This is a genomic window from Bacillus nitratireducens, assembly GCF_036320425.1.
GTDB classification, from domain to species: domain Bacteria; phylum Bacillota; class Bacilli; order Bacillales; family Bacillaceae_G; genus Bacillus_A; species Bacillus_A nitratireducens.
Window position 1 is genome coordinate 113,842 of the sequence record NZ_JAUMJO010000006.1, and the last position, 57,671, is coordinate 171,512.

A 57,671-nucleotide genomic window follows, 5' to 3' on the forward strand; every position below is an offset into this window, starting at 1 on the left:
TTTCACTTTTACAGTAAGTTCTTTATTTGGAGCAACTTTACCACCAAGTGTTACAGTTGCAGATGTACCATCAGCACTTGCTTCAATCGCAACTGCTTTGTCACCTTCAAGAGTTACTTCATCAGCAGAAAGTTTATCTAAACCAGTTCCTGTTAATGTTAATTTCGTTGGTTCAGAAATTTTCACATCAGTTACATACGCTTGTGTGCTATCTGGTTTTGCATATTTTTTATCTGTTACTGCGATAAATTGAGCTGCTTCTGCACGAGATACAGATTTATTCGGCTCCCATTTTTTTCCTGTTCCTACAGAGATTCCAAGATTGATTAGGATGTTTGCTTTTTCTTCACCCCAATGATCTAATAAATCCTCAAATGTTGTAACTAACTCACCGTTAACTTTGTCTTTTAAGTTATAAGCATTTACTAACATAGAAGCGAAAGAAGCACGGTCAATCTTTCCTTCTGGATAGAAGTTTTCTTTTCCGTCACCTTTAACGATGCCAGCTTTCTCAACTGCTGCAATATATTTAGCAGCCCATGAATCTTTAGCATCTTTGAAAGAAGGTTTAGCATTTTCATCAACTGGTAATCTTAAAATTTTAGTGAAAATTACTGCTGCAGAAGCACGATCGATTGCTTCAGCTGGACCATATGTACCATCTGGTTTACCAGTAATCGCACCTTTTTCTACTAAGTAGTTAATAGAATCTAATGCCCAATGATCAGTTGGAACGTCCGGGAATGTTTTACCTGCTGCTGCTACTGGAGATACAACACCTGCTACCATTGCTGCTGTCATTGTACCAGCGATTAATTTTTTGTAAGAGTTAGTCTTTGCCATTTTATATATTTCCTCCTTCAGGAATGTAATACTAGTTCCATAATATTTTAAATAGATATTCTATTTAATGTTGAAACTAGTAAATATAAATGTAGTTAAGATCCTATATATAAAAATTATTCCGTAATACAGAATAATAACGACATCAAACCATTTTTATCCGAATTTAAATCCTTAAATTCGACAAAAAAGTGAATCCTCATAATTCTAACGTTCATTTTTTTTCGACTTTTATTTTAAATAATCCGATTTTAAAATCGGAATATCTTAAATGTACGAAACAATACGTCAGAACTACATTTGTACAATATTTATATAACCATTTACAACTATAGCAGAAAAACACTTATAATTTCAACATCTAAATATAAAGATAATAAAATTAATTAACACTATATTTCTCTGGCGTTCGACATAATTCTTAAGATCGCTTTTTTGAAGAAAACCGACATCATTATCCAATTGTTTTCATACAAAACGCATTATACCGATATTATTTATATAATAACGTTAAGATTTTAAGATAAAACCCACCTAATCAGGAACAACTAAAACTTCAATCTGTTGTTTTTTTCGACATTTTTTCTTTCATACGCTTCTCTTTCAAATCCTTACTTACATAGCAAAAAAAGAACAGACAACCTCTGTTCTTTTTTCTACTCAATTATTGAATTAAAAGAGGAATGGCCTCTATTCCATTCCTCTTTTTATAGACTCTTTTGCATGTAAGTCATTAATAATATATTTGGACGCTATGGAAATTTGCTCACGCAATTCCTCTACCCTTTGTCCTAACGTTTCTTGTACATATTCTGTTTGCTCTAATTGTTTAATCGCCATACTATGTAATGTTTCTGTCGTCCAGTCTCCATCAACATTCCCAATAATCGGCTGATTTACTTGTTGTAAAAACGAATCGATCTTTGGATCATATGAAATTCCAATCATAGGCGTGTTTGCAACTGCCGATAATATAAGAGCATGCAGTCTCATCCCTATTAAAAGGGAGCATTCTGATAAAATAGAGATTTTCTCATGAATATCCATTTTATAAGGGAGCATGTGCGCTTCTTCTCCCATCAAATTAATGATATCCCTTGATGCATTTTGATCAAATGGTCCATGCATCGGTACAAATAAAATATGGTATCCCTCTTGCTTAAGTTTTTTCAGCGTATCTGCTAACTTCTTCATATAATCTTCTTTTGCATCCCAGTACCTTACACTAACCGCAACGACTTTTCCTTGCAGAGAATGTTTTTGAAGCCAATTGGATTTCTTTTCTTCTGGCTGACAAGCTAATACCGGATCTGGAACAAGTTCGATATCTTTCTTAATACCAATTTCTTTTAAGTACAAAAAAGAGTCTTCATCACGCACTGATATATATTCAGCCTTTGATACATGCCATTTCACTAATAAACGATTTTGCTTCTTCGTAATAGGTCCGATTCCTTGGGCGTAAATATAATACGGCTTTTTCAAAAAACGGGCAAGCCGCATAATACCCGTATAGTATAAAATACTTTTAATACTCGTCTTATCTTGCAAGAGACTTCCGCCTCCGCTAATTAAACCATTACTTCTCTTTATTTCTCGGTAAATCGCTCTTATATCCCAGCGATTTACTGCTTCTACACCGTACATTTTCCTTGTATAGTCGGGGTCATTTGAAAGTACAACAAGCTCAAGAGTAGGATCCTCTTCATGTAGCGCTTTAATAATTGATTGCAAAATTGCTTCGTCCCCAACATTATAAAAACCATAATATCCTGATAAAACTAACCGCACTCTTAATCTCCTCCAACATTTCGCAATCAACTCTTTTTGTAATTAAACAAATTGTTATCCATTCCTTGCCGAGGAAGGTTTGATAACTTCAAATTGATTTCTTTCACAAACATCTAACAAGTCATGCCCATTTATAATATTGTTCATTTTCTATAACAAACGATTTTATTTACGTAAAAATGGAATTTGTTCTTTCGATATCCAGTTTAGTTTAAGTGCACATATGCCATATAATACTGACGCTACACTTAGCGCCACAGCACTATATACCATTGCTAGAATCCTGGAATCTATCACATTAATTAATGTAGACACAAAGTATAATGCTATACCTAAAATACTAGATACTCCAATGACCGCCAAAAACTTCCCTATATCCATTGGATAAGAAAGATCTTTTCTAATATAAATATGATTTGCGATACAAATCATTATATAAATAATTAGGGTGCTATACGCTGCTCCATTTATACCGAATTGGTTTACTAGCGCTATATTTAATATAATTTTTACGAAACTTGCACCGATGACAATCCATGCTGCTTGCACCGAACGATTAATCCCTTGCAAGATTCCTATTGATAATACCATAAGTGATGTGAAATACGAGCTACCAATTAAAATAGCTAACATACCACTTCCTTTTGTATCTGTAAATAATGCAACATTAAGCGGTACTGTGAGCGCCATAAGCCATATCGTTATCGGCATTGTTAAAACGTGCGCAAACTCATTTGTACGTTTTACTGTCAGTTTAGCTAAAGCTATATCTTTTTTTGTTAAAGCCGCTGTTAATAATGGAATTAACGGAAATACTATCGCACTTGCAAATACAACAATTAATTGCGTAAATGCAAAACCACGGCTATATATACCAAACTGTTCCTGAATCGTTGTAGAAGATTCATGTAATACATGTGGAATTGTTATAGAATCAACTAAATTTAAAACAGGCATCGATAACGCTCCAATTGCAATTGGAATTGAAACACGGAGTATGTTTTTCGCGTTTGTCTTAAAATCTTGTAATGAATATGTTTCGCTCTTATAGCGATACATGCTTTTCACATATTTCATTCGCAAATATATGAGTGACGTAATAACACCAAAACAAGAACCAATCATCGCTCCGCCTGTTATGATATCACTACTTTTATTCCAATATACAAATACATAAGCAATTGTTAGCATAAAGAATACGCGTATCAACTGTTCAATTACTTGTGATACACCAGTAGGTATCATATCTCCGAACCCTTGGAAATATCCACGGTACACTGCCATATATGGTGCGATTAATAAAGCAAACGAAGTAACAATTAATGCTAGCCTCGTCTCTTGCCCACCAAGCATATTTGCAATGCTACTTGATCCAATAATAATAATTAAAAATCCGAGAACCCCAAATATAACACCTATAATAGATGCGGACGTAAACAATTTCGCTATTCCATCACGATCATTCTTTTCATGAAGATCAGCTATTAACTGGGATATTGCTAGCGGGACTCCCGCTACTGATAAAGTTAAGGCTATCATATATACAGGAAAAACAAGGCGAAAAATCCCAAGTACTTCATCCCCTGCTATATTTTGCAATGGGATTTGAAAAAAACTCCCCACTACTTTCGATAGAAACGTTGTAACGGTTAAAATCGCAGCGCCTTTTACAAACTTCTTATTCATCTTCTATCTCTTTTCTTTCAATATATAATCTACATAAAATATTAAATCCATATTATTCATTCATCTTGAGAATCATCACTTTATCTCATTTAGTTATCATACCAAATTTCTTATATATTGAATACTCTCTTTCTTTTTATGCTTTAAATATAATATGTGCAAGATACACGTATTTTTATCCAGTATTTTCTTCAATTTACTACTTCTACTTGTTCAAGATAAACATGTGCTATAATGTAGCTATTGTCAGTAAGAGGAGTGTTTACAACATGCTGAATTCGGTAAAGAAATTGTTAGGAGATTCTCAAAAGAGAAAGCTAAAAAAATATGAACAACTCGTTCAAGATATTAATAATTTGGAAAAACAAATGTCTGATTTACCTGACGAAGAATTACGTCGCAAAACTGTCACATTCAAAAGTATGCTTAAAGATGGTAAAACAGTTGATGACATAAAAGTAGAAGCATTCGCTGTTGTACGCGAAGCCGCAAAACGCGTGCTTGGATTACGCCATTACGATGTACAGTTAATTGGTGGACTAGTATTACTAGAAGGTAATATTGCAGAGATGCCAACTGGTGAAGGAAAAACATTAGTTTCGTCTCTTCCAACATATGTACGTGCACTTGAAGGAAAAGGCGTTCATGTTATTACGGTAAACGACTATTTAGCAAAGCGTGATAAAGAGTTAATTGGCCAAGTCCATGAATTTCTCGGTTTACAAGTTGGATTAAATATTCCTCAAATCGATCCTTCTGAAAAGAAACTTGCATACGAAGCTGATATTACATACGGTATTGGAACAGAGTTTGGTTTTGATTATCTTCGCGATAATATGGCTGCTTCACAAAATGATCAAGTTCAGCGCCCCTATCACTTTGCTATTATCGATGAGATTGATAGCGTTTTAATTGATGAGGCGAAAACGCCACTTATCATTGCTGGGAAGAAATCCAGTAGCTCTGATTTGCATTATTTATGTGCAAAAGTTATTAAATCGTTCCAAGATACCCTTCACTATACATACGATGCAGAATCGAAATCAGCTAGTTTTACAGAAGACGGTATTACAAAAATAGAAGATTTATTTGATATCGATAACTTATATGATTTAGAGCATCAAACTCTATACCATTATATGATTCAATCATTACGTGCCAATGTCGCTTTCCAGCTTGACGTTGACTATATTGTGCATGATGAAAAAATACTACTTGTAGATATTTTCACAGGACGTGTTATGGATGGTCGCTCTTTAAGTGACGGCTTGCATCAAGCACTAGAAGCAAAAGAAGGTTTAGAAATTACAGAAGAAAACCAAACACAAGCTTCTATTACAATTCAAAACTTCTTCCGTATGTATCCAGCATTATCAGGTATGACAGGTACAGCAAAAACAGAAGAAAAAGAATTCAACCGTGTATACAATATGGAAGTTCTTCCAATTCCAACGAACCGTCCTGTTCTTCGTGAAGATAAAAATGATGTAGTATATGTAACGGCTGATGATAAATATAAAGCTGTGCGTGAAGAAGTTCTAAAACACCATAAGCAAGGACGCCCTATTTTAATTGGGACGATGTCTATCTTGCAATCTGAAACAGTTGCTCGTTACTTAGATGAAGCAAACATCAAATATCAATTATTAAACGCGAAGAGTGCAGAACAAGAAGCCGATTTGATCGCAACTGCTGGACAAAAGGGTCAAATTACAATCGCTACAAATATGGCAGGCCGAGGTACTGATATTTTACTAGGTGAGGGTGTCCACGCCCTTGGTGGATTACATGTAATTGGAACAGAACGTCATGAATCCCGCCGTGTTGATAACCAACTTAAAGGACGAGCTGGTCGCCAAGGTGATCCGGGAAGCTCTCAATTCCTCCTATCTTTAGAGGATGAGATGCTAAAGCGCTTCGCACACGAAGAAGTAGAAAAGTTGGAAAAATCACTAAAAACTGACAAAACAGGACTTATTCATACATCTAAGGTCCATGATTTCATTAACCGTACACAATTAATTTGTGAAGGTAGTCATTACTCAATGCGTGAATATAATTTAAAACTAGATGATGTAATTAATGATCAACGTAATGTTATCTATACACTGCGCAACAATTTATTAAAAGAAGAAACAAATATGATAGAACTTGTTATTCCAATGATTGGACATTCTGTAGATGCAATTGCTAAACAGCACCTTTTCGAAGGAATGCTTCCTGAAGAATGGGATTTCACTAGTTTAACAGCATCTATTAAAGAAATTTTACCGGCTGAAACTTTGCCGCTATTATCTGCGAACGACGTACATTCGCCTGAGGATTTACAAATCGTTTTAAAAGATACAATTTCTAGCTATATCGAACGTGTACAAGAATTAAATAACCATGCGGATTTACAACAATCACTGCGCTACGTTGGTTTACACTTCCTAGATCAAAACTGGGTAATTCACTTAGATGCAATGACTCACTTAAAAGAAGGTATTGGCTTAAGACAATATCAACAAGAAGATCCAACTCGCCTTTACCAAAAAGAAGGTTTGGATATTTTCTTATACACTTACGGTAATTTTGAAAAAGAAATGTGCCGCTATATCGCGAGACATTTAGCAGTCCCAGAAAACGTACAATCATGAGGTGAAAATTTATGTTATCATTCCTGAAAAAGGCAAAGAAAAAAGGAAAAGATACTACTGTTTCTAGTAATCAATTATTTGGACAAGAAGAAACTACTTCTCAAAATAAAGCAGTAAAGCCTGTTCTTTACTTCCATCCTAGCTGGGGTGAAGTAGCACAAGAACAAAAATACATTTACCAATTCTTACATAAAGAATTACCACTTTTACAAGAATATCAAATTTCTTTATCAGGAATTGAAATTGAAAAACGTGATGGTGCATACGATGTAGCTGCGTTCATTCGCAGCAGTGTCCCAAAACCGATTTCTTTCGAAGAAGTTACATTACTTCTATTAAACAAAGATAAAAAGCTGTGCGCACGTAAAACATTTAACCTGTCTGCTCTTGGAGATATTCCTGCAAATGTGAATATGCCTTTCATATTTACATTTGAGCAAGAAACAATAACTGAAGCTGAACTATCTCAATCAGATTGGGAATTAGCTTTCGAACTTGAAAGTAAGCATGAACTAGATTTAGATCCATCTTGGGAAGCGCAGTTACCTGAAGCAAGCAAAGAATCTTTACGTAATTTTGTAGACAATTTAACGCCTCCAAGTGAAGGTGAAATTAACTTCCTAGGTTTACAAGCCGCACTGAAAGAGAACGGCGATTTACATACAACACTGCTAATTCGTAACGGCTATAAAGACAACATTCAACTAGAACAACTTCCCCTTCATATTGAGGACGCTTCTGGAGAAGTCGTTGTTAAAGGTGCTTTCACGTTACCGAATCTTGAAATTAAAGCGAATACTACAAAACCATGGTCATTTGTCTTCCCTGCTTCATCCATCTTGAAACAAAATATGGATTTATCTAGCTGGACAGCATTTGTACCACAAGACTAATATACAAAAAAGCCTATCCTAAAAGATGGTCACCACCTCTTTAGGATAGGCTCTATTTTTATGTAAAATCTACTTCGTTACTAATAAATGTTCCATATGATACTCCGCTTCTAGTTTACACATTTCATCAACATGCTTTACGTCGCTCTGTTTTAACTGCTCTAATTGTTCTTCGTTTGGTTTCTCACTAATAAGCTCATTAATTTTTTCATTTACTTTCATCGCTAATGCTTGATGGAAATCTGGATGTCCTTTCAACTCGTCGTCTACTTTATTAATCCAAGTTGATTTTGTGTATAAATATTGTTTCCACTGTTCAAGAAATTGCTGCATATCAAATTTTTCTTCATTCCATTCAATTTCTTTCATATATCTCTCAAAAGAAACAACAATTGATCGTGTAATCCCGATCTTCACTCCATGTGGTAACTGTTTGTACATCAAATATTCCCTCCAGCTTAAAGCTCTTCCTTCTGAATATAAAGGAATCTCAAAATTCATATACCTTATTATAATAGCACATTGCTAATCTAAGATGTTACTATAATGTGTATAAAATCAATTATCAACAAACTTGCAACATCCAGATATACGAATCCCAAATATAACAAACACAGTAAAAATAATAAAAACTTTCACACTCTACAAAGCATTCCATGTGAAAGTCCTTATTATTACATAGCTTTAGTTTCTAAAAATCGTAATTTCTCTTTTTGCTCATTATTCGCCATCATCACTATCGTCTTTTCAACATGCGGATGTATATGTTCCAGTGTCACACTCGCTCCTACTTTATCCGATTGCTCAACAAAGTTTAATAATGCCATAGCCCCTGATACATCCATATAGCGTACATCTTTCATCCGTAAAATAACTGGTGACTTCACATCTTGTAAAGAAGCAAAAATACGATCTACTGTTAGAAATGAAAGTGGTCCCTGAATTGTATACGTCGCTTCTTTTTCTTTTATAATAGAAGCTTTACGTTCTTTACACTTCACCATGTATATAATGAAAGAAAGAATAATGCCAAACGCAACAGCAACCATTAAATCAAATTTCACTGTCACAAACATCGTTACGAGCATTACAACTACATCGCCTCTTGGTGCTACATGCATCTTCTTCATACTTTCCCAATCAAACATTCCAATACCAGTTAAAATTAAAATACCTGATAATACAGCAAGCGGAATATATTGTACCACTGAACCAAGTCCCATAATGAAAATGAATAAGATGACACTATGCATACAAGCTGAAAGTGCCGTCTTCCCCCCGCTTCTTATATTGACGATGGATCTAACAGTTGCACCTGCTCCTGCTAATCCGCCGAACAAACCACTCGCAATATTACCAATACCTTGTCCGATTAACTCTTTATTGCTTTTATGACGCGTTCCCGTCACATTATCCATTACAACAGATGTTAGTAATGAGTCAATTGATCCTAGTAAAGCAATACTAAGTGCTGGTAATACAAGCGCTAACATACCATTTGCGTCTAAAGTTGGTACGTGAAGAGATGGCATCGCCTCTGGAATTACACCTATCTTTTCAATCATCTTATTTAAAGAAAGAGTTCCTACAACTGGTAAGTTTACCGTAATTCCTTGTAGCATAGAAGAAAACAATGGCAACGCTACTGTAACACCTACTAATGCTACTAAACTTGATGGAATGGCCTTAATCCATTTTCCAGAAACGATCATTACAATGATCGTTAACAACACAAGCAGAAAGCTATTTTGTACGTGCTTCATTTCACCTAAAATAATAATAAGTGCAATCCCATTCATAAACCCTGAAACAACAGGATACGGAATATACCGAACGTAAGAGCCTAGCTTACATACACCAAATAAAATTTGAAATACCCCTGCCATCATAAAGGCTATAAAACTCGCCTCTAATCCGTGAGTTGCGATAACACCTGTTGCAATAACTGTAATCGGCCCAGTAGGACCCGTTACTTGCCCCGGTGTACCACCAAATAACGCCGCAAACAAACCTGCAAAAATCGCACCATACAATCCGACTAGCGCTCCCTCAGACGTTCCCGTTGCGGCAATACCAAATGCAATTGCTAGCGGCAAAGCAACAATCGCAACAGTAAACCCTGCTAAACATTCCTTTGCTATTTTTTGAAACATATAAATAACCACCTTCTCATTAAGTCCACGTTCCATTGTACACCTAAAAGAATACATTCGTTAGCCCACTTTTTACAGTATCGTGACGTAAACGCATCCAAATAAAAGTTTCCTCCTTACCTTTGGAAACAATTGCAACTATGCTATAATGAACAAATTAAATCTTTTACTATATACTTGGAGGCACTATGCTAACTTTTGAAGAAAAATTATCGATTATTGAATCTTTCCCAGAATTAGAAAGAAAGAACGTATCATTAAAACGCGTCAACTTTCACTTTGAAGAAAGTCGTTTAGATAAAAAGAACGTTGTATATCATTTACACCCAAATGGAAACGGATTTGTATATGCAAACTTCATTAAAGGTTATAAAACAGATGATAAAGGCATGATTAACATCCGTGAGTTTTCAGAAGAAGAACTGCGTTCATTAATTGAAAAAGTAATTGAACGTCTATCACAGGAGCCAGAGGAAATTGTAGCACCAATGGAACCTGCTGCCGAAGAAGAATGGCGTAACGAAGACGGTCATATCCTAACTCTTATTCAAGAGGATGACATGTGGAACGTTTACGCCGGCGTAAACTTAGACGGTACATTCAACTCTTATCCAGAAGCTGCAGAATACCTTGATGAAGAAGGTTTCTCACGTAAATAATATGATCCAATGAGGCCGTCCCAATTTTTTTGGGATGGTCTCTCTTATTAATAAGTAGGCTATCGTTATCTTATTTTGCAGTTAAGTCGATGTATTTAGGGTTAGGCTTTAGGGATCGTCCCATCCCTAAATTTATGGCATCAAAACTTCTTATTCTCACTATCCCCTATAAAAATTTGAATTTGACAACTATACGTATCCGCATTAAAAATATCACTAACTAACTCCACTTCAATAAAACTCTCTACTTCTATATTATTTTCTTTTATGTATTTAATTATGGTATTTCGACGTTCTTCCTCATTTTCTTTACTATACGCTAATGTTATATATTTCCCGCCCGGTAATATTTTTATATTTTGTATCTCTTCCATATGTACATCATCTCGTACTTTATTAAAAACATACTTCGGTTCTACATCCCAATTTCCATTTACATTGTAGAGAATTCCCATCTCCATTGTCATTTTCTCTTCATAATCTTGCACGATTTTCTCTAAATCGGAATAATACAGTAATTCCTGTAAACTCCCTACTTCTTTACAAGGCGCAACAACGACATAACGCTGTTCAAAAAATTCAATAGAGATTTCATCATTCTTTAATATTTCCTGTGAACTCCCTACTTTCGCATGTAAGTCATCAATCGTTTCCATTACCTCTTTCATTTTCTTTATATGCTCTTCCGCTTCCGCTCTCTTTAATTGTAAAAATCGCAGCAATTTATCCGTATTACATTCCTTAAAAATCTCTTGCAGTTCTACTATACTGGTGTTCAACTCTCTACAGCTTTTTATAATGTCGATGTGAATAAATTGATCTATAGAATAATATCTATACCCCGTTGATTCATCAATATGTTTTGGAATAAGAATCCCCATCTTATGATAGTATCTTAGCGCTTTTATCGTAATATCCTTTATTTTTGCAACTTCTCCAATAGAAAATAACTTTTTCATTTGCATCTCTTCCCTTATATTTTTTCGCATGCAACCATTGACTCTCCCCTAAGAGGAGACCTTACTATTTATAATAAGTCATTTATATCGATAAAGGGAGTATACAATTATGAACACAGTAAAATATAGAAGTCTTGTTAAGGAAGACTATGAGCCTATAAAACATTTAATTGGTGAGGCATTTGGGTTTAATGAATTCATTACAGATAAAAAATTTTTAAATTCAATATTAAACTTCTATCTACACAGTTGCATTTTAGGAAGTTCCTTTAGTAAGGTAGCTGAAAAAGATAATAAAGTTATCGGTGTCATTTTAGGCGATTCCGAAAAAGATAAAAACCGTTTAAAGAAATTCCATAATACTGTTAGCTTTGCCTTTAACACGATGAAACTATTCATAACGAATAAAGAGAATAGAGAATTTTTAAAGGCATTTATAAAGGTTCAAAAAACATATAAAGAACTCATTCAAGGAAAAGAAGATCATTTTCAAGGCTGTATACAATTATTCATCGTATCCGAAGAATCGAGAGGTCTTGGAGTTGGAAAACATTTATTGAACCATTTATTCCAATACATGACAAAAGAAGATGTAACATCTTTATATTTATATACAGATAATGAATGTAACTATACATTTTATGACAAACAAAACTTCCAACGTATACAAGAAAAAGCAGTGAATTTCGGGCCAAAAGAAGAAGCTTTCAACGTATTTTTATACCGCTATGACTTTAACTAATCGTAGCATGTACACTTCGATGCTCTTTGCTACTTAGCAAAGAGCTATATTCAGTATGATCGTGAATAGTTTTCAAAAATTATACTAACCTAGATCCTCCAGCCAAACTCTTCTACTACTATTGGTTCAGTTCGATTAGTGCGAAAGAGAGAAAGATGTATAACAACTTCAATATAAAAAGGAGCGCACAATATGGAATGGATTCACGAATTATTTCAGCAATATGGGTATTATGTAGTACTTGTCGGATTACTATTAGAATATATTGCTCTTCCGTTTCCAGGAGAGCCAACATTAGCCTATGCAGGATTTTTATCACATCAAGGTGATTTAAGTTTACCAATTTTAATTGTTTTATCCTTTATTGGGACAAGCGCAGGCATGACGTTCCAATACTTTTTAGGGAATAAACTGGGTATGCCTTTCATTCAGAAATACGGGAAATATGTATTTTTAACAGAAAGAAAAATTAATTTAACGAAAATGTGGTTTGATAAATACGGATATTTTCTAATCTTTATCGCTTTTTTCATTCCAGGCGTTCGCCACTTCACAGGCTACTTTGCAGGAATTATTAACTTACCGTTTCGCCGCTTTGCGATGACAATTTATGCAGGCGCCCTATTTTGGGTATCATTCTTCTTAATCGGTGGTTACTGGTTAGGGGAAAACTTAGAAAATATATTCCTAGTACTTGAACAACACATTTGGAAAATTATTTTCGGTATTATTATCATCACGCTAATCACTCGATTTCGCAAAAAAATAAAACATGCGATTTTAAAAGGTATAAATTAAATCTTTCATCAACAAACTTATATGCGTACAAGAATAATAAAAAGCGGAGACACATAGTCTCCACTTTTTATATACAGCCCGTTCTCAAACTAAAAACAGAAGAGCTTGACACTATTTCCTTATTAAGAAAGATAATCTTATTTGTAAAGATAGCCCCCTATTGTTTTGCGCCTTTCAACGACTCTCTTAGCACAAATTTTTGTAATTTTCCGCTCGCATTACGAGGAAGTTCATCTACAAATAAGTAATGACGCGGACGTTTATAATCTGCTAATTCATCACTTTCTTTACAATACGTTTCTAAATCGGCTTCTGAAATATTTTCATCTTTCTTTACAACGACCGCAACGACACGTTCTCCCCATAATTCATCTGGCTCACCAAGTACTGCAACATCTAATACACCAGGGTGACTATGAAGGAAATCTTCAATTTCACGTGGATAAATATTTACACCACCGCTAATTACCATATCATCAACGCGATCTGCAACGAATAAATAACCGTCTTTATCGAAATAGCCTAAATCACCAGAATGATACCAGCCTTTATACATCGATTTTGCATTTGCTTCTTCTCGATTATGATATCCAGCCATCATAGTCGGGCCGCGCAAAATAATTTCCCCTACTTCATAAGGAGGCAATACATCATCTGGCTCTGCTGGTGCATCTTCGTTCGGTTTAACAATTCTAATTTCATGGCTAAAGCACGGTGTTCCAGCTGAACCAGCTTTCGTAATTTGATCCTCTTCCACGAGAAACGCAACAACCGGTCCCATTTCTGTCATTCCGTAAATTTGGACAAGATCAATATAAAGACGCTCTTTACATTCCTTCACTAGTGCCGGAGCCATCGCAGCCCCGCCATATACACCGATTTTCATCGAAGTTAAATCATACTGGGATAAATCTTTTTGCAGTAACATATTCCACATCGTTGGTGCTGCAAAAAACGTCGTAATCTTCTCTTCTTGAATTGTATGTAACACTCTATCCGTATCAAAATGATGTAAAATAACATTCTTTCCGCCAACTTGAATGCGCGGTATGATTCCAGCATTTAACTCGCCGCAATGATATAAAGGCGCTACCACAAGTCCGGCGCTATCCCTGTTATATTTTATGAAATACGTACAAATCATACTATGCTCAGCCATATCACGATGGCGATGTAGTACACCTTTCGGATGACCAGTCGTACCGCTCGTATAAAGCATAGAACAATAATCCATTTCATCTACTACAATATCTACTTTTTCAGCTGATGCTTCATTTACTTTTTCATGGTAAGAACTCGCATAGGAAGGTGTATCGTCTTCTACATACCAAAAAGACGTACTTGGAAAATCTCGTTCAATCATAGCAACAGTTGATTCGACTGCTTTTTCAAAGACAACTACTTTCGAGGCTGCATCTTGGAGGATATACGATAATTCTTTTGCTTTTAAGCGGAAATTAATCGGGTTAAAGATCGCCCCAATTTTGGCACAGGCTAAGTAAACGTTTACAAATTCACGACAGTTATATAAGTAAACAGATACAGAGTCTCCTTTTCTTACTCCTTCTTTCAATAGAGCTTGCGCCGTTTTATTTATTTGCTCATCCCACTGTTTATATGTCCAGCGAATATTTTTTTCTGGTTCTACTAACGCCTCTTTATTCGGATACTTGCCAACTGCTAAATCAAAAATTCTCCCTATCGTCATGTACATGCCAACAATTTCCCCCTTTTCTCTTTCATAAATCTATCATTTCGTCTATAAGTAGACATTGTCCTTTAATAATCCGACTAATTTTTCTGATTATTATCGACATAGTTTTACAAACAGTGTGGTCTCTTGGTAAATGAAATTATAGAAACTTACTCACAACAATATAAAAAAGAGGCTGTTCCAAATCGGAACAACCTCTTTCTTCTTATACAAATAGCTCTTCTAAAATTTTCAGTTTGTCTTCTGTATATTTTACGAAGCCATCGTTATATGATTTTGGATCTTTCGGATTTGCGAAGTGCGTAATTGCACCTGTCTTCGGATGAACAAATTTACTTGATGCACCACAGCCAAGTCCGATAATCGATTGAACTTCTTCCATAATAACAATGTTATAAATACTTTCTTGTGTCGGCATTGCATAACCAACGTTCTCTAAGTTACCCAAAATATTCTTTTGACGATATAGGTAATATGGTACGTAATTATGCTTTTGCGTCCACTCTTCTGCTTCGTGCATCATCGCTGTAATTTCTTCGCGACCTGCTACTTTATATTTACGTTTGTTTTGCGTCATTTCAGAAGCACGTTTAAATGATAACGTATGAACTGTTAATGATTCTGGCATTAACTTTTCTGTTTCATCTAACGTGTGCTTGAAAATATCTAGCCCTTCACCAGGAAGACCAATAATTAAGTCCATATTAATATTGTTCATTCCCATTTCACGAGCTAAGTGATACTTCTCAATTGTTTCTTCTACAGTATGATGACGCCCAATTGCCTTTAGTGTCTCTTGATGGTATGACTGCGGATTAATACTAATACGGTCAATGTTCCATTTATTTAACACTTCTAGCTTCGCTGGCGTAATTGTATCCGGGCGACCTGCCTCAACTGTTACTTCACGCACATTTTTCACATCTGGGAACGCTTCATACATTTCTTCATACAGCATATCCATCTCTTCTGCTGTAATACTTGTCGGTGTACCGCCGCCGTAATAAATCGTCGTAACTGTTACACCTTTTTCTTTTAAAAACTTACCAATTTCACGAACTTCATAATGTAAACCACCTAAGAATGAATCAACAGAGCCTTGGCGTCCGTTAATTGCATAAGCCGGGAATGTACAATATGCACATTTTGTTGGGCAGAATGGAATACCGATATAAATACTTACTTCCTCTTTCAAACGGTATAAATCTGGAACTACCGCTAATTGGCAATCAACAATGCGCTGAAGAAGTTCAATTTTCTCTTCATGAATTAAATAACTTTCACGAAGTTCTTGGTGCGCTTCTTCTTTTGACATACCATTTTGAAGCAGTTTGTGAAGAAGCTTCGTTGGGCGTACCCCAGTTAAAATTCCCCAGCTCTGTTCAAGTCCAGTTAGCTGTTGAAGTACAGAAAGATATACGTAAGAAACAACGTGCTTCACTTGCTTCATACGCTCTTTTTCATCTGTGAAAGCAGATAAATCTTTTGCGAATGTTTCTTCATACACATTTCCAGTAGCAACATCTGTTAAACGAGCTGATGCTTTCACATTCTCTTCAATGTGTATATCAACAATAAGATTTGCTTCCTCTTGTTCAAATCCAATCGTACTATCTTCAAAAAATAAGCCGCCAATATTTTGCAGCGGACGTAAAAAACGATCATCTTGTAGCGTTTTAATTGAAATTAACAACATTATCACCTTTTCATTTGCAAACTCTCTTTAGTTTACTTGAAGGGCGTTTGCAGGTCAATACAGAAGGTTTTACCTTATTGCTTCTATTTAAAAACTTAAAGGCAGAAGAGATGACATTTCTCTTCTGCCTTTTATAAATCTATTAGCTATTTTTAGTCATAAATCTTAAACGCATTCCTAATAACACAAGAATTACACCTATAAATGGAAGGTAATTTGTATTATGTCCTGTAGCTGGAAGTTTTTGATCATTGGAACTGCCTTGTTCTTTTTCTGGTAAGTTAGGCTCTCCTACTTCTTCACCTGGCTTCTCTGTTCCCTCACCCGGCTTCTCTGTTTCTTCACCTGGTTTTTCTGTTTCTTCGCCTGGTTTTTCTGTTTCTCCACCTGGATTCTCTGTTCCCTCACCCGGTTTCTCTGTTTCTTCACCTGGCTTTTCTGTTCCTTCACCCGGCTTTTCTGTTCCTTCACCCGGCTTTTCTGTTCCTTCACCCGGCTTCTCTGTTTCTTCACCCGGCTTCTCTGTTTCTTCGCCTGGTTTTTCTGTTTCTTCGCCTGGTTTTTCTGTTTCTCCACCTGGATTCTCTGGACCTTTGCTTGTTTCTTTTTCATTTGTAATTTGAAGCTTTACTACTTCAATTTTTTGATTAGAAATCGTAAATTCAATTTCCTTATCAGATAAACTATATCCTTTTGGTGCCTGAACTTCTTTTAAAATATAATCTCCTGGCTCTAGTTCTTTCGAAGTTGCTTTACCATTTTCATCTGATGTTAATGTGTCTATTTTTGTTCCATCTTTCAAAATTTCAAACACTGCGCCCGCTAATTTTTTATCTCTATCATTAGCATCTACTTTTATGATTTCTATTTGACCTGTAATTTTTCCTTTCACTTTTTCATTTAATACTTCTTGCTTTATTACTTTATTTGCAACAACATTTACTTCTACCGTCACTTCTAACGCTTTATAGCCTTCCGGCGCTTTCGTTTCTTCTAACGTATACTTACCTGGCACTAAGTTTTCGAATTTCACAACGCCGTCTTTATTCGTTGTTTTCGCTTCTCCAACTACTTGACCAGTTTCATTTTTCAGCTTAAATTCTGCACCTTCTAGAACTTTTCCACTCTCTGCATCCTTTTTGATTACTTGTAAGCTTCCTAGTTCTTTTGCGTTTTCTACCTGTACTTGTACTACTTTGTTTGCTTCCACAACGACTTCAATTTCTTCTTTTAACAACTTATATCCTTGTGGTGCTTTCGTTTCTTTTAATGTGTATGTTCCTGGTTCTAATTTCTTAGAGGTTACTTTACCAGTTTTATCTGTTCGTAACGTCTCTACTTTTTCACCATCTTTGTACACTTCAAATTCTGCATTTGATAATACTTTCGCTTTATCTTCTGCATCCACTTTTACGATTTCAAATTGACCAAGGCTCTTACTGTTCGTTACTTTTACATCAATAACTTTTTCACCATCAACTGTTACATGAATTACTTGCTTTGTTAACTCATAACCTTCTGGCGCTTTTGTTTCTTCTAACGTATATTCACCAGGCACTAGTCCTTCTACTTTAACAATTCCAGACTTATCTGTTGTAATTCCTTCTTTTACAACATTCCCTTGCGCATCTTTCAATGTAAATTCTGCGCCTGCTAAACGTTTCGCTTGATCTTTATCATCCGTCTTAATAATTTGTAGAGAACCTAAGATTCTTTCGTTTTCCGCCTCTACTTTCACTACTTCTTTCTCGTTTTGTATTGTTACTTTCCATTCTTTATTTGAAAGTTTGTAACCTTCTGGTGCTTTCGTTTCTTTCACTGTATATTCACCTAATGGTAATTTTGGTGACATCACTTTTCCACTCTCATCTGTTTTCAGTTCCGCTACCTTTTTACCACCTTTATATACTGTAAATTCTGCACCTGATAATACTTTCTCTTTATCATTCGCATCTACTTTCACGATTTCGAATTGACCTGCTATTTTTTCGTTCGTAACTTCTTGTTTTATTACTTCATTCGCTACAACGTTTACTTCTACTGTTACTTCTAGCGCTTTATAACCTTCTGGCGCTTTCGTTTCTTCTAACGTGTATTTTCCTGGCACTACGTTTTCGAATTTCACAACACCATCTTTATCTGTTGTTTTCGCTTCTCCAACTACTTGACCAGCTTCGTTCTTCAGTCTAAATTCCGCGCCTTCTAGAACTTTTCCACTTTCTGCATCCTTTTTGATTACTTGTAAGCTTCCTAGCTCTTTTGCGTTTTCTACTTGTACTTGTACTACTTTGTTTGCTTCCACAACGACTTCAATTTCTTCTTTTAACAACTTATATCCTTGTGGTGCTTTCGTTTCTTTTAATGTGTATTTTCCTGGCTCTAATTTCGTAGATATTACTTTACCTGTTTTATCTGTTCGTAATGTCTCTACTTTTTTACCGTCTTTATACACTTCAAATTCTGCGTCTGATAATCGTTTCTCTTTATCATTCGCATCTACTTTCACGATTTCGAATTGACCAAGGCTCTTACTATTCGTTACTTTTACATCAATAACTTTTTCACCATCAACTGTTGCATGAATTACTTGTTTTGTTAACTCATAACCTTCTGGCGCTTTCGTCTCTTCTAACGTATATTCACCCGGCACTAGTCCGTCTACTTTAACAGTTCCAGACTCATCTGTTGTAATTCCTTCTTTTACAACATTTCCTTTCACATCTTTCAATGTAAATTCTGCGCCTGCTAAACGTTTCGCTTGATCTTTATCATCCGTTTTAATAATTTGTAGAGAACCTAAGACTTTTTCATTTTCTGCCTCTACTTTTACTATTTCGTTCTCATTTTGAATTGTTACTTTCCATTCTTTATTAGAAAGCTTGTAACCTTCTGGTGCTTTCGTTTCTTTCACTGTATATTCACCTAATGGTAATTTCGGTGACATCACTTTTCCACTCTCATCTGTTTTCAGTTCCGCTACCTTTTTACCATCTTTATACACTGCGAATTCTGCGTCTGATAATACTTTCGCTTTATCTTCTGCATCTACTTTTACGATTTCAAATTGACCTGTTACTTTTTCATTTGTAACTTCTTGTTTTACCATTTCATTCGCTACAACGTTTACTTCTACTGTTACTTCTACTGCTTTGTAGCCTTCTGGTGCTTTTGTTTCTTCTAACGTATACTTTCCTGGCACTAAGTTTTCGAATTGAACTACACCATCTTTATTCGTTGTTTTCGCTTCTCCAACTACTTGACCATTTTCGTTCTTCAGTCTAAATTCCGCGCCTTCTAGAACTTTTCCACTCTCTGCATCCTTTTTGACTACTTGTAAGCTTCCTAGCTCTTTTGCGTTTTCTACTTGTACTTGTACCACTTTGTTCGCTTCCACAACGACTTCAATTTCTTCTTTTAACAACTTATATCCTTGTGGTGCTTTCGTTTCTTTTAATGTGTACTTTCCTGGTTCTAATTTCGTAGATATTACTTTACCTGTTTTATCTGTTCGTAACGTATCTACTTTTTTACCCTCTTTATACACTTCAAATTCTGCACCTGATAACACTTTCGTTTTATCATTCGCATCTACTTTTACGATTTCAAATTGACCTGTTACTTTTTCGTTCATAACTTCTTGTTTTACTACTTCATTCGCTACAACGTTTACTTCTACTGTTACTTCTACTGCTTTGTAGCCTTCTGGTGCTTTCGTTTCTTCTAACGTGTACTTTCCTGGCACTAAGTTTTCGAATTGGACTACACCATCTTTATTCGTTGTTTTCGCTTCTCCAACTACTTGACCACTTTCGTTCTTCAGTCTAAATTCCGCGCCTTCTAGAACTTTTCCACTCTCTGCATCCTTTTTGACTACTTGTAAGCTTCCTAGCTCTTTTGCGTTTTCTACTTGTACTTGTACTACTTTGTTCGCTTCCACAACGACTTCAATTTCTTCTTTTAATAATGTATATCCTTGTGGTGCTTTCGTTTCTTTTAATGTGTACTTTCCTGGTTCTAATTTCGTAGATATTACTTTACCTGTTTTATCTGTTCGTAACGTATCTACTTTTTTACCATCTTTGTACACTTCAAATTCTGCATCGGATAATAGTTTCTCTTTATCATTTGCATCTACTTTTACGATTTCAAATTGACCTGTAGCTTTTTCAACGATCTTTTTATTCAACACATCTACAGTCACTGTTTTATTAGCAGCTACATCAACATGAACTAAACTAGATGATAGTTCATAACCTTTTGGTGCTTCAACTTCTTTTAATGTATATGTTCCAACTGGAAGTTGTTTCGATAAAGCTTCACCTTTACCATCTGTAATAATTGTTTCGACAACGTTCCCATCTTTATCTATAACATCAAACTTTGCACCTGGTAGAAGTTGACCAGATTCACTATCTTTCTTCAATATTTTAAATTGACCATTCTCTACTTTTTTCGTATTCTTCATAACAATTTCAATTACCTTTGTATTATCAATTGTTACTTTTACTGGTGTATCAACTTTTATATATCCTTCTGGTGCACTAATTTCTTTTACAAAATAGTCACCAAGTGGTAAATCTTTAACTTCCGCAATACCCTTTTCGTTTGTTGTAACAGTAGCCACAACATTATTCTCTTTGTCTATAACATCAAATTTTGCGTCTTTTAAAACAATGTTTTCATCGCTTTCATCAACTTTTTTAATTTGTAAATTTCCTTTTTCAGCTGCCGGCTTTTTCCACTTCGGCCAGTTAAATTTAAAATTATGAACCTCAAATCCATCTCTTTGGTGTAATCCTCCAACAAAGGCTTGTCCATTAATAGAACCACCTTTTGTCTCTACAACAGCATTAGGCGCAAACACACTACCTACTACACCATATCCTTTAGTTGTTATCTTTGTAGCATTAGGGAACACCCAAATGACCTTACTAGCTAACTCAGTAAAAGATGAATTAGGATCATATGCTTGAGATGTATTAATTAAGTCTGTTGCCATCCCAGTATTTCTTGTATCATACAAAATTGCACCACTAGCAAAATTAACTGTTTCCGCATCTGAGTAAATAACAATAAAATCCTTGTTATCTACATTCGGAAGAAAAACATCTTTTACATCAAACGTTTTCTCTCCTGTTAACCCTGAAGAAACATAAATATTAGGATTTTTTACATCCTCACCAATTCCAAAGCTCATATTCGGTTTTGGTTTATCAGTGTGTAATTGGCCCGCATCCCCAATTACGCCATCAACGTCTTTTCTAAATTCTTTAAATTTAGCATCAATCTCCACTTGCTCTTTATAAGCGATACGGTCATATGATGTTTTCATTGCGCCTTCTGGGTCACCGTCTTTTGTCATCGCCACTGTTCCATCTTGGATAATTACTTGTCCTGCTCCCGCTTTCGTAAATTGACCACCTAATAATAACGATGGATATCCTTCATCTACCCATGTTGCTCCAGCTAAGTTGTTCGCTCCAGTTGCAGCCGCTAAGACTGTATAACTTGATGCATTCATATTTTTTTGAACAGCCATCGCACCTTCAATATCCGCACTTGTTGCACTATGATCTCCAAAAATGATGGCGTTGTAATAAGATACGTCACCTAAACCTTTTAATTCTGTTGTAGCCGCCTCTGCTTTAAATGGTAAATGGATTAAAAAATTCATACATACTAGTAATACAACTATTAAACTACTACTTATTTTCTTTACTTTTTGATTAAATGATTTCCTCAAGAAATTCATTCCCCCTTTTAAACTTTTTAAAACCACAAAAAGAAGCACATTTTATATGTACCAAGTCTTACTCACATTAACTTAAAATAATCCATTTAAATAAAACAAAGAAATTCTACAACTAATTAATAAAATTACTACAATTCATTTTTGAAATAATACATGAACTAAACTATCATGCGGAAATGTTTTTACGTACGGGAGCCCAATAAAATTAATCTGAAGAATATTTCACGTGGTGTAACTACTTTGGCAACATCATCCACTTTACAACATTTTCCTAGAGTATTCAAGTAAATTGTATAGACTTCATACACAATTCACATTTTAAAATGCTTTCATTCATTTTAATAAGTTCAAAAAAAACGTAGCCAAAAAGCTACGTTTTTCTTTCATCATTTCGGTGTATTTTTATGATTTTTCAAAAATGGAAGCGGGAATTGTTTACGAAAATGTTCTTTAATCATATACTCTACACCATTTTCACTATTCGAACGTGTAATCCAGTCAGCTGCTTGCTTTAACTCTACAGGCGCGTTCCCCATCGCTACCCCAAGTCCAACGTTTTCAATGACCTCTAAATCTTCCATGCTATCCCCAATCGCAACCATTTCGTTTAGCGAAATATTTAAATGCTCTCCAAGCAATTGTAACCCGCGTAACTTTGATACATTTTGCGGCAAAATTTCTATTCGTTTCGGGTCACACTCAACATACTGTATATCTTGGAATGCTTTTCTTAGCGTAGTTAGCCCTCTTTCTTTTTCACCTTTACTATGGAAAACAACATCAATTTTTGGCGCCGCTACCGGATGATCACGAAGCGCATCACCTAACGAATCTACAAATTGAACTGGATAAAATAACGGATCTGCGCTTGATAGTACAGTACGCGCAATTAAGTTGGGTGTATTTCTCTCACGATTTCCGATTGAAAACCGTTCATGAGAAATGCGTACGTTACAATCAAAGTGCTCTAACACTTGCACAATATTAAAAGTCTTCTCTTCGGATAATCTCTTTTGAATGTACGGTTTATCTAGCGTTGCTGAAACGAAAGCTCCGCCATGTGTCACTAATATAGAATCTAATTTTAACGCCTTTGCTACTTTATGAGCGGATTGAAAATTACGACTCGTAAATAATGTAACGTATACATCTTTTCTTTTCACAAATTCAATTGTTTCCCGTAATCCTTTTGCGATTTTTCCGTTGTTGTATAGTAGTGTCCCATCTATATTAAGAGCTAGTAAGCGATAAATCATGTCGCACTCCCCCTCTTCGCTGTTGTACTCTATCCATAATTTATGAAATAAATGTAGCAAATAGAACGAGTTAGAATTACTACTCAAAATTTGGTTTACTATATACATATACAACCAGCAAAGGAGATAGTACAATGCAGGCACCACCTTCTTTTTATGAAGGCGATACGTTAGAAGTCGCAAAGAAGTTACTCGGACATAAACTTGTTCATATTGTGGATGGAATAAAACGAAGCGGAATTATTGTAGAAGTAGAAGCATACAAAGGTCCAGATGATAAGGCCGCACATAGTTACGGCGGCAGACGAACAGATCGAACAGAAGTAATGTTCGGTGCACCCGGACATGCTTACGTATATCTTATTTATGGTATGTATCATTGTTTTAACGTAATTACAGCACCAGTCGGCACCCCGCAAGGAATTCTCATTCGTGCTCTTGAGCCTATAGACGGAATCGAAGACATGAAACTAGCGCGCTACAACAAAACCGATATTACGAATAAGCAGTATAAAAACTTAACAAATGGACCTGGAAAACTATGCCGCGCACTCGGAATCACTTTAGAAGAACGCGGGGTATCATTACAAAGTGATACATTGCATATTGATTTAGTTCCGGAAAAAGAACATTTATCATCCACACATAACATAATAGCTGGCCCTCGTATTAATATTGATTACGCAGAAGAAGCCATTCACTACCCATGGCGGTTTTATTATGAAAAGCATCCGTTTGTTTCAAAGTAAAGAGGCTATCCTATAAGTAAGTGAAACCAACTTATAGGATAGCTCTTTTTTTCATAATTCATCACACGTCGAAAAGCCGAAATCCGGGCTCGGATTTCGGTTTTGTTTCTATAAAAGAAACCGTTGTTCCTCCAACATTTCCAAATACAGTTCATCTCCACATAGAAAATCTGAAAAGCATTATTTTTTTAATGCATAATAATTATCCAAATTGAATTTCGACATAATGAAAGTTCCTGTTGGCGTTAAAAGTTGTGACATAGATTGTATGACATGCGGTAATTTCGCTGGCTCAATGGGATGTGATAGTAGGATGTACTGAAATTTTTCATCTGTAAATACCTCATGTAACTTGTCATACGCAGCAGAAGTTGTAGGAGCTACCCTATTTGCAAGAGCTGCCGCTTTTTCATTACTTTCTGCTCCGAATAAAGAAACTGCCTGATAACACCCTTTTATTTTTAATAAAGTGGCACCACATCCAGCTCCTATATGAAGAATATTTACTTTATCAGGCGCAAATCGCTCTAAAATCGCTAGTAAATCACAATGAATGTATAAACCTTCACCATAAAATCCCCATTTTTCATACAATTTTATATTATTTGCATGTAAAACTACGGAAAAGTTAACACTGTCTTCTCTCCACGATACACTTCCGTAGTGATGAATAAATGTATCTTTACATAAATACAATTTATATCCCTTTTCAAACATTCTTAGTGACAAATCATCATCTTCATAATTCCCCGGTGTAAATCGTTCATCTAATAATCCAACTTCATCTAACACTGATTTTTTTATCAGCATACAGAATCCGATTAATTTCATACGTTCTTCCCATTTATCTTTATCACTTTGATTATATAAAGTTGCAAACTTCTGCATTCCTTCAATATCTTTATAAAAGGTTGGTATAGCGGTATAGTAAGCGGCATTATTAGTTACCGGCCCTACCGCTCCAGTATCCTTACTTTCATATAAACACCGAATTAAATTGCTTAGCCAATTTTCAGTTACGACCACATCATTATTTAATAATAGAATATTATCACCTTTTGCCTCTTTAATCCCCTGATTGCATCCCTTTGGAAAACCCATATTCTCCGCATTTTCCACTAGCATAATATCCGATTGTTTTTGTAACCATTCTACAGTACCATCTGTTGACGCATTGTCCACAACTATTAACTCATACTCTTGTTCCACTGTATAAGTTCTAATACTTTGGATGCATTCTTTTGTATATTGTAATTGATTATGAGTCAATATAATTATACTTGTGAGCATGAATCAAACTCCTCTCAACAGCCAAAATGATCATCTAGTATTATTTAATACTATTTTTTTGATAAACTATCAAAATATTTTCTATTATATTCAATGCTTGGATTATTAGGTATAAACTGTGCAGCTTGTTCGTTATGATAAATTGCCTTTTCATATTCTTTTATTCGATCATAACAAATACATAGTTGAATATGCGGCAACCATGTATGACACTCTTCCCGGACAAATGGAGAATCCTTTGGTCGTGGCCCGTCAATTGCTGCATGGTACCAATATATCGCTTTAGAATATTCCCCTTGTTGCAAAAACACACGTCCTAAGTGGCAACAAAGTTCTCCTCTAGGCGTGTCATACGTAAATGATTGCAAACAAGACTGTATAGATTTTTTTAAGTCCCCCAATTCCAAATAACATTCGGCTCTTTTTAAACAAGCTTGAATATTATCTTCAACCCAACCCTTTTCTTCATCTAAAAATTTAGAATACCCCTTAACAGCCTTATCAAATAATCTGTGATCCCTACATTCATTTGCATAATAGTACACATCACGAGGACTAAATTCTTTGCCACTCTCAAGATGTTTTTCATATATTTTTAAATTACGATTAGTATATGCTTTTATTTTTTTATGACTTACCCCTACATCACTATTTATAAGATTTCCATACACCTCTAAATATTCATGAACAAATCCATGCCATTGAAAATTTCTACTTCTTTTGACTAATCTATATCGCCTTAAAGAATGTGTTGGATTTCCTTCTATATCAAAAGTTAAATAATATTTCATAGATACTGCATCCGTACTACGATCTAACGTACTTTTTAACTGTAGAAATTTCTTTATATCTTCCGTATCTATTATGTCATCTGCGTCTAGCCAAAGGATATATTCTTTTGTAGCTTTAGAAAATGCAAAATTTCGTGCCGCTGAAAAATCTTCAATCCATTGAAAATCATAAACTTTCGCGTCATACTTCTTCACAATTTCTTTTGTAGCATCTGTGGAACCTGTATCTACAATAATAATTTCATCCACAACACTTTTGACCGATTCTAAACATTTCGATATAGTTTGTTCCTCATCTTTTACAATCATGCATAAACTAATAGTAATCGAGTTTCCCATCATATCCCCCCTATCCTTTTGATGTATATGTTTGGGGAGAAATTTATATTTCTTTTGCTTCAAAATTGAGTTTTCATTTTACAAATGAAACATAGTGAGGCGGTACGGGTGACTTCACGAGAAGATTGCGCATCAATAAAAAAAACGAAGCCTGAACAAGACTTCGTTTCTTATATAAAGAATACATGATTTCGATTCCTTTTACTCCGCACCTTCCGCAGTCGCAATATCATTCTCTAAGTTTTCTCTCGATAATTCAGCTGCCATAAAATCAGCTGTTTCCGGAAGTGCTAAATGCATATGAGATTTTTGGCAAATTTGGATCGTACAGTTTTCTACAACATAATCGAAAACATGTCCGCCACCATTTCTCTCATCATCAATGTAATGTAAGTGGAAACCAGCTACACCAATACCTTGCGCGTAATCTGGTGTCCAAAATCCAGCAAGTGTACCTTCTGTATCTTTAAATGAAAAAATCGGTTGTGATTTCGTCACTTCAACGAGCGGCGTATACGGTTTTTCTTGTCTTGGAACGGTTCTCGTTCTTACTTCACGGAACGTACCATCCATTCGAATCGCATAAAATAAATTTTTACTTGGCATTAATTCATGTAATAACGCTTCAACTTCTTCACGATTCATCGGACGCTCTACCGTATAACTCATTTCTTTTTCAAAAAACGTTACAGTCGCAAAAGGTGTTGTTTCTTCCAGTTCTACTTTTTCCGCTGAACCATCTGAACGTAAATGGTAAAACTCATTATCAAACGCAATCATTTCACCATCTAATTGATCAAATGTGCCGATGCCGAAATCACCAAGTTCTTTCAATTCCTCAAAGTTAATAACACCATCATATATACCATCTAATAGCGCAAGCATTGTAGATGTTTGATATACTTCATTACTCGTTTTCGTTCTTTTTGCATCAATATCAATTAATTGCGCAACATTCATCTCACTCATGCCCCCCATTAGTTTAATTGGTTCGGTAATAGTTTTTCGCTTAATTTAATGTTGTCACGGTAATCGATTGGAATATCAATAATGACAGGACCGTCTGCTTCTAATGCCGTTTTCAATACATCTTCTAATTCATCTGGTGTATTAACACGAAGACCTAACGCCCCGAAACTTTCCGCATATTTCACAAGATCAACATCCCCAAATTCTGTAGCTGATGTTCTGCCGTATTTCATCATTTGTTGGAACGCAACCATATCGTACGTACCGTCTCTCCATACGAGATGGACAACCGGTGCATTTAAACGTACTGCTGTTTCTAATTCCATCGAAGAGAATAAGAAACCACCATCACCTGACACGGAAACAACTTTTTTACCCGGTTCAACTAAAGTAGCGGCAATTGCCCAAGGTAGTGCAACACCTAACGTTTGCATACCGTTACTAAATAATAGTCTACGTGGTTCATAAGAACGGAAGCATCTCGCCATCCAAATAGAATGGGAACCGATGTCACATGTAACGGTTGTATCGTCACTAATTAAAGAACGAAGTGTACGAATGACTTGAAGTGGATGCGTAACACCTTCTGAAGCACGGTTTGGAACTTCTGCTTGCTCTGATAATTTCGAGCGTAATCGTTCTAAAACTGCTTCTGATTTCGAACTTAATACAAGTTTCGGTAATTTTTCTGCAATGCTATTTACTGTTAAAGCAATATCACCAATTAATTCACGCTCTGGTTGGTAATCATGGTCGATATCTGCTTGATGATCATCAAGATGAATAATCGTTCTGTCTCCAAGTTTATTCCAGAATTTCGGATCATACTCAATTGGGTCATAACCGATAGAAATAACAAGATCTGCTTCTTCTAGTAAAATATCACCTGGTTGATTACGGAATAATCCAACGCGGCCGAAGAAATGATCTTCTAACTCACGTGAAATCGCGCCAGCTGCTTGATATGTTTCAACAACAGGAAGTTCTGTATCCGCAATTAATTCACGAACGGCTTTCGTCACTTCATTTGTGCTCGCTCTCATACCGAGTAAAATAACTGGTAATTTCGCTGATTTTATTTTTTCTACTACATATGTAATTTCATGTGTGGGAGCGATTCCAAGCTGTGGCTTAGAAAGTGCACCGATAGACTCTACAGTCGTTTCCGCAGTCATAACGTCTTGCGGAAGACTTACTAAAGTAGCTCCTGGATTTGTGGAAGTCGCACTTCGGAATGCATTTGATAGCGCTTCTGGCACATTATCAGGATGCTCTACTTCTACGCTATATTTTGTGATTGGTTCGAATAGTGCAGCATTATCCATAGATTGGTGCGTACGTTTTAATCGATCCGTACGTGGAACCGCACCAGCTAAAGCAACAACGGGATCACTCTCCGCATTCGCAGTAACAAGACCTGTCGCTAAATTCGATGTCCCTGGTCCTGAAGTTACAAGACACACACCCGGTTTCCCTGTTAATCTACCAATAGCAGCTGCCATAAATGCTGCGTTTTGTTCATGACGACAAACAATTAACTCTGGTCCTCTTTCTTGCAGTACATCAAATACAGAGTCAATCTTTGCTCCTGGAATACCGAAAACATGTGTAACACCTTGTTTAATTAAACAATCAACAACAAGATCTGCTCCTTTTGTTTTTGTCTTCACGTCGTTTGCTTTTACACCTGTACTCAAACTAATCATCCCTTTATTTCATAATGTGTGTAATAAAGATTTTTATTCTATATACTTCACCACATTAATTAACATAGTGTAATATATCTCGATTATCATTATAGTACAAATGCATTATTTTTCCAACGATATGGATTTGACAGTTTTTTGACAAACAAAAGGAAAACCCTTACATTTTTCTACAATAAAAAAGACGCCCCTATACTAGGAGCGTCTTCTCTTATTACGCTTGTTGTTGCGCGTTATATAATTCTTCAAGTGGCTTCATGATAATTTTGTTAACGTCAGTGATAACGATGTTTAAACGTTGCTCAGTTTCCATTAACTTTGTAATTTTAGCATCTTGTTGAATGCGAGCTACAACTTCTTGTGCTTTTTGGTTATCTTCTTCAGTGATTTCTTGACCTTGCATCATTTTTTGTTGTAGGCCAAGTTGCATTGTACGGAACTCATCGAATAAGTTCTTTGACTCTGCATCTCCTTGTACTGCTGCGTAGCTTGCTTTTAAAGTTTGGAAATCTTCGTTTTCAGCGATTGTTTTTTGTAATTCATATGCAACATCATGAATGTTTTTTGTCATTTTATTTTTCCTCCTTTAGAAGGCTAGCGCTTTTCGCTCGCACTGCCTTTTAAGTGCATTTACATACGCACCTCTTCTTACCATATCAAACTATGCAAGAGATGTGAAGAAATTTCACTTTTATTTCTATGTATTCGCTTTTATTACCTAAGGAACAGAAGTAACACCCCTTGCACAAGTCCAATCATTCCTCCTAATAATGCCCCTAAATACGTAATCATTTTCAATTCGTTTTTCGTAATAGACAGAACTAGGTCTTCTAATCTCTCCGTTGAAAATGTAGAAACTTCTTGTTGGACAATTTCCGCAAGGTGTAAATTCTTTAGTATGCTCTCTACATTTTCTGTTCCCCACTTCAAGCCTTTCGTTACTGCACTTGGGACGATCTTTTCAATGATTGTTTCTCGAACTGGTTCACATACTTGCTGCACAGACTGATTTAAAAATTTACTCACTGTTTCCTCTACTTTAACTGCTGACAGTATGGATTTCACAATCATTTCTTTCTCTACAAACGTTTCTAATTCTTTTACATCTCTTCCTTTTAACTTTTCCCACTCTTTTTGCAGTACATCAGTTAAAAGCTTTTTCGTGCCATCTTGTCCTAAAAACTTAATGACTTCTGGCTGTACTCGATCCACCAAACTGACATTCCCTAAAAACATTCCGACTAAGTTAAGTAGCGTTCCCCTGGAAGCAAAGAAATCATCAATCATTTTTGAAAGACGACCTTTCCCTTCTTCACTTTCAAAAAAGCGAATTCCTCGATCTAAAATAAACGCCGATACATTCGGAATCGCATTCTCTACTTTTTCATGTATAGAATGAGGTAAAGCTTGTTCCCATGTATATGTATAGTACTCTGCTAAAAATGCCTGAATTTTTTCTGTGATCACATGTTCAATTTTTTGAGTAGCCTCTTCTTCTACATGTGCCAAGTTCCATTTTTCTAACATATGTCGTAACGACTGTTCATTCGTAATTGCTTGATCCACTTCCACTTGTGCCCAGCGAATTAAACTGGCTTGAAACTCTTCATTTGTTAATTTCTTTCCGATTCCTTCCGGTGTTAACAAATGTTCTACAACCATTTTCCCTAATTGAACAGCAAGCTCATCGCGACGCTTCGGAATTAACCCTGGCGTAAATGGAACTTGAAACTTTCCAACATAAATCGGACGATGGGGACGGAATAACATTTTTATTGCTAAATGATTTGTATATCCTCCAATAATCGCCCCGAGTCCTGTCGTTGTTAACATATTCAACCATATATTCATCATAATCAACCTTTCACTTCTCCAAAACTATAGCATATCGTCATACGGACAAAAGTATAATGGTATAAAAATGTATTTGCAATATATAGCTTCGCCTATTATGCAAACATCCTGTTAACAAAGGAGTGATTTCGTTGGTTCTTGGTCTTTTAACTTCTAAATTTCATCACGAGCAAATGTATTACACCGAAATCGCTAAGCGAGCTCGTCTGTATCATAACGTCGTTGCTCAATTCACACCGTTTAGCATTGATTCAAAGACAGATCTTGTTTCTGGTCTTATTTACGATACAGATACAGGAAATTGGATAGATCAAACCTTTCCCATTCCTTCATACATATATGATCGCTGTCATTTCAAAGAAGATAAAGAATTCCAACAAGCAAAATCGATTATTCATTCATTACACAAACGTTCCTCGACTACCTTTTTAAATAACACACTTATTAATCCAAGTGATTTACACAATCTTTTTCTTACTAATAAACGTCTTTCCCCTTACATTCCAAAAATAAAAAAAGGAACGGTACAAGGAATTTTCAAATTACTACTAGAAACAAGAGATATCATTATAAGACCAATCAATATACATTCTAATGAAAATTTATATCGAGTCACTTACCAACATAAAACATTTCATATCGATACAATAAATGAACAGCATCGTACTTCTACTCAATTCAAACGGACAGATGACTTTATATCATGGTGCCAATCGAACATACACTCATCCCGTTATATGATTCATCCAATGTTACATCCTCCAAATCAACTATCATATCCGATTCATATTCGAACTATTATGCAAAAAAATAAAGAACAGAATTGGGTAGTGCTCGGTCAATTCATACAAAAAGCTTCATTCCCAGCACAATTTTTACTTTCCGTAACAGAGCGTTCCATGCTACATCCATTTTCCAAAATTAAATATTTGCTTTCTTCAACTGGTGTTCAATTATTGAAAGATGCTTTGCATGATGTTGTAAATGAAGTGTTTAAAACACTCGATCAGTCCTATTCGTCATTATTTGAATTAGAGCTTTCTACCATTATGGATCAAAAAGGTGCCATTTGGCTTATGTACGTTAATACGATCCCTTCTTACGAAGTTTATACTAGGTACAACGACGAACTAGCTGAACAAATTTTTCATGGTCCATTAAAATTTAGCCGATTTACACCATAACGAAAGGAGGAGACCCCCGTTGAAAGAGCACATATATACATTAAGTATTTCAGATGAGCATCCAAATAGTATTACTTTACCTTACGTTTTTTCTATTACACCGCCAATTACATCCCTTTCCTTTGGCTTACGTTATATTGCATGTGAGAATATTAAAATTCATTATTCATTCACGCGAGAAATTATTATTGGCGAACAGATTGCAGCCGATCTTTTACTACCGCATTCAGCAACAATCCATGCCTTCTTACACAATCAAACCATTGTTTTCGGCCCATTAATCGGGATTTTCACAACTGGCTTTAACGATGATTCTAATTCTCCTTTAGGGAGTCGTTCCATCTCTCTCGGTGAATTATTAACACCACCATTCACATTGCAGCCATTTGTATTTGTCTTTGGCCTTCAACATATAAACTGGGAAGAGGAAACAATTGAAGGGTACTTCTTTCAAGATAGCAAATGGGTAAAAAACAAAGTCCCTTTACCAAATGTCATTTACGACCGTTTACCAAATCGCCAAGCAGAAAATTACAAACCTATCATAAGAGCAAAAAAACGATTAGAAAGCGACTATGCGATTCCATGGTTTAATCCAGGGTTTTTCAACAAATGGGAAGTGCATCGCCTTCTAATGAAAGAAGATTCAATGAAACCATTCTTACCAAAAACAGAAGTATTTCAACATTTTGAACAAGTAGAACGACTTCTCGGTACGTATAAGTACATTTATATGAAGCCGATACATGGTAGCTTTGGAAGAAACATTCATCAAATACTCTATTCTCAAACTGAAAATCGCTACTATTGTCGTTATCGTGAAAATGACCAAAATAAACTAAGAAAGTATCAATCATTAGAAGCACTTCTTAACCATGTGTTAAAAGGACATGATTTAAAAAAGTTTATCGTACAACAAGGTATCTCATTGCTCCGCTTCGAAGGGCAACCCGTCGATTTTCGCATTCATACAAATAAAAACCATTTTGGTAATTGGGTAGTCAGTGCAATCGTCGCAAAAATCGCCGGCAAAGGTAGCTTAACGACTCATGTAAATAGCGGCGGTGATACGAAATTACTTCAGGAACTATTTCCTGATTCAACAAAGCAAGTTCAAATTGAAAATAAACTAAAACAAACAGCCTTACAAATCAGTTATGCACTTGACGGGCAAGTAACCGGGAACATTGGAGAGATTGGTTTCGATATCGGTTTAGATACAGCAGAAAATCCGTGGTTATTTGAAGCAAATTCTAAACCGGGGCGAACTGTATTCCAAGATGAAAAGTTAAAAGAACAAAGCGAGCTTACGCGCCAATTATTTTATGAATATGCCATCTATTTAACTGAACACTCTTTGCGCGATTCGAAAGAAAAAATATCTCAAATGCAATCAAACCCCTTACCTAACACTGAAAATATCCCGTCCCCTATGATTAACTCACAAATAAGAAAACAAAAACTTCCACCTCATTCATAAGGTGGAAGTTTTCTATTTACACAAGTTTCACTACAACCTCTGTTTCCACATTACACATCCCGCAATAAAAAATATGATTGCAGTACTCTTGTGAATTACTATGTGTTAAACCATCTACTGCACGCAATAATTCTTGATCCATATACGCACTATAATCGTCTATGTAATCTACAGTTTTCCCATAATCTTGGAGTATACCTTGGCAATTTTGACAAGAATATGTTTGTGATTCTAATGCGTTGCAAAGCGGGCAAATTCCCATCGTGATTCCTCCATATGTTATCCTTTTTAGATTCTAGCCGTGCATAGGAGCGGTCAGTCAGTACCTTTTCCTGCCCCATCCCGGATTAAAACAGAACTATGAAGCTGATACCAATTTAATTTTTATTTTACTAAGCTGTAAGCACAGCTGATTGTATATAGAATTTAAACGCAGATGATTTCGCTCTTAGTTTAGCCTTCTTTCTTAAAAATACAACGATTACTCTTATTTCATAATTTACAAAATAGCGAAGATTTTTTTACAAAATTTACAAATTATTATTTTGTATATCTTTCTAGGTAACATCCATACTATGAGTACAAACTTAATTACCGATGGATTAGCGCCAAACGGGGCGATAATCTGGTTCAAATCCAGCTAGTCCAACCAAAAAAATTTTTATAACTCTAAGGAGGATATATTCCTATGGCAAACCAAAGTTCTTACAATCAATTAGTAGTACCAGGAGCAACAGCTGCAATCGATCAAATGAAGTACGAAATCGCTCAAGAATTTGGTGTACAATTAGGAGCAGATTCTACGGCTCGTGCTAACGGTTCTGTTGGTGGAGAAATCACAAAACGTCTAGTTGCAATGGCTGAGCAAAGCCTTGGCGGATTCCAAAAATAAATATATATGGCAAAAAGGTCTCAAGGCATATGCCTTGAGACCTTCCTTAATTTATTGCAACATTTGTAAAAACTTCTTCGTTCGTTCTTCTGTCGGATTTGTAAATACATCTTCCGGTGTACCTTGTTCGACAACGACACCGCCATCCATGAAAATAACACGGTTCGCAATTTGATGAGCAAAGCGCATTTCATGCGTTACAATAACCATCGTCATTCCTTCTTTAGCAAGTTCTTTCATAACCTTTAAAACTTCTTGAACTAGCTCAGGATCAAGTGCTGACGTTGGTTCATCAAATAGTAAAACTTCCGGCTCCATCGCAAGCGCACGAGCGATTCCAACGCGCTGTTGTTGTCCGCCTGATAATTGGAACGGATATAAGTCTACTTTATCCGCAAGGCCAACTTTTTCAAGGAAATAGTTTGCTTTTTTCTTCGCTTCTTCTTTCTCCATCTTTTTCACTGTAACGAGACCTTCCATTACATTTTGAAGTGCTGTTAAATGAGGAAATAGATTATGGTGTTGGAATACCATACCTGTTTGCGTACGAAGATTTACAATATCTTTCTTCGATACTTTTTGAGAGAAATTAAGCTCTTTATTGCCGATACGAATGTTACCAGCATTCGGCGTTTCTAACACGTTGAGGCAACGTAAGAATGTCGTTTTACCAGATCCAGATGGCCCGATAATAACAACCACTTCGCCCTTCTCAACTGATAAATCTATATGCTTTAGTACGGTATTATCTCCGAAACTTTTTTGTAAATGTTGAATTGAAATCATAAAAACAAAAACTCCTTTTATGAAAGGGTTATTTTAGAGTATAACGTTCAGAACGTTTTTCTAATATTTGTTGCACGATAGATAATAAGAAGCAAATTACCCAATAAATTAGACCTGCTTCGAAATAAACAATTAAAAACTCATAGTTCATTGCCGCAATTTCCTGCGCTTTTCGGAACATTTCTGTTACTAAAATTAACGATGCTAATGACGTATCCTTCACTAAACTAATAAATGTATTCGAAAGCGGCGGAATAGATACACGCGTTGCTTGCGGTAAAATAACACGTTTTAATGCTTGCGGATATGTCATCCCAATTGTGTAAGCCGCTTCCCACTGTCCTTTCGGAATAGAAAGAATAGAAGCACGAATAATTTCAGATGCATATGCACCAACATTTAATGAAAAGCCAATAATTGCTGCTGTATATGGCTCAACTTCAATATTAAGAGTTGGAAGACCATAGAAAATAATAAATAACTGTACAAGAAGTGGCGTTCCGCGAATGATAGATACATAGATACGAGCAATCCATTGTAAAATACGATTACCTGAAATACGTGCGAGCGCTGTTAACGTCGCAAGTATAATACCGATAATAAATGTAATAAGCGTTAACGGAATTGTCGTAAAGACAGCTTCCTTCAGCATAGGCGCGAAGGAAGTCTGCATAATATCCATCCAAGTAGACAATCGATCTGACATCAATGCGCTACTTAGATACATTTTCACCGAACCATTTTTTCGTTATTTTATCGTACGTACCATCTTTTTTCATATCTTCTAACGCTTTATTTACTTCTTGTACAAGTTTGTCGCTACCTTTACGGAATAAGAATCCACTTTGTGACGCTTCTTTTTCTGTATCTACAATTTTAATTTTTGCATCTTTTTTCGTTTCTAAATAGTTTAACACTGATAATTTATCATTGATTGTGAAATCAACGCGGCCGGAACTTAATAATTCTGCTGCTTGGCTAAATCCTTCTACACCTGTGATTTCCGCACCATTTTTCTTAGCAATATCTGCGTAGTTACTTGTTAAAGATTGTGCTGCTTTTAATCCTTTTACGTCAGCAAATGTAGCAGGTTTATCTTTATCTTTCGCAATAACTAATGCTGCTGAAGAAGAAATATATGGACTAGAGAAGTCATATTTCTTTTGGCGATCTTCACGAATACCAACTTCGTTCGCAACCATGTCGAAACGTTTTGCATCTATTCCTGCAAGTAAGCTATCCCATTGCGTTTCTTTAAATACAGGTTTTACACCTAAACGTTTTGCAACTTCTTCTGCTAATTCAACGTCAAATCCAGTTAATTTATCGTTTGTATCGTGAAACGTAAATGGTGGATATGTACCTTCTGTACCAATTACAAGCTCACCGCTTTGTTTAATCTTTTGTAATGCATCTTGACTAGCTGTATCTTTTTTCTCTTCTTTACCGCAGCCTGCTACAATCCCGATCGCTAATGTAGTTACTGCAAGCACTGAAAATAATTTTTTCATGATAGTAGTCCTCCAAGTATTCTGATAGGAATTTAAAAACTATATTGATTGTATGCAATTTCGAACAATTTTTCAATGAAAATGTTCTTATTTAGTTTAACCTTTTTCTTCATAATCAAACAAAATGGAAAAATAACGCTACATACAAAAAATAAGTAACATTTTTTAATATAGCATTTATATAGAAAAAGGTAAAACAATACTTACTTATTTATAAGTTTTCCTGCCGGTGAAATATGTTAACTTCTGAGCGGACAATTCAATCAAAAAAGAACTTGCGAAAATCGCAAGTTCTCCCCTCTACATATTAAGCGCTCTGGTTTCCTTCCATTTGCGTTTTGTACATATCGTAATAACGCCCGCGCTTTTTCATTAATTCATCATGAGATCCTTTTTCCAAAATCGTTCCTCTATCAAGTACAATAATTTGATCTGCACTTTTAATTGTTGAAAGGCGATGAGCAATAATAAACGTCGTTCGTCCTTTCTTGACAACCTCTAGCGCTTGTTGAATCATCGCTTCAGTCTCTGTATCAATACTAGAAGTCGCTTCATCTAAAATTAAAATCGCCGGATCAAAAGCAAGCGCCCTAGCAAACGATATAAGCTGTCTTTCTCCGGTTGAAAGTGTACTCCCTTTCTCCGTAATTTCTTCATCTATATTGTTTGCAAACCTTTCAGCACCAACGTCACGTAACGCCTTTACGATGCGATCTTTTGAAATTTTTTCATTCTCTAAGCTAACATTGGATGCCACTGTCCCGCTAAATAGAAACGGATCTTGTAGTACAATTCCCATATGTTCACGAGTTGCTTGTTTCGGCATCTCTGTTACATCATGACCATCAATCGTAAGCTTTCCTTTTTGAAATTCATAAAACTGAAAGAGTACGTTCATAATGGAACTTTTTCCTGATCCGGTATGACCAACAAGTGCCACTGTCTCCCCTTGTTTCGCTTCAAAAGAAATATTTTTTAACACTTCGTCTTTTCCATTGTAAGAAAACGAAACATTATCGAATTTCACATTTCCGTTTAAGCGAGGCATACGCTCTTCCTCTACTGCCTCTCCCTTTTCCTCTAGCAATTCAAAGACACGTTCTGATGCAACGCGCGCCTGCTCTAAGTTTGCAAGTTGGTTCACCATATTCGTAATTGGCGAGAATAATCTCGTTAAATAATCGACGAAAGCATATAGTATCCCTAGAGAAAGGAGCCCCGAAGCACTTAATGAAGCACCACCGAAATACCAAATTACACCTGTAAAAGCGATATTTCTTAATACAGACACTAAGTTATGCGAAGTTGCTGCATTTAAATTCAAAATTTTATTTTGATATTTAAAATAATCGCCATTGAGTTCTTCAAATTCCTTCTTCGTTTCACGTTCTTGGCGAAATGCTTGAATAATTGGCATACCTTGAATCGATTCATTCACCGTTCCGTTAATATCCGATAAACGAGAACGCATTTTATGATTGTATACAGACGCATACTTTCTATACATAATCGCCCAAACAATTAAAATTGGAATGATGAGTAAGCATAGCGCCGCCAGTTTTACATCAAGTAAAAATAGCGCAGCAAAAATCCCGATGATATAGATGATACTAGAGACGAATGTTGCAAGTACTGTCACATATAAATCACGAATCGCTTCTGTATCATTCGTTACACGCGATACAATTTTCCCTGCTGGTAAATGATCGAAATAACGAATTGGTAACGTTTGTATATGAGAAAAGACATCCTCCCTCATAATTTGAATAATTTTGTTTGCTGCCTTCTGTAAGAAGAACTGCTTTCCGTATGCAAATAATGATACAACTACTAATAAAGCGAAATATCCACCGCCGAGTAGTAATAATCGATTTATTTCTGGTTTATAAAACGCAAATACTTCCTCTTTCGTTAAGGCTTTCGCTTTATAAACCTGCACTGCCTTACCACTTTGTACTGTAAGTACATCACCCTTAACAGAACGAGTTCCTTCAAGCGTTATTTTATTCGGTACAAAATAGTACTGAAAACCAACTTGAATAACCCGAACCTCTTTCCCCTTTTTCTCACCTTCCTCAAAGCGATCACTTCGCTTATACGAGGCGCCATTATATGAAACAGCATCCTCACTCTTTTCTGTTTCATACCAAGGTCTCTCTATTCCAACGATATGCTCATCGATCATCGTTTTTGCGACGAAAGGACCCGCTAGTTCTGCAATAACGAAAACAAATAGCATCGCCATCGCTGCAAAAATCGGCCCTTTTACTTTCATCGCGTATTGAAACAATCGTTTTGAAACACTCATATTTTCACCCCACTATCCGCACTTTCACTTTCACCTTGTTGTCTTTCGAACTGCTCTGCATACCAGCCCCCATTTCGAACGAGCGCTTCATGCGAACCTTCTTCAATAACCTCACCGTTATCCATAACGAGAATCCAATCAGCATGCTGCACTGCTGACAAACGATGCGTTGTTATAATCGTCGTCTTCCCGCTTCTTTCTGTTCTTATATTTTCAATAATCGCTGCTTCCGTACGAGCATCAACAGCTGATAAAGAATCGTCCAAAATTAAAATTTCCGGATTTTGAATAACAGCTCTCGCAATCGAAATCCTTTGCTTTTGTCCACCTGATAAAGAAACACCTTTCTCTCCAACGAGCGTTTCTAAACCTTCCGGTAAAAACTCTAAATCCTTTTTAAACGCAGCTATTTCAATCGCTTTTTCAAGTTCTTCTTTAGTCGCTTCTCTGTTTCCGAATAAAATATTTTCCTTCGCTGTTTTTGAAAATAAAATGTGTTCCTGCGGTACATACCCAATCCAGCCAAGTACGTTATCATTCGGAATTTTATCTAGCTTTACATCAGAAACTGCAATATCCCCTTCTCCAAGTGGATATTGACGAAGAAACTGACGTACGAGCGTCGTTTTCCCGCTCCCTGTTTTCCCAACAACTCCAAGTGTCTCTCCTTGTTTTAAAGAGAACGAAACATTTTTCAAATTCGTTTCATTTGATGAAGGATATGAAAAAGTAACGTTATCAAATTGAATGTAATCTGGCTCTTGTACAACCTTTGGATTTTTCGGATTCTTTACATCCGGTTCATAAGCTAACGTTTCATTTACACGGTCGAGCGACGCATTTCCTCTTTGCATAACATTAATCAATTCACCAATTGCAAACATCGGCCAAATCATCATTCCTAAATAGACGTTAAAAGAAACGAGCTCCCCAAGTGTCACTTTTGATTGGAATACGAGATATGCACCGTACACTAAACCAATTAAATAACTAAGACCGACAAGCATTTTCACAGTCGGCTGGAATAATGCATCGATTCTTGCTACTCTCATATTTTTCTCGTACACGTCATCTCCTAAATGATGAAACCTTTCTTGATCAGCATCCTCCTGTACATACGCACGAATAACGCGTACACCGGCAATTGATTCAAGTACTTTATCGTTCATATCCCCGAACGCATCTTGCGCGACTGTAAATCGTTCATGCAATTTCTTTCCGTACCTATTCATTGCAAACGCCATAATCGGAAGCGGTATAAGCGCAGCAAATGTTAACTGCCAACTAATTGAAAAGCCCATCATACAAACGATTGTAAGCATATATAGACTAGAATCAACGAGCGTTAATATACCAAAACCAGCTGTCATGGAGATTGCTTTTAAATCATTCGTCGCTCTCGCCATTAAATCGCCAGTACGATTTTTTTGATAAAACGTCGGTGTCATCTTGAGTAAATGCCCCATAAATTTTGAACGCATCGTTTTCTCAAGTACGAACGCACCGCCAAATAGTTGGTGCTGCCAAATGAAAGTAAGCACATACCCACCAATCGTTACCCCAAGTAAAATAAAAATATATTGCATAATCGCCTCGTTCGTTAAGGCTCCTGTTTTAATGTTATCAATTGTAATACCTAATACTTTCGGAGGAATTACCTCTATCACGTTTACAATTAAAAGTACCCCAATTGCGATACTATACCTTTTCCAATGCTCCCTAAAAAACCAGCTTAACTTTAGTAATACTGAAAACAATATAACCTCTCCTTTCTCGTTCTCGTTTAATTCACATTTCTTTATCCGCTATCCAAACCCATCACATTTACATTTCGTAAGCCATACAATTTCATCACATTTTTCCACCTTCCACATTCTGATTTTTTATAGTAACAAGGAAAATAAACAAAAAAAAGCATACCGCCGCTTGACGATATGCACAGAAATGCATAAAAAGCGTACGTTACGATATACGCAACGTACGCTTTTTATAAGACAAAGATGCCCTATATATCCGTACGGGTTGCGTAATGATATGAATGTTTTCTGCCATTTAACAGAGCTAAGCCCATTCCATTTACGATTACAATCATTACGCACACCCCCTTCATTTATTTTCCATTTATAATCTTACAACTTTATTGAGTATTCTGTCAATTGTTTTTTTAACTATAGAATAAAATAATCTTTTATCACAAGAAAATGAAGGGGATTCATAATACGATACATCCGTTTGAAATAAGAGAATCTTCTGTAAGAAAGGGCATACAAAATAAAAAAATAATAAGAAATCGTTTTCACAAACATTTCATTTGAAAAATATTATCAAACCACCTACAATCACCTTATACTCACTCTTACAAGTTGCTATTTTAGGAGGACTAATCATGACAACTAGCAATACGTACAAATTTTATTTAAACGGAGAATGGAGAGAAAGCTCTTCAGGTCAAACAATCGAAATTCCATCTCCATACTTACACGAAGTAATTGGTCAAGTACAAGCAATTACTCGCGGAGAAGTAGATGAAGCAATTGCATCTGCAAAAGAAGCTCAAAAATCATGGGCTGAAGCTTCTCTACAAGATCGCGCAAAATATTTATATAAATGGGCTGATGAGCTCGTAAATATGCAAGATGAAATTGCCGATATCATTATGAAAGAAGTCGGTAAAGGTTATAAAGATGCGAAGAAAGAAGTTGTTCGTACAGCTGATTTCATTCGTTACACAATTGAAGAAGCTTTACATATGCACGGAGAAAGCATGATGGGCGATAGCTTCCCTGGCGGAACGAAGTCTAAACTTGCGATCATCCAACGCGCACCACTTGGTGTTGTATTAGCAATCGCACCATTTAACTATCCAGTAAACTTATCTGCTGCAAAACTTGCACCAGCATTAATTATGGGTAACGCTGTTATTTTCAAACCAGCAACTCAAGGTGCAATTAGCGGTATTAAAATGGTGGAAGCACTTCATAAAGCTGGCCTTCCAAAAGGTCTTGTAAACGTAGCGACAGGACGCGGTTCTGTAATTGGTGACTACTTAGTAGAACACGAAGGCATCAATATGGTATCGTTCACAGGTGGTACAAACACAGGTAAACATTTAGCGAAAAAAGCTGCAATGATTCCACTTGTATTAGAACTTGGTGGTAAAGACCCTGGTATCGTTCGTGAAGATGCTGACTTACAAGATGCTGCAAACCACATCGTAAGCGGTGCATTCTCTTACTCTGGTCAACGTTGTACAGCTATTAAACGTGTACTTGTACACGAAAACGTAGCAGACGAGCTTGTTAGCTTACTAAAAGCGCAAGTAGCTGAACTATCAGTTGGATCTCCAGAACAAGACAGCACAATCGTTCCATTAATCGACGATAAATCTGCTGACTTCGTTCAAGGCTTAGTTGACGACGCTGTTGAAAAAGGTGCAACAATCGTTATCGGTAACAAACGTGAGCGCAACTTAATTTACCCAACATTAATCGACCACGTAACAGAAGAAATGAAAGTTGCTTGGGAAGAGCCATTTGGCCCAATCCTTCCAATCATCCGTGTTTCTTCTGACGAACAAGCGATTGAAATTGCTAACAAATCAGAGTTCGGTCTGCAAGCAAGTGTCTTCACAAAAGACATTAACAAAGCATTTGCAATTGCTAACAAAATCGAAACTGGTTCTGTTCAAATTAACGGACGCACAGAGCGCGGCCCTGACCACTTCCCATTCATCGGTGTAAAAGGTTCAGGTATGGGCGCACAAGGTATTCGCAAGAGCCTTGAGTCTATGACACGTGAAAAAGTAACTGTATTAAACTTAGTTTAATCTTATATGTAGCAGCTGATCTAGTATTTAGATCAGCTGCTTTTTAAATTTCCGATACACCTGCGTATTATGAAACGGCTTAAACCCTACAGATTTGTATAACCTCTCAGCACTTTCATTTCCTTCTATATAACAGAGTCTAATATCTTCATACCCGCCTTCTAACAACTTGTTCATACCAAATTGTAAAGCTTTACGCCCATATCCATTTCCTTGATGACTTTGTGCAACTATTAAATTCTCTATTGTCCCTTCCCCTACTGTAACTGATGCAACTAGCTGCTCATTTTCTAAAGCTACATACACATTACTTTCATTGTTCAATTTGTATTTCTTTATACTATCTTCCGAGGCAAGATACGGCTTCATATCATTCCTTTCATGCAATTCGTAATAACATTCCTGTACCATTGTTACAAACTGGTTAAAAAATATATCTTCATACTTAATAAACTTGAGATCGGTTTTAGGAAAACTCCCTCCCTTATATATCAATTCAAGCGATCCCCACCATCTTTCAAATCCCATTTTCTTAGCAAAACCAATACAATTTTCTGATTCTATTCTCATATAAGTGCACACAAAATCCGGTTTTATTTTAGAAATTAAATCTTCTATTGCCTTGTATAATCCAGAACCAATACCTTTCAAGCGAGAACCAGGTTCCACATACACACTTATTTGACCAATAGACTCTCCATTACTATTTGTATAAAAGGATGAATACGCGAATCCTTCAATCCCATTTTGGTTATATAAAAGAAAATGCGTGGAGTTCGATACAATATCATCTAAAGAACCTATCTCTTCTTCTGTCCCCATACTTTTTATTAAATTCAATGTCCCGATCCGATCTTCTTTTTCACTATAAGCACGTATCATTTAAACAATCCCCATTCCCATTAAAAGTAAATTCCTTATTGGAATTTATTCAATGAATCCATCTCAAACCCTCCAACCTCTCAATAACGAACTCTTCTCTATAATCTGATTATTACTATATCCATTGACGTATAAAAATACATTTGTTACTCTTAAATACGTTAATTTAATATTTAAATCCTCATTCGTATCTCGGTGAGGTAGAGGTTGCAGTCATTAAGAGTATCATTTCAGGAGATGTAGTGGCATTGATGAAGAAATGAGAAAGGAATGATTGCCGAAGTAAGTCGTGTCCACCATGCACGCTTGCTGGGTCTGCATTTAATAAGTGCAGAACTGTCACAAACGTTTCGTTTGTGGAGAGCTATCGAGAGGTATGTCGTGGGTTTCTTATAAGATAGAAAGCATGTAGCGGCAGATTACGTGCTTTTTTTGTTTTGTTTGGACCTTCTCTTCCTTATCTGGAAGACATACATATCTCCTCGCTTGACTTGGTTATACTAACTTTGGAGGTATTTTCTATGCAACAAAAAAAATGGGGCTTTTGGGTACTAACAGCTTTCGTTGTCGGTAACATGGTTGGCGCTGGTATTTTCATGGTGCCAAGTACGTTAGCACAAACAGCAAGCCCACTCGGTGTCACTTTAGCTTGGTTAACAACAGGGTTTGGTGTTTTAATGCTAGCTCTTGTTTTCGGTAATTTAGCAATTCGTCGTCCTGATTTAACAACGGGACCACAAAGTCATGCATATGCTTTATTCTCAACACCAAAAAGAAAGAAAATGGCTGGTTTCAGTATGGTATGGGGATATTGGGTTGCAAACTGGGCAAGTAACGTTGCCATCATTACATCTTTCGCGGGATATTTATCACTCTTCTTCCCGATTATGAAAGATACGCGACTATTATTTTCAATCGGCTCGTTCGATATAGAAGTTGGAAAGCTCATTACATTTACTATTTGTTCCGTCTTACTTTGGGGAACTCATTTAATATTAACAAACGGTGTAAGCGGAGCTGGGAAACTAAACTTCTTAGCAACAACAACGAAAGTAACTGGATTCCTTCTATTCATTGTCGTTACGTTATTTGCGTTCGAAGCTTCAAAGTTTGGACAATGGTACACACCGATGATCGATAAAGAAGGCGTATCACACGGTCTCCTTTCACAAGTAAATTTAGCGGCCCTTACAACGCTTTGGGCATTTATTGGGATTGAATCAGCGGTTCTTTTATCAAACCGAGCTACTTCTCCCAAAACGGTAAAACGCGCGACTGTTGCTGGTTTATTAATAACAGTTGCAATTTATTTAGGAATTACAATTTTAACAATGGGTGTACTTCACGTTGATAAATTACAAGCTTCTGAACGTCCATTAGCAGATGCATTAAACGCTGCAATGGGTCACGGGGGCGGGAAACTTATGGCATTACTTGCTCTTACTTCCCTATTCGGTTCAATATTAGGTTGGATTTTATTAAGCTCAGAAGTACCTTATCAAGCAGCAAAAGAAGGTTTCTTCCCTTCCTTCTTCGCAAAAACAAATAAAAAAGGTAGTCCAATTCATTCACTACGATTAACAAACATTATGTCGCAAGTGTTCTTATTCTCAACATTATCAGGAACAATTGCGGAAGCTTATACATTCGTTATTACCGTATCAACACTGGCCTACCTCATTCCATATCTCGTTTCACCAATCTTCCAGTTAAAACTAGTCGCAACTGGTGAAACATATAAAAATGAAATGCGGGCAAGAATTACAGATGGTATAGTCGCAGTTATCGCACTTTGCTATGCACTATGGGTTATTAAAACCGGCGCATCCGATATAAAAACGTTCCTTCTCGGAATCGGTTTATTCGCAATTGGCTTTGCTTTCTATCCATTAATGAATCGTGATCAGAAAAAAAATAACGAAAAGAAAAACGAGCAAGTTGCATAACGCAATTTGCTCGTTTTTTCTTTTATAAAACATATATAATAGAACAAAGAGGTGAAAGACATGTCAATCGAATCACTATGGAGCAGTCGCTTCCAACAACATATTCAAAATATCATTACATACTTTGCACGTATGATTAACGGTTTACTATATAGCTTCATCTTTATTTCATGCGTTGGTGCATATTATTATGCTCAATTTCTAAAAACATCTCCTTCTAAAGGAATATCTTTAATACTCATAACGACCGTTCTTACATTTATTATAATGAGATGTCCCATTCGCACATTTATTCAAAAACCGGATGCTGTCTATTTACTTGCATTAGAAGAGAAATTAACATCTTATTTTAAAAAATCTCTTCTATATAATTACATCATTCAGCTTTTCCCTTTATTATTTACGTTCCTTATTCTCGTACCGCTTGCCATGCAATCATTACAATTAACTGTACCGTTCTTATGTACAATCTTTATCGTTTTAATGATTACGAAAGCGTGGAACATATACATACACTGGATGTGGCGTGATAGTTATGAAAAAAGCATATGGTTTATCATTCGCATTGCTTGTAACGCCCTGATCATTTACATGCTGTTTTATACTGCAAATGTGATCGTATTATGCGGACTACTCTTACTTCTTGCTTTCCTGCTTCTATACACGAAGAAACAACCTACCAAACGAATACCGTGGGATTACATAATCGAACAAGAAGAAAAAATGGACGTTCGTTTCTATCAATTTGCTAGCATTTTCACCGATGTTCCGCAACTGAATAAGCAAGTAAATAAAAGAAAATGGCTTACAAATTGGATTGAACCTTTATTACATAAAAAACGAGCAACTTTCTTCTATTTACATACACTAGCATTTTTACGCGGTAATGATTATTTCGGTATATATATTCGCTTAGGGTTGATCGGTGCTTTCGCTCTATATTTCATTCCGAATATATATGTAAAAGGCGCTATCGCTTATATCGTCCTATATATGATTTCTATGCAGCTTCGTTCTCTGTGGAAATATTTTTCAGGAAATATTATTGTAGCATTATATCCAATTGATACTGAAAAACGAATGAATCAATTTCTCCGCTTAATCTTTATATTGCTAAGCATTCAACTCATTGTATTTTCAAGTATTATACTCATTGCCACAGGACAATTACTACATGCTTTGATTATTATGGTAATCGGAGTACTTTGGATCAAATTTATTATTGTACCAAAAACGAAGCAACGCGTTTCTTCGTTTTAACGAAAAGAATTATCTTAAAAGCCAAGGAGAAAATAAATTATCTCCTTGGCTTTTTTATTTTTCTTCCCCAAACAAGAATCACTGAAACAACCGATATTTTATGATTTTTACATACAAAAATGATAATACATGTTTACGTCCTAATAAAAAGGGTATTTATTAAATTAACAGGGCAAAGGAACTGGAGGGAATGAAAAAATATGAATTAAAGTTTCACTTTATAAAAGGCGTTGCTCAAGGACAATTCTGGAACCGATTATATAATATAAGGAGCTGATTGCAATGAGTAAAAAAATTGCTATTTTAATAACGGATTATTTCGAGGACACAGAATACACAGAGCCAGTAGAAGCTTTTAATCAAAAGGGATACAAATTAACAACTATTGAAATGGAAAAAGGTAAAACGGTACACGGTAAACAAGGAAAAAGTGAACTCGTGATTGATAAAAGTATTGATGATGTTTCTCCAGAGAACTTTGATGCCCTCTTTATACCAGGCGGATTTTCCCCAGATATACTTCGTGCAGATGAACGTTTTGTTCGCTTTAGCAAAGCATTTATGGATGCGAAAAAACCTGTTTTTGCTATTTGTCACGGCCCCCAATTACTCATCACTGCACAAACACTTGAAGGACGCGATGTGACTGGATATAAATCCATTGAGGTCGATTTGAAAAATGCCGGTGGAAATTTTCATGATAAAGAAGTGGTTGTATGCCAAAATCAGCTAGTAACAAGTAGACAACCAGAGGACATTCCAGCGTTTATTGAAGAATCGTTGCGTATATTAGGATAATTATTAGAGGTTAACCAATGTAGCTAAATAACTACTTTGGTTAACCTTTTTATTTGTAAAAAACAAAATTAACACCATATGAAACATTTCTTCATCTTTAATGATTTTTTGAGACAGCCTCTTTTTTCGTCCCAAAATTTCTAATCACTTTTCATAGGCAGTTCTCATATAGTGAAAATAACTATATAATTCCTATCCATAAGTTAAATCATGCTTTTACACATATATAAATACAAAAGATGGGAGCCTTATTTATGAATAACAATCCACCTTCAACGCCCCCAAATCCAACGGAAACGAATAATCGTGAAGTAAGCTTACAAACGTTACGCGTCATTGGGCTTATTGTACTGATTAGTGGCTACATATTAGTAGCACTTTCTGAAGTAGGAACGTTAAAAAACCTTTTGCTACAGCCTAGTACCACTCCAAACTTAGCTGAAGTTGATCCGTTTTAAAAATTATATAAAAAGCGAGTCCAGTTCGTTCGCTTTTTATATAGTTTTATCCAATCTGAGAAACCTCCCTCTCATCCTCATACTTCTCTTTCCCAATTGCCTTCATAAATAATAAAATACTGCTCATACCAACAATAAAGTACAGAGCACTCATGCCCCAAGATGCAATAAACGAGCCTAGCATAACACCTAATGCACCGTTCATTTTCGCCACTTGAAAGACCATTCCGTTTATCGCCATATAAGAACCTCTCGCCTCATCCGGCACCATGTCCGCCATTATAGATTGACGAACCGGCACATACATCATCTCTCCTACAGTTTGGAAAAGCCCTGCGATTAATAAGATCCATAAGCTATTGCTCGTTCCGAGTATTGTAAATCCAATTGTATAAATGAATAAGCCTACATATAAAATTTTCAAATCGTTGAAGCTTTTCAGCATTTTAATAAGAAGTGCTGAACATAACACAACCAAAATTGTATTTTCCGCCGATATCCAGCTCAGCATTCGAATACCTGTTAAATCAAACGTAAAACCATTCCCGAATAAAAAGTGCACCGTTTCAAATTCCTTCTGCAAACGTATCCCTAAATAATTATTAATTTGAAACTCTAAAGATAATGTACATATACTTGCTGCGCAAAAAATTAAAAACGCTCTATCTTTCATCACGACTTTATAACTGTCCGCCATATCTTTTAATACATTTTTCTTCTCCACCGTTTTTCGTGCGACATACACTTCTTCCATATATACAGCCATCACATATAAAGTAATAACGGCAATAACTGTTAATCCGATAAACAGCTGCAATCTATAGTTCTCAAATAGTAATCCGCCAAATATTGCTCCAATCGCAATTGATAAGTTAATAGCCCAGTAGTTAATGCTGTACATCACTTTTCGATTTTCAGGTGTACTCACATCTATTAACATCGCTTCCGTCGCTGGATTCATAAGTCCAGATCCTAAACTATTCACTAACATAAACACAAATGTTAGCCACGGTGAATCTACATAATCTGAGTTTGCAATTCCCATACAAGCAATGGAAACGACTTGTATACTTTGGCCGATAATCATTACTTTTTTACGACCGAGCCGATCTCCAACATATCCACCGTATAAACCAATTACTAATGAAGCTATTACATTAATAAGTAGTAAAGCCCCAGCCATCGCACTACCTAACTTTATTGAAAAGTAAATTGCCATAAATGGAAAAATCATTGTGGACACAGTACGTGTTAAAAACGAAGTTATAATTCTAATTTTTATATTTCGGTGCATACTCCAAAACCCCATTGTTTCCCCCTCCTTATGCTTACTTATTTTACTTTGAAAAAGAGGAAGAAAAAGGTTAGAATATTCTAAAGAGTTTCCCCTTTTATGAAAGAAGGAAGTGTATATATGAAAATTATGGACTATTACATTCGTTTAAGATTACATGCACAAGACCAACAACATATCCGAAATAGCTTACAAGAATTAGCTGATGTTTTATATTGCAGTACGAAAAACGTAAAAATTTTATTAAAGAAAATGAGCGAGGAACAATTAATTCACTGGACTCCAGGGCGAGGCCGCGGGAATAAAACGGAAATTTTATTTGCACATAGTTTCCTAGAAGCGATTGAATCCTATACAGATGAACTATTAGCGCAAGAAAAATTAAAAGATGTCTTTCTTCTTTTAAAAGAACCCCTTCCTCTTGCACTTCAAAAAAAGATAGAAAATAAACTACATCATCATTTTGGATACGAACCTTCAAATGATATGTATGACATATTAAAGATTCCTATATCAAGAAAGATATTCCCATTAGATCCGGCTTTTGTGGCTGTAACTACGGAGAGCCATCTTACGAGTCAAATTTTTGACACGTTAGTCGTTTATAACGATGTTACTGAAAAAATGGAGCCACACATTGCACATACGTGGGAATTAAGTGCAGACGGGCTTACGTGGACCTTTTATTTACGAAAAGATATATATTTTCATAACGAAACAGTTTTAACTTCTAAAGATGTACAATTTTCATTTGAACGATTAAAGCAAGTTCACTCTCCTTTCGAATGGTTAACAGAAGAAATTGTTCAAATTGAAACACCATCACCACTGCAAATTCGATTCCATTTAGCAAAACCCAACTTATTTTTCTTACACTATGTGAGTTCCATGCAACTAGCTATTTTGCCACATGATGCAGTCATTCAAAATCATCATTATGTAGGTACTGGACCTTTCAAACTTGCTCATTACTCTGAAGACAATATCGTACTCGAAGCGTTCAACCATTATTTTAAAGAGCGCGCGTTATTAGACCGTATTGAATTTTGGGGTATTCCTGATCATGTGCAAATAGATGCTGATTATGAACTGCCAAATGAAAAGGAAAATGAAAGGCATGATATACAAATAGAAGAAATAGGTTGTATTTATGCTGGCTTCAACTTTACAAAACCTGGTCCTCATCACGACATTCACTTTCGAAAAGCTTGGAGAGAACTATATGACGTTGAAACGATACTTCATAGCATAGAGGGTAGACGAACAATTGCTGCATCAAGCTTTTTCCCTGAACGAAGTCGCCAAGCTTCTAAAAGATCTTACTCTTTAGAAAAGGCGAGAGAGTATTTAAAAAAGAGCACCTATAACGGAGAAACGATACATATTTATTTCTTCGCCTTTAAAGATAGTGCAAATGACGCACATTTCCTAAAGGAACGCTGCGGACAATTAGGAATACACGTAGAACTTCACCCATTTCTCGTTTCAGATTATATGGATCGTTCTATCGATAAACATGCCGATATTATTTTCATGGGGGAAGTATTTGCTGCTGATCATGAACTTGCATTTTTAAATGTATTTAAAAATAAAAGTTGTTTCGTAAATCGGTTCATGGACCCACACTATGCAAAACAAATTAATTGTTTACTTGATACCTTTTTATTAGAAGAAAATAAAGAAAAACGGTATAAGCTCATGTATGAAATTGAAGAGTTTTTACAAGTGGATCACATCATTTTATTTAACTATCACGTTCTAAAAAGAAAAACATATCCTTCTTCTTTAAAAAATGTAACAATTGATTCATTCGGTTGGGCAAATTTTGCGAAGTTATGGATACAGCCATCTACGTTTTAAAATGTGAGTCTCTATAAAAAGGAGAAAAACCATGAAACGCACTCTAGAAAAAAGACTTTCCTATCTATACACAGGTGAGTTATTTTCAGTCATTACTTTTATTTTCACAAGTTACTTACTTAATTATGCTTATCCTACGTTACATTTATATTCCCTATATTCTTTCTGGGTCGCATTTCTTCTTTTAGAGTTTATCTTATTACAAGGAATAATTTACTGGTACGTAAAGTGGAAACGACTAAAAAAAGAGAAAACATCTGTTACGCCTATTAGGTTGATTCAATATTTAAAAATACTTAAAAAGATAAATATAGCATTACTTATCACGGGATTTATTACGTTTACTATTGATTTTGTAATATGGTATCCCCACTTACCTTTAGGCGGGGTATCATTCCCTCTATTTATTTATATTTTTGCATTACTTGAGTACATTAACTATTTTCATACTCAGCTTTCATACGATAACATCTCTGATATTAAACATTTAATCAAATCAAAAAAACTAAAACAGTCCTGTATAAGTAAAGACTTTCAACGTATTTCATGAAAGAGAAGGTACTACATCCTTAGTAGTACCTTCTTCACATACAGATACAAACTATTATTTAATTACTCCATCTAAGTGATCTTTCAAGTTCAATAAAAATTGCTCAATTGTAGGATTCTTCACCACATCATAACAAGCAAAACTCTTTAACGGACTCATGCCAAGAAACTTCTGCGCACGATGTAAATGACTAAGTGCTGATTCTAAACTTTCTCCTTCAAAGAACTTCGTCTTATCTCCGAATGCTTTTTCAGGTGCGTTCCAAGTTGTAGAAAACATATACTGCTTCTCTTTTAATAAACCGCCTGTTCCATATTCATCTGCACCTTTAAAGAACAAGCCATATTCATACACTTCATCCATATACGTTTTAAATAATCCAGGAACACTAAACCAATAAATTGGTGTTTGATAAATTACAACATCGGCCCATAAAAACTTCTCTTGTTCGTCCTTAATACTATATCCATCTTGAATCGTTGTTGTTTTCACATGATGATTCTCACTTAATACAGTTACCATATAATCAACTAACGTTCTATTTAATCGTCCTTCTTTCGTACCGTATTTTTCATGTCCATTTATAATCAATATATTTTTCATCACTTTTCTCTCCCCTATATGATCTATTCTTCAGCTATTAAGCCCAGTTGCTGCTTCAGCGTAAGATTATCTTCTAAATGCCAATCTTCCGTTATCTTGCCGTCCTTCACATGCAAAATATCAATTGCAAAAAAATTGATTTTCTTATCATTATGAGTTCCTGTAAAGGAAAGACGAGCCGTTACTTTATCACCAGCAACTAATAGATCTTCAATCTCGCAATGTATATCAGGAACGACTTTGCGAAAATTTTGTGCTGCAAACTTTAATCCTTCAGTGCCTTGTGGTCGCCCTTTCGGCAGTGTATTATCGAAAAAATTTTCCGTAACAGTCTGCGGAATAAGCTCCTCTTTACCTGTATCCCAAAATGCATAAAAACGCTGCGCTGCATGAACTCTTTCTGTCGCTTCCTTTTTATTTAGTGAAGGATCAATTGTCATTGCTTTTGGCTTCGGCATTTCCTTTAATAACTGAATTTCAGTTTTTTGCTCACCACTACATGCTACAAGCACAATACAAATGACAAAAAAACTAAAGAACCCAAACAACTTTTTTATACTCATGGAAATCACCTCCTCATACAAACCCTTTGTATTTCGTATTGCTATTGTATATGCACTAACTTCCTTTATGGAAGTAGTGATATTTTTTTCATATAGTTACCAAAAGTATAGTTTTGTGATACTATAAAGCAAATTCATTCAAAAAATTTTTATGGAGGCTATTTCCATGACCAATATAGATCCAGTTGTATTAACAAAAGGTTTACCAGGCATACCTTGTCCTATCGCTAAAACACTTGACGTAATTAGTACAAAATGGACGTTTTTAATTATTCGCGACCTTCTTATCGAAGGAACATTACGCTTTAGTGATTTACAAAAATCAATGGACGGGATTAGTCCGAAAACATTATCACTTCGCCTAAAAGAATTGGAAGCACAAGAAATTATAACGAGAAAAGTATATCCAGAAGTTCCGCCTCGTGTAGAGTACACTTTAACGGATAAAGGAAAGCAATTAGAGGGGATTTTTATTGAATTAAAGCGGTTTGGATTAAGTTTATAAAACAAAAACCCCTTACCGTCGTAAGGGGTTTTATTACTTCGCAAAACTTTGAGCTAGCTGTTTCTCTCTCCACATAAATGTAATGCCGAGACCAACTATTAAAACAACACCTGAAAATGCATATGGATAATTAATGTTTATATCAAATAATATTCCGCCCATCGCTGGTCCTGCGATATTTCCTAAACTCGTATAAGTCGAGTTCATACCAGCAACGAATCCTTGCTCTTTTCCAGCTGCTTTTGATAAAAACGTCGTTAAAGCTGGACGAAGTAAATCAAATGCTAGGAAAATGAAGCAAGTAACGAGAAGTACAATCCAATAATTAAAGACTACAGTTGAAACGAATGCTAATACTGCACCTACAATTAAACATATTTGAATTAACACTTTTTCACCGAACATGTCGACCAATTTGCCAAACATAAATACTTGCACAACTACTCCAAAGATGGAGCTAATCGTAATAATTGCAGCAATATCTTTCGGTGTGAAACCAAACTTATGATCAGAAAACAGACTAAACACAGTTTCATATGCCGATAATCCGAATGCGAGTACAAATACAATAATAAATGCGATTGCATACATTGGATGTAATGATTTCTTTAAATCCCCAATAAAGCTTGATTCCTTCGTATTAGCAGAAATCTCTGCAAGCTCTTCTTTCGTTAACGGCTCTTTCAAAATAAAGATGGAAATTATACATGCTATAAAGGCAATTGCTGCTGCAACGAAAAACGGCACACGTATACCGTATTCTGCAATAAACCCGCCGATTCCAGGCCCTATAATAAATCCAGTGCTGATAGCTGCTGAAAGATAGCCCATCGCCTTTGGACGTTCCTGAATAGATGTAATATCCGCAACATATGCCGTAACACCCGGCATAATAAACGCAGCACTAATTCCGCCTAACACCCGTGCTGCATAAAGCATCCACACATCTTTTCCTAATCCAAAAAGAAGTTCTGAAACACCAAAAATAAATAATCCAATGATGATCATTTTCTTCCTACCGTAAAGGTCGACCCACCGGCCTGTAATAGGTGACGTAATGAGCTGAGCCATTGCAAATACTGCAACGAGATAGCCCATCGTCTTTCCTGTTAAATTCATATCATTCATAAAGGATGGCATAACCGGAATAATTAACCCAATCCCTAAAAAAGCGATAAATATATTACTCAAAAGAATGATCAATACCATCTTTTGTTCTTTTATCGGTTTCTTCAATTTTTAACACCTCTTCCCGTAAGTTCCTCTCAAAAAATAATGCCCAAGAAGCTTTTTCTTTATCCTGCTATTTGTGGGCTCATACTGAGTAAAGATCCCCCACTCATTAGAATTTCACTCTATCCTTCCACACATACATAAATACAGGGTGAATGACTATCATTCAGTTTTTCGCAGAAATGAACCTACCTTTTCAGACAGGTTCACCTTACTACTTCTTTATATGTAGTGCATGTGTTAAAAAATCTAGTACTTCTGCCTTTTGTAGCTCAACTTGCTCATCATCTTTATGATCATATAAATAAACTTGTTCCGCTGCTGATTCAACAAGAGCGATAAATAACTTCGCTGTTCGCTCTGCGTGAACCGAATCACGAATTTCACCTGATTCTTTTGCCTCACTTAAAAAGTCACTTAGCCATATATAAAGAGGCTCATATACAGCTTCCCATTCTTTTATATGTTCAGTTGATGCAAGGCCCGCATACATTAATGCTTGTATTTCACGATATTCAGCTATAAAGTTAAATACCGCATCTATTACTTGCTCAACTTTACTTGAAAAAGGTGCATCGTTCTGTACTTTTTCTTTCACTGCAAGTATCATCTTCTCAACCATCACTTCTGCTATTGCAGGCATAACAGATAACTTAGAAGGAAAATATAAATAGAAAGTTCCTTGTGCAATGCCAGCCAATTTCACGATGTCAGAAATCTTCGTTTTTTCAACGCCTTTTTCCTGAAACACTTCAATAGCTGCATAGACAATTTTTTCTTTTTTATTCATCATCTAAACCCTTTCACACGCGTATTGAATGACTGTCACTCATTTTATAAAATAACTAGCTGTACTGTCAATTATCGTGTACTTTTCATAATAAAAATCTCCCAACAAATCGTTAGGAGATTTAACTTTAATATCCTTTTCTTATGAAAGAGCCTTTAATCCCGTAACTCCACATACGATAAGAGCTACGCTAATCAAACGTGCCTTACTTTTCGATTCACCAAACAGAAACATATTTAATAAAACAGCTCCTGCTGTTCCAATGCCAATCCAAACCGCATAAGCTACACTTACTTGTAAGAACAAGAAAGATGTGTATAAGAATGCAAAGGAAATTGCAAATCCACCTATATAAATCGCTCCATTTGTTAACGTCTTATCTTTACTATACATTTTAAGGCCTATCACACCGACTATTTCACTAATTGCGGCACAAAATACGAAAATCCAACCCATTTTTAAGCAGCTCCTTTCACAATTTCTTCCGCGGTTTCTTCTTTATTATCAGCCAGTTTTAAACCGATAACACCCGCTACGACCATCACGATAAAGAATAGTTTCCCTACACTGAAACTGCCGCCGAAAAGGAATACATCCATTAGGAAAGTACCTACCGTACCAGCTCCGGCAAACACAGCATATACAGTCCCTGTTGCAAGATGTTCGCACGCTTTAGAAAGAAAATGAAAATCAACAGCAATAACTCCTACAATAATGACCCAATGCCACCAAGTATGAGCTGTATTAAAACCGAACACCCAAAATATTTCAAAGATACATGTTAATATCACATATAACCAAGCTTTATTTTTCATACTTACCACCTCTTATGACTGACTATCAGTCATTTTCGTTTTAAAAAAAATATACTCTTCAATCACTACTATATAAAAGCAACTATCATCCTCATTTATCATTTATTTCATTACATAGCTAACTAAATTCAAAAATTATTTAATGTACTTTTAACATCCTTAATCAATGAATTATCGTCTTCCCTAACCTTCTTGTATGCATCCAAAAATATATTATCAGCACCCTTTCAAAAGTTAAAATGACTGAATGTCATTCATTACTATTGTATGTGAACAATTCACAATATGTCAACTGTAAATTTTCATACTGAATATGGACCGCCACATAATAAAAAACGAAACGAAATACATTTAGGAAAAAATTTCATTTCTACCTGTATATTTCTCAATAATCTGTTAATAATAAGAGTAACATAATATTTTCTCCATTCCCCCTTGGAGATCCCTTAAATAGAGTAGTTAGCTTTTGCTAACTGCTCTTTTTTATTTGTCGGCACACTATGGTGAAATACCCATAGATCAGACCCATTTTTCATCACATAACAAGGAACAGAGTGTTTTTTAATCTATTTATTTTTCAACGAGTCTTTGTATGCAATAATTTTATTTTCGAGCATCTTCTCCGTAATTTCTAAGTTTTCTCTTTGAGTTCGAATAGATTTTTTATGATTTTCTAACAGTTGTAAACGATCTTCGGTTGTATGCTCCCCTTCTGTATATAATCTAGCGTATTCTCTTATTTTCGCTATCGGCATTTGCGTTTGTTTTAACTTCATTACAAACTGCAACCACTTTATATGTGATTCTTCATACAGTCGATTCCCATTTGTATCGCGATTTGCAATTAA

48 protein-coding genes and 1 riboswitch (2 of these 49 only partly in view) are annotated in these 57,671 nt (G+C 35.7%); of the genes, 17 read left to right on the forward strand and 31 right to left on the reverse strand.

Annotated features, from left to right (window positions below; all coding sequences use genetic code 11):
* From Q3V31_RS22545 to Q3V31_RS22555, 3 genes are all read right to left on the reverse strand, one after another.
* On the reverse strand, positions 1-843 hold the beginning of the coding sequence (locus tag Q3V31_RS22545; protein ID WP_329767239.1) for an S-layer homology domain-containing protein. It extends 1,743 nt beyond the left edge of the window; 843 of the gene's 2,586 nt are visible here — the first part of the coding sequence; the start codon lies at positions 841-843; the stop codon falls past the left edge of the window.
* Between the two features lie 690 nt (positions 844-1,533).
* Positions 1,534-2,634 carry a polysaccharide pyruvyl transferase CsaB gene (csaB, locus tag Q3V31_RS22550; RefSeq protein ID WP_001241612.1) on the reverse strand — a complete coding sequence of 367 codons (1,101 nt, stop codon included), beginning with the start codon at positions 2,632-2,634 and terminating at the stop codon, positions 1,534-1,536.
* A 165-nt stretch (positions 2,635-2,799) separates the two neighbouring features.
* Positions 2,800-4,320: a putative polysaccharide biosynthesis protein gene (locus Q3V31_RS22555; protein ID WP_329767240.1), complete on the reverse strand. Its 1,521-nt coding sequence runs from the start codon at positions 4,318-4,320 to the stop codon at positions 2,800-2,802.
* A 269-nt stretch (positions 4,321-4,589) separates the two neighbouring features.
* On the opposite strand from Q3V31_RS22555, the gene secA2 reads away from it, so the two are divergent.
* Together secA2 and Q3V31_RS22565 are read left to right on the forward strand one after the other, a co-directional pair.
* On the forward strand, positions 4,590-6,959 hold the full coding sequence (gene secA2, locus Q3V31_RS22560; protein WP_329767241.1) for an accessory Sec system translocase SecA2: 2,370 nt from the start codon (positions 4,590-4,592) through the stop codon (positions 6,957-6,959).
* Positions 6,960-6,970: 11 nt separating this feature from the next.
* Positions 6,971-7,852: an accessory Sec system S-layer assembly protein gene (locus Q3V31_RS22565; RefSeq protein WP_071733547.1), complete on the forward strand. Its 882-nt coding sequence runs from the start codon at positions 6,971-6,973 to the stop codon at positions 7,850-7,852.
* A gap of 69 nt (positions 7,853-7,921) precedes the next feature.
* Here Q3V31_RS22565 and Q3V31_RS22570 read toward each other — a convergent pair whose 3' ends face one another.
* Together Q3V31_RS22570 and Q3V31_RS22575 are read right to left on the reverse strand one after the other, a co-directional pair.
* A complete protein-coding gene (locus tag Q3V31_RS22570) occupies positions 7,922-8,293 on the reverse strand; it encodes a hypothetical protein (protein ID WP_329767242.1) in 372 nt (123 codons plus the stop codon).
* A gap of 233 nt (positions 8,294-8,526) precedes the next feature.
* Positions 8,527-10,005 (reverse strand): SulP family inorganic anion transporter, encoded by a 1,479-nt coding sequence (locus Q3V31_RS22575; RefSeq protein ID WP_329767243.1) that lies wholly within the window; start codon positions 10,003-10,005, stop codon positions 8,527-8,529.
* A 188-nt stretch (positions 10,006-10,193) separates the two neighbouring features.
* Between Q3V31_RS22575 and Q3V31_RS22580 the strand changes: the two genes are divergently transcribed.
* Positions 10,194-10,664 (forward strand): hypothetical protein, encoded by a 471-nt coding sequence (locus Q3V31_RS22580; RefSeq protein WP_000955001.1) that lies wholly within the window; start codon positions 10,194-10,196, stop codon positions 10,662-10,664.
* Between the two features lie 140 nt (positions 10,665-10,804).
* Here the strand turns inward: Q3V31_RS22580 and Q3V31_RS22585 are convergent, their stop codons facing one another.
* Positions 10,805-11,653: a MerR family transcriptional regulator gene (locus Q3V31_RS22585; protein ID WP_097808441.1), complete on the reverse strand. Its 849-nt coding sequence runs from the start codon at positions 11,651-11,653 to the stop codon at positions 10,805-10,807.
* Positions 11,654-11,732: 79 nt separating this feature from the next.
* Between Q3V31_RS22585 and Q3V31_RS22590 the strand changes: the two genes are divergently transcribed.
* Together Q3V31_RS22590 and Q3V31_RS22595 are read left to right on the forward strand one after the other, a co-directional pair.
* Positions 11,733-12,365 (forward strand): GNAT family N-acetyltransferase, encoded by a 633-nt coding sequence (locus Q3V31_RS22590; protein WP_016128785.1) that lies wholly within the window; start codon positions 11,733-11,735, stop codon positions 12,363-12,365.
* 192 nt (positions 12,366-12,557) lie between these two features.
* Positions 12,558-13,163 carry a DedA family protein gene (locus Q3V31_RS22595; protein WP_000454768.1) on the forward strand — a complete coding sequence of 202 codons (606 nt, stop codon included), beginning with the start codon at positions 12,558-12,560 and terminating at the stop codon, positions 13,161-13,163.
* Positions 13,164-13,320: 157 nt separating this feature from the next.
* Here Q3V31_RS22595 and Q3V31_RS22600 read toward each other — a convergent pair whose 3' ends face one another.
* The 4 genes from Q3V31_RS22600 to Q3V31_RS22620 all read right to left on the reverse strand — a co-directional run bounded on the left by Q3V31_RS22600 (position 13,321) and on the right by Q3V31_RS22620 (position 23,581).
* The gene (locus Q3V31_RS22600) at positions 13,321-14,877 is read right to left on the reverse strand and encodes a fatty acid--CoA ligase (RefSeq protein ID WP_000281966.1); all 1,557 of its coding nucleotides are present in this window, start codon (positions 14,875-14,877) and stop codon (positions 13,321-13,323) included.
* A gap of 205 nt (positions 14,878-15,082) precedes the next feature.
* Entirely contained in the window at positions 15,083-16,573 is a 1,491-nt protein-coding gene (locus Q3V31_RS22605) for a coproporphyrinogen III oxidase (RefSeq protein ID WP_329767244.1), read from the reverse strand.
* Positions 16,574-16,715: 142 nt separating this feature from the next.
* Complete coding sequence (locus tag Q3V31_RS22615) at positions 16,716-22,316, reverse strand: SpaA isopeptide-forming pilin-related protein (RefSeq protein ID WP_425332959.1); 5,601 nt, start codon at positions 22,314-22,316, stop codon at positions 16,716-16,718.
* A 395-nt stretch (positions 22,317-22,711) separates the two neighbouring features.
* Positions 22,712-23,581 (reverse strand): Cof-type HAD-IIB family hydrolase, encoded by an 870-nt coding sequence (locus Q3V31_RS22620; protein ID WP_000640409.1) that lies wholly within the window; start codon positions 23,579-23,581, stop codon positions 22,712-22,714.
* A gap of 134 nt (positions 23,582-23,715) precedes the next feature.
* On the opposite strand from Q3V31_RS22620, the gene Q3V31_RS22625 reads away from it, so the two are divergent.
* Positions 23,716-24,330 (forward strand): DNA-3-methyladenine glycosylase, encoded by a 615-nt coding sequence (locus Q3V31_RS22625; protein WP_329767245.1) that lies wholly within the window; start codon positions 23,716-23,718, stop codon positions 24,328-24,330.
* Between the two features lie 180 nt (positions 24,331-24,510).
* On the opposite strand, the gene Q3V31_RS22630 is transcribed toward Q3V31_RS22625, so the two are convergent.
* The 6 genes from Q3V31_RS22630 to Q3V31_RS22655 all read right to left on the reverse strand — a co-directional run bounded on the left by Q3V31_RS22630 (position 24,511) and on the right by Q3V31_RS22655 (position 31,276).
* Positions 24,511-25,620, reverse strand: coding sequence for a glycosyltransferase family 2 protein (locus tag Q3V31_RS22630; RefSeq protein ID WP_000958076.1), 1,110 nt, complete (start codon positions 25,618-25,620; stop codon positions 24,511-24,513).
* Between the two features lie 50 nt (positions 25,621-25,670).
* On the reverse strand, positions 25,671-26,750 hold the full coding sequence (locus Q3V31_RS22635) for a tetratricopeptide repeat-containing glycosyltransferase family 2 protein (protein ID WP_000528410.1): 1,080 nt from the start codon (positions 26,748-26,750) through the stop codon (positions 25,671-25,673).
* A gap of 201 nt (positions 26,751-26,951) precedes the next feature.
* On the reverse strand, positions 26,952-27,710 hold the full coding sequence (gene alsD, locus Q3V31_RS22640; protein WP_329767246.1) for an alpha-acetolactate decarboxylase: 759 nt from the start codon (positions 27,708-27,710) through the stop codon (positions 26,952-26,954).
* 17 nt (positions 27,711-27,727) lie between these two features.
* A complete protein-coding gene (alsS, locus tag Q3V31_RS22645) occupies positions 27,728-29,416 on the reverse strand; it encodes an acetolactate synthase AlsS (RefSeq protein WP_000103526.1) in 1,689 nt (562 codons plus the stop codon).
* A gap of 223 nt (positions 29,417-29,639) precedes the next feature.
* Entirely contained in the window at positions 29,640-29,996 is a 357-nt protein-coding gene (locus Q3V31_RS22650; protein ID WP_000164622.1) for a YlbF/YmcA family competence regulator, read from the reverse strand.
* A gap of 143 nt (positions 29,997-30,139) precedes the next feature.
* Complete coding sequence (locus Q3V31_RS22655; RefSeq protein ID WP_033658275.1) at positions 30,140-31,276, reverse strand: DUF445 domain-containing protein; 1,137 nt, start codon at positions 31,274-31,276, stop codon at positions 30,140-30,142.
* Positions 31,277-31,410: 134 nt separating this feature from the next.
* Here Q3V31_RS22655 and Q3V31_RS22660 point away from each other — a divergent pair, with 134 nt between their 5' ends.
* Both Q3V31_RS22660 and Q3V31_RS22665 read left to right on the forward strand, forming a co-directional pair.
* A complete protein-coding gene (locus tag Q3V31_RS22660) occupies positions 31,411-32,463 on the forward strand; it encodes a YheC/YheD family endospore coat-associated protein (protein WP_000242807.1) in 1,053 nt (350 codons plus the stop codon).
* Positions 32,464-32,482: 19 nt separating this feature from the next.
* Positions 32,483-33,943, forward strand: coding sequence for a YheC/YheD family endospore coat-associated protein (locus Q3V31_RS22665; RefSeq protein WP_329767247.1), 1,461 nt, complete (start codon positions 32,483-32,485; stop codon positions 33,941-33,943).
* Positions 33,944-33,959: 16 nt separating this feature from the next.
* Here Q3V31_RS22665 and Q3V31_RS22670 read toward each other — a convergent pair whose 3' ends face one another.
* Positions 33,960-34,205, reverse strand: coding sequence for a hypothetical protein (locus Q3V31_RS22670; RefSeq protein WP_000510460.1), 246 nt, complete (start codon positions 34,203-34,205; stop codon positions 33,960-33,962).
* 426 nt (positions 34,206-34,631) lie between these two features.
* On the opposite strand from Q3V31_RS22670, the gene sasP reads away from it, so the two are divergent.
* Positions 34,632-34,835 (forward strand): small acid-soluble spore protein, SasP family, encoded by a 204-nt coding sequence (gene sasP, locus Q3V31_RS22675; protein ID WP_000013349.1) that lies wholly within the window; start codon positions 34,632-34,634, stop codon positions 34,833-34,835.
* A 51-nt stretch (positions 34,836-34,886) separates the two neighbouring features.
* Here sasP and Q3V31_RS22680 read toward each other — a convergent pair whose 3' ends face one another.
* From Q3V31_RS22680 to Q3V31_RS22700, 5 genes are all read right to left on the reverse strand, one after another.
* A complete protein-coding gene (locus Q3V31_RS22680) occupies positions 34,887-35,621 on the reverse strand; it encodes an amino acid ABC transporter ATP-binding protein (protein WP_000623595.1) in 735 nt (244 codons plus the stop codon).
* Positions 35,622-35,649: 28 nt separating this feature from the next.
* Positions 35,650-36,348 (reverse strand): amino acid ABC transporter permease, encoded by a 699-nt coding sequence (locus Q3V31_RS22685; protein ID WP_329767248.1) that lies wholly within the window; start codon positions 36,346-36,348, stop codon positions 35,650-35,652.
* The gene (locus Q3V31_RS22690; RefSeq protein ID WP_000732862.1) at positions 36,335-37,132 is read right to left on the reverse strand and encodes an amino acid ABC transporter substrate-binding protein; all 798 of its coding nucleotides are present in this window, start codon (positions 37,130-37,132) and stop codon (positions 36,335-36,337) included. Before Q3V31_RS22690 ends, Q3V31_RS22685 begins: the two co-directional genes overlap by 14 nt.
* A 307-nt stretch (positions 37,133-37,439) precedes the next feature.
* Positions 37,440-39,440 carry an ABC transporter ATP-binding protein gene (locus Q3V31_RS22695; protein ID WP_329767249.1) on the reverse strand — a complete coding sequence of 667 codons (2,001 nt, stop codon included), beginning with the start codon at positions 39,438-39,440 and terminating at the stop codon, positions 37,440-37,442.
* Positions 39,437-41,197: an ABC transporter ATP-binding protein gene (locus Q3V31_RS22700; protein ID WP_329767250.1), complete on the reverse strand. Its 1,761-nt coding sequence runs from the start codon at positions 41,195-41,197 to the stop codon at positions 39,437-39,439. The genes Q3V31_RS22695 and Q3V31_RS22700 overlap by 4 nt, the downstream gene beginning before the upstream one ends.
* 629 nt (positions 41,198-41,826) lie before the next feature.
* Between Q3V31_RS22700 and gapN the strand changes: the two genes are divergently transcribed.
* Positions 41,827-43,266: an NADP-dependent glyceraldehyde-3-phosphate dehydrogenase gene (gene gapN, locus Q3V31_RS22705; RefSeq protein WP_000213651.1), complete on the forward strand. Its 1,440-nt coding sequence runs from the start codon at positions 41,827-41,829 to the stop codon at positions 43,264-43,266.
* Between the two features lie 27 nt (positions 43,267-43,293).
* Here the strand turns inward: gapN and Q3V31_RS22710 are convergent, their stop codons facing one another.
* Positions 43,294-44,148 carry a GNAT family N-acetyltransferase gene (locus Q3V31_RS22710; protein ID WP_329767251.1) on the reverse strand — a complete coding sequence of 285 codons (855 nt, stop codon included), beginning with the start codon at positions 44,146-44,148 and terminating at the stop codon, positions 43,294-43,296.
* Between the two features lie 193 nt (positions 44,149-44,341).
* Positions 44,342-44,523, forward strand: a riboswitch (Lysine riboswitch).
* Positions 44,524-44,669: 146 nt separating this feature from the next.
* On the opposite strand from Q3V31_RS22710, the gene Q3V31_RS22715 reads away from it, so the two are divergent.
* From Q3V31_RS22715 to Q3V31_RS22730, 4 genes are all read left to right on the forward strand, one after another.
* A complete protein-coding gene (locus Q3V31_RS22715) occupies positions 44,670-46,094 on the forward strand; it encodes an amino acid permease (protein ID WP_001186323.1) in 1,425 nt (474 codons plus the stop codon).
* Positions 46,095-46,154: 60 nt separating this feature from the next.
* A complete protein-coding gene (locus tag Q3V31_RS22720; RefSeq protein WP_090813995.1) occupies positions 46,155-47,354 on the forward strand; it encodes an ABC transporter permease in 1,200 nt (399 codons plus the stop codon).
* A 282-nt stretch (positions 47,355-47,636) separates the two neighbouring features.
* Positions 47,637-48,152 (forward strand): type 1 glutamine amidotransferase domain-containing protein, encoded by a 516-nt coding sequence (locus Q3V31_RS22725; RefSeq protein ID WP_000037545.1) that lies wholly within the window; start codon positions 47,637-47,639, stop codon positions 48,150-48,152.
* 254 nt (positions 48,153-48,406) lie between these two features.
* A complete protein-coding gene (locus tag Q3V31_RS22730) occupies positions 48,407-48,610 on the forward strand; it encodes a hypothetical protein (RefSeq protein WP_016089175.1) in 204 nt (67 codons plus the stop codon).
* A gap of 46 nt (positions 48,611-48,656) precedes the next feature.
* Here Q3V31_RS22730 and Q3V31_RS22735 read toward each other — a convergent pair whose 3' ends face one another.
* Positions 48,657-49,919 carry an MDR family MFS transporter gene (locus tag Q3V31_RS22735; protein ID WP_000508229.1) on the reverse strand — a complete coding sequence of 421 codons (1,263 nt, stop codon included), beginning with the start codon at positions 49,917-49,919 and terminating at the stop codon, positions 48,657-48,659.
* A 105-nt stretch (positions 49,920-50,024) separates the two neighbouring features.
* Between Q3V31_RS22735 and Q3V31_RS22740 the strand changes: the two genes are divergently transcribed.
* Both Q3V31_RS22740 and Q3V31_RS22745 read left to right on the forward strand, forming a co-directional pair.
* Complete coding sequence (locus Q3V31_RS22740) at positions 50,025-51,764, forward strand: SgrR family transcriptional regulator (protein WP_329767252.1); 1,740 nt, start codon at positions 50,025-50,027, stop codon at positions 51,762-51,764.
* 31 nt (positions 51,765-51,795) lie between these two features.
* Complete coding sequence (locus tag Q3V31_RS22745) at positions 51,796-52,314, forward strand: general stress protein (protein ID WP_329767253.1); 519 nt, start codon at positions 51,796-51,798, stop codon at positions 52,312-52,314.
* A gap of 54 nt (positions 52,315-52,368) precedes the next feature.
* On the opposite strand, the gene Q3V31_RS22750 is transcribed toward Q3V31_RS22745, so the two are convergent.
* Positions 52,369-52,917 carry an NAD(P)H-dependent oxidoreductase gene (locus tag Q3V31_RS22750; protein ID WP_044738395.1) on the reverse strand — a complete coding sequence of 183 codons (549 nt, stop codon included), beginning with the start codon at positions 52,915-52,917 and terminating at the stop codon, positions 52,369-52,371.
* A 23-nt stretch (positions 52,918-52,940) separates the two neighbouring features.
* Positions 52,941-53,480 carry an ester cyclase gene (locus tag Q3V31_RS22755; protein ID WP_329767254.1) on the reverse strand — a complete coding sequence of 180 codons (540 nt, stop codon included), beginning with the start codon at positions 53,478-53,480 and terminating at the stop codon, positions 52,941-52,943.
* Between the two features lie 166 nt (positions 53,481-53,646).
* Between Q3V31_RS22755 and Q3V31_RS22760 the strand changes: the two genes are divergently transcribed.
* A complete protein-coding gene (locus Q3V31_RS22760; protein WP_098323135.1) occupies positions 53,647-53,985 on the forward strand; it encodes a winged helix-turn-helix transcriptional regulator in 339 nt (112 codons plus the stop codon).
* 33 nt (positions 53,986-54,018) lie between these two features.
* Here Q3V31_RS22760 and Q3V31_RS22765 read toward each other — a convergent pair whose 3' ends face one another.
* From Q3V31_RS22765 to Q3V31_RS22785, 5 genes are all read right to left on the reverse strand, one after another.
* Complete coding sequence (locus tag Q3V31_RS22765; protein ID WP_329767255.1) at positions 54,019-55,221, reverse strand: MFS transporter; 1,203 nt, start codon at positions 55,219-55,221, stop codon at positions 54,019-54,021.
* 211 nt (positions 55,222-55,432) lie between these two features.
* Positions 55,433-56,011 (reverse strand): TetR/AcrR family transcriptional regulator, encoded by a 579-nt coding sequence (locus Q3V31_RS22770; RefSeq protein ID WP_002100298.1) that lies wholly within the window; start codon positions 56,009-56,011, stop codon positions 55,433-55,435.
* A gap of 138 nt (positions 56,012-56,149) precedes the next feature.
* Positions 56,150-56,464 carry a DMT family transporter gene (locus Q3V31_RS22775; RefSeq protein ID WP_000539703.1) on the reverse strand — a complete coding sequence of 105 codons (315 nt, stop codon included), beginning with the start codon at positions 56,462-56,464 and terminating at the stop codon, positions 56,150-56,152.
* A 2-nt stretch (positions 56,465-56,466) separates the two neighbouring features.
* The gene (locus tag Q3V31_RS22780; RefSeq protein ID WP_000790622.1) at positions 56,467-56,823 is read right to left on the reverse strand and encodes a DMT family transporter; all 357 of its coding nucleotides are present in this window, start codon (positions 56,821-56,823) and stop codon (positions 56,467-56,469) included.
* Between the two features lie 566 nt (positions 56,824-57,389).
* A protein-coding gene (locus Q3V31_RS22785; RefSeq protein ID WP_000288072.1) for a MerR family transcriptional regulator crosses the window boundary here: on the reverse strand, positions 57,390-57,671 show its 3' portion. It continues 78 nt past the right edge of the window; 282 of the gene's 360 nt are visible here — the last part of the coding sequence; its start codon lies off the right edge, out of view; it ends in the stop codon at positions 57,390-57,392.

Bases quoted from the DNA above. Each gene is read 5' to 3' on its own strand.
- Q3V31_RS22720 (WP_090813995.1), top strand. From the start codon at position 46,155: ATGTCAATCGAATCACTATGGAGCAGTCGCTTCCAACAACATATTCAA.
- Q3V31_RS22625 (WP_329767245.1), top strand. From the start codon at position 23,716: ATGCAGGCACCACCTTCTTTTTATGAAGGCGATACGTTAGAAGTCGCA.
- Q3V31_RS22735 (WP_000508229.1), bottom strand. From the start codon at position 49,919: ATGGGGTTTTGGAGTATGCACCGAAATATAAAAATTAGAATTATAACT.
- Q3V31_RS22685 (WP_329767248.1), bottom strand. From the start codon at position 36,348: ATGTATCTAAGTAGCGCATTGATGTCAGATCGATTGTCTACTTGGATG.
- Q3V31_RS22710 (WP_329767251.1), bottom strand. From the start codon at position 44,148: ATGATACGTGCTTATAGTGAAAAAGAAGATCGGATCGGGACATTGAAT.
- Q3V31_RS22585 (WP_097808441.1), bottom strand. From the start codon at position 11,653: ATGCGAAAAAATATAAGGGAAGAGATGCAAATGAAAAAGTTATTTTCT.
- Q3V31_RS22745 (WP_329767253.1), top strand. From the start codon at position 51,796: ATGAAACGCACTCTAGAAAAAAGACTTTCCTATCTATACACAGGTGAG.
- Q3V31_RS22605 (WP_329767244.1), bottom strand. From the start codon at position 16,573: ATGTTGTTAATTTCAATTAAAACGCTACAAGATGATCGTTTTTTACGT.
- Q3V31_RS22695 (WP_329767249.1), bottom strand. From the start codon at position 39,440: ATGAGTGTTTCAAAACGATTGTTTCAATACGCGATGAAAGTAAAAGGG.
- Q3V31_RS22725 (WP_000037545.1), top strand. From the start codon at position 47,637: ATGAGTAAAAAAATTGCTATTTTAATAACGGATTATTTCGAGGACACA.
- gapN (WP_000213651.1), top strand. From the start codon at position 41,827: ATGACAACTAGCAATACGTACAAATTTTATTTAAACGGAGAATGGAGA.
- secA2 (WP_329767241.1), top strand. From the start codon at position 4,590: ATGCTGAATTCGGTAAAGAAATTGTTAGGAGATTCTCAAAAGAGAAAG.
- Q3V31_RS22590 (WP_016128785.1), top strand. From the start codon at position 11,733: ATGAACACAGTAAAATATAGAAGTCTTGTTAAGGAAGACTATGAGCCT.
- Q3V31_RS22775 (WP_000539703.1), bottom strand. From the start codon at position 56,464: ATGGGTTGGATTTTCGTATTTTGTGCCGCAATTAGTGAAATAGTCGGT.
- Q3V31_RS22690 (WP_000732862.1), bottom strand. From the start codon at position 37,132: ATGAAAAAATTATTTTCAGTGCTTGCAGTAACTACATTAGCGATCGGG.
- Q3V31_RS22580 (WP_000955001.1), top strand. From the start codon at position 10,194: ATGCTAACTTTTGAAGAAAAATTATCGATTATTGAATCTTTCCCAGAA.
- Q3V31_RS22755 (WP_329767254.1), bottom strand. From the start codon at position 53,480: ATGAGTATAAAAAAGTTGTTTGGGTTCTTTAGTTTTTTTGTCATTTGT.
- Q3V31_RS22575 (WP_329767243.1), bottom strand. From the start codon at position 10,005: ATGTTTCAAAAAATAGCAAAGGAATGTTTAGCAGGGTTTACTGTTGCG.
- Q3V31_RS22570 (WP_329767242.1), bottom strand. From the start codon at position 8,293: ATGTACAAACAGTTACCACATGGAGTGAAGATCGGGATTACACGATCA.
- Q3V31_RS22715 (WP_001186323.1), top strand. From the start codon at position 44,670: ATGCAACAAAAAAAATGGGGCTTTTGGGTACTAACAGCTTTCGTTGTC.
- Q3V31_RS22565 (WP_071733547.1), top strand. From the start codon at position 6,971: ATGTTATCATTCCTGAAAAAGGCAAAGAAAAAAGGAAAAGATACTACT.
- Q3V31_RS22600 (WP_000281966.1), bottom strand. From the start codon at position 14,877: ATGTACATGACGATAGGGAGAATTTTTGATTTAGCAGTTGGCAAGTAT.
- Q3V31_RS22635 (WP_000528410.1), bottom strand. From the start codon at position 26,750: ATGGGAAACTCGATTACTATTAGTTTATGCATGATTGTAAAAGATGAG.
- Q3V31_RS22650 (WP_000164622.1), bottom strand. From the start codon at position 29,996: ATGACAAAAAACATTCATGATGTTGCATATGAATTACAAAAAACAATC.
- Q3V31_RS22595 (WP_000454768.1), top strand. From the start codon at position 12,558: ATGGAATGGATTCACGAATTATTTCAGCAATATGGGTATTATGTAGTA.
- Q3V31_RS22620 (WP_000640409.1), bottom strand. From the start codon at position 23,581: ATGATTTATCGCTTACTAGCTCTTAATATAGATGGGACACTACTATAC.
- Q3V31_RS22655 (WP_033658275.1), bottom strand. From the start codon at position 31,276: ATGAATATATGGTTGAATATGTTAACAACGACAGGACTCGGGGCGATT.
- Q3V31_RS22770 (WP_002100298.1), bottom strand. From the start codon at position 56,011: ATGATGAATAAAAAAGAAAAAATTGTCTATGCAGCTATTGAAGTGTTT.
- Q3V31_RS22555 (WP_329767240.1), bottom strand. From the start codon at position 4,320: ATGAATAAGAAGTTTGTAAAAGGCGCTGCGATTTTAACCGTTACAACG.
- Q3V31_RS22630 (WP_000958076.1), bottom strand. From the start codon at position 25,620: ATGCTCACAAGTATAATTATATTGACTCATAATCAATTACAATATACA.
- sasP (WP_000013349.1), top strand. From the start codon at position 34,632: ATGGCAAACCAAAGTTCTTACAATCAATTAGTAGTACCAGGAGCAACA.
- Q3V31_RS22740 (WP_329767252.1), top strand. From the start codon at position 50,025: ATGAAAATTATGGACTATTACATTCGTTTAAGATTACATGCACAAGAC.
- Q3V31_RS22760 (WP_098323135.1), top strand. From the start codon at position 53,647: ATGACCAATATAGATCCAGTTGTATTAACAAAAGGTTTACCAGGCATA.
- Q3V31_RS22680 (WP_000623595.1), bottom strand. From the start codon at position 35,621: ATGATTTCAATTCAACATTTACAAAAAAGTTTCGGAGATAATACCGTA.
- Q3V31_RS22750 (WP_044738395.1), bottom strand. From the start codon at position 52,917: ATGAAAAATATATTGATTATAAATGGACATGAAAAATACGGTACGAAA.
- Q3V31_RS22780 (WP_000790622.1), bottom strand. From the start codon at position 56,823: ATGAAAAATAAAGCTTGGTTATATGTGATATTAACATGTATCTTTGAA.
- Q3V31_RS22670 (WP_000510460.1), bottom strand. From the start codon at position 34,205: ATGGGAATTTGCCCGCTTTGCAACGCATTAGAATCACAAACATATTCT.
- alsD (WP_329767246.1), bottom strand. From the start codon at position 27,710: ATGAATGTTGCGCAATTAATTGATATTGATGCAAAAAGAACGAAAACG.
- Q3V31_RS22730 (WP_016089175.1), top strand. From the start codon at position 48,407: ATGAATAACAATCCACCTTCAACGCCCCCAAATCCAACGGAAACGAAT.